The sequence below is a fragment of the Streptomyces sp. NPDC050287 genome (assembly GCF_044459385.1).
Taxonomy (GTDB): Bacteria; Actinomycetota; Actinomycetes; order Streptomycetales; family Streptomycetaceae; genus Streptomyces.
The window spans coordinates 147,391-204,543 of record NZ_JBITIY010000004.1; the positions used below are offsets into that span (position 1 = coordinate 147,391).

A 57,153-nucleotide genomic window follows, 5' to 3' on the forward strand; every position below is an offset into this window, starting at 1 on the left:
CCACGCTGGCCCCTCTTCCCCGCGCCACTCATCCCCAATATCACTACTATAACAAACCAACACGACCCCCCCCCCCCCCCCCCCCCGGGGGCGCCCCCCCCCCCCCCCCCCCCCCCCCCACCCCCGGGGATTGGCTTTCCCCACGATGAGCACCGTCAGTGTTGTGATCCCCTGCTACAAGTACGGCCATTTCCTCGCCGACTGCGTGAGCAGCGTCCTGGACGAGCAGGACGGCGTTGACGTCCGGGTACTCATCATCGACGACGCCTCGCCCGACGACTCGGCTCAGATCGCGAAGAACCTTGCCGCCGCCGACCCGCGGATCGAGGTCCGCGTCCACGAAACCAACAAGGGTCACATCGCCACCTACAACGAGGGCCTCCTGGAATGGGCCGACGGAGACTACGTGGCCCTGCTCTCCGCCGACGACCGGCTTGTCCCGGGCGCGCTGGTCCGGGCCGCCGCGCTCCTTGACTCCCATCCCCAGGTGGGGTTCGCCTACGGGCGTCCCCTGCGGTTCCAGGACGGCGGTCCGCTGCCGCCGGCCCGTACGCGGAGCACGGGCTCGGTCGTCTATCCCGGGCAGTGGTGGCTTCAGCGGCGCTTCCGCGAAGGCACCGGCTGCATCACCTCGCCGGAGGTCGTCGTCCGCACCAGCCTCCAGCGCACGGTCGGCGGCTACGACCCGGCCCTCCCCCACGCCGGTGACATCGAGATGTGGATGCGGCTCGCCGCGCACGCCGACGTCGGCTACGTACGCGGTGCCGACCAGGCCTTCTACCGCGTCCACGGCAAGAACATGTCCACGACGGACTTCGGCGGTCAGCTCGACGACCTGCGTCAGCGTCTCGTGGCCTTCGACTCGGTGCTGGCCAAATGCGCCGACCGGCTGCCCCACGCCGGCCCCCTGGCAGAGGAGGTCCACACCCGGCTCGCCCGGTTCGCGCTGCGCCGGGCGTACCGGGCCTACGACCGGGGACGTACCGCGGTCGTTCCGGTCGACGACTGCGTGGCGTTCGCCGAGGAGTGCCTGCCGCGGTACGCGGCGCTGCCCGAGTACCGGGCGCTGCGGCTCAGGCGGCGGATCGGTGCGAAGGCGATGCCGTATCTGCAGCCGCTGGTGTGGTCGGCCGTGGCCGAGCGCGGGCGGGAATGGCTGTGGTGGGAGTCGTGGAAGCGTCGCGGCATCTGATGGCGCGCACGCTCGGCTCAGTCGGCCACGGCAATCGGACCGGGGTGCCGTCGGCGGCCCGGAGGCGCCTTCCGGCGGCTCATGACGTACCGGTCGAGCCACAACGCGCCGAGAACGCCGCCCGCCCCGCCCAACAGGGCCGTGCCCGCCAGGCCCCGGGTCTTGTTGCCCTGCACCTCGGCGGCGCTCGGGGAGGTCAGGACGGAGGCGGTGATCCGCGACCCGGCGGGCACTCCCTGCGCCGCCTGCAGCGCTTCGACGTGCCGGCTGTAGACGTCGATGATGCGGCGTACCGCCGTCACGGCGGCCTCGGCGCCGGACGCCTGCGACTGCACCTGGAGCGAGGGGATCAGGTACTGAGGCGTCGCGCTGGTACCGCTGTTGCGGGGGACGAGGTGGTAGGTCCCATGGACACCGGCCGCGCTCAATTCCCTGGCCCCGGAGGGAGATTGCAGCTGCTGGACGACCCCGTAGGAGACCACGGCGAGCGGCGGCTGCAGATTGGTGAGCTGGTTGGGCTGGTTCTGCGTCACCGGCGGCTTGAGGACGACCACCGCGGATCCCACGTACTGGGGGGCCGGGCGCAGCACGTGGTACGCCCCGGCTGCCGTCAGCAGCAGCGCGACCACCACGACGTACCAGCGGCGGAGCAGCGCGTCGGTGACGTTCCCGGGCGACATACGAGTTCCTTCCGTCACTGCCGATACTGGCAGGACACGCGGCGGGATTCCACCGAACGGAGGAATGGTTCGTGAGCCTTGGTGAGATATGGGCCATTCTGCGCAGACGTTGGTACTTCATGGTGCCCTTCACCGTGTTCAGTCTGCTCGGCGGCGCCTATCTGTACGTGACCGTCCCCGTCTCCTATCAGTCGCAGAGTTCGGTCACGCTGCTGGACTCCTCGGCCGTCGCCCGACTGGCCCCCACGTTCGGCAACCCCATCTCCAATGCGGGCGGTTCACTCATCGTCACGGAAGACGTGCTGATCAGGACCCTCGAATCGAACGACGCGGCGAAGGAACTGCACAGCCGTGGCGTCACGGATCAGTACACGGCAGGCTTCGCGCCCACCAGCGACAGCCCACTGCTCTCGCTCAGCGTCACCGGAACCGACCGGGCGAAGGTGCTCAAGGAGACCCACATCCTGACCACCTTCGCCGGCGAGCAACTCGACGCTCTGCAGGCCGCCGCCAAGGTACCGCCGTCCTATTTCGTGCAGACAGCGCCCGTCGTCCTGCCGCAGACCCCGGTGGCGAAGTCGAAGAACCGCTACCAGGACATCGCGGCTGTCATCATCCTGGGTGTCGTCAGCGCGTTCCTGCTGTCGATCCTGATGGAGGGTGTCGCGGTGGTCCGCCGGCGGCACGACAGGAAGAGCGTCGCCCCGCGGCCGCAGGAGACCCGCGCCCCGAAACGGACGCGAGCAGGCCTGCTGAGCCGGCAGGTCGACGCCACCGCGATCCTCACCGTCTACCTGGTGCTGGCCTTCTTCATCCCGTCGAACCTCGCCCTGCCCGCGCTCGGCGGCGTCGGCACCCCGGCCAACGTCTTCGCACTGCTCGGACTGTTGTGGTACCTGGCGACCTGGCTCGGCGGCCGCATCCTTCCCGCGCCGGGGACCAGGCTCGCGCGGGTCTCGATGTGCGTACTCGGTGTCGCCGTCCTGGCCGCGTACATCGCGGACTCGATGCGCGAGAGCTCGCATCAGGAGATCCTCGGGGCCGACCGCGGACTCATCGGTTTCCTGGTGTGGGTGTCGCTGGTGGTCCTCACCACGGCGGGCGTGCAGGAGCGCGGCCGGCTGGACGTTCTGATGCGCCGGATGGTGGTGATGGGGTCCGTTGTCGCCGCGCTCGGCTTCTACGACTTCTTCTCGGCCACCAACATCGCCGACTCCATCCACATCCCCGGCCTGCAGACCAGCGTGGCCCAGGTGTCCGCCATGGACCGCGGCTCCTTCACCCGGCCCCGGTCCACCACCGCCCAGCCCCTCGAGTTCGGCGGCATGCTGGCGATCCTCGTGCCCTTCGCCATCCAGCAGGCCGTCGATCCGGTACGCCGCCATCTCCACGTGCTGCGCCGCTGGGGGCCGGTGCTGCTGATGGCCGGTGCGCTGCCCCTGACGGTGTCGAGGACCTCGATCATCGGCATGCTGCTGATCGCCCTGGTGATGGTGCCACGCTGGAAGCCGGCCCGCCGCTGGGCCGCGATCGGCGTGATGACGGCCTCCGTGGCCGTCTTCAAGGTGCTCATTCCCGGGCTGATCGGCACGATCACCGGGTTGTTCGCGTCGTTCCTGTCCAACTCCGACAGCAGCACGCAGGCCCGTACGGTCAAGTACAGCGCGATCGTGCCCTATCTGAAGGAGCACCCGCTGTTCGGGCGGGGCTTCGGCACCTTCACACCGGACCTGTACTTCTTCACCGACAACCAGTACATGCTGACCCTGGCCGAGATGGGCGTGCTCGGGCTCGTTGCCCTGTTCACCCTGTTCATCACCGGCATCCACCACGGCGGCGCCATCCGACGGCTGGCCCGCACCGAGTCCGACCGCGAGCTGGGGCAGGCCTTCTTCGCCTCGTCGCTGGTCGCCCTGGTCATCAGCGCCACCTTCGACTCACTCAGCTTCCCCATGTTCGCCGGCATGTTCTTCCTGACGCTGGGGGCGGGAGGCAGCTGTCTGGGCTTCGTCCGACGCGAGGCGGCCGCCGCCGTCCCGGCCCCCCGCAAGGCGTCGCAAGCCCCGCTCCCCCAACTCGTGGAGTCCCGATGAGCCCTGTAGCCGTCATCGTCGTCACCTGGAACAGCGCTTCGGTGCTCCCCGGGTTCCTCGCCACGCTCCCGGAGGGCATGGCCGGCCTCGACTGGCGGCTCGTCGTCGCCGACAACGACTCTGCCGACGACACCGTCGAGGTGCTCCGGACGCTGGCCCCCGATGCCACGGTCGTCCGGACCGGCCGCAACGCCGGGTACGCCGCCGGCGTCAACGCGGCGCTGGGTGCCGCCGGTGAGTGGGACAGCGGATACGAGGCCGTTCTGGTCTGCAACCCCGACGTCCGCATGCGGCACGGCTGCGCCAAACGTCTCCTCGACGGGCTCGACGACCACGTGGGGATCGCCGTCCCCCTCCTGTACGAAGACGGCCGGGACGCGCCCCTGTTCTCACTGCGCCGCGAGTCGAGCGTGCCCCGGGCGCTCGGCGAGGCCCTGATCGGCAACCGGCGGGCCGGGCGGTTCCCGCGCCTGAGCGAGCTCGTCACCGACCCCGCCGCGTATCAGCGGCCCACGCGCGCGGACTGGGCGACCGGCGCGCTCATGGCCATCTCCGCGGACTGCCTGGCCGCTTGCGGTCCCTGGGACGAGTCCTTCTTTCTCTATTCGGAGGAGACCGAGTACTGCCTGCGTGCGCGGGATCTGGGATACGTCACGCGGTTGGAGCCCAGCGCCGAGGCCGTTCACCTGGGGGGCGAGTCCCGGGTCTCCCCCCGGCTCTGGACCCTGCTCACGCTCAACCGCGTGCGGTTGTACCGGCGGCGCCACGGGGCCGTCGCCACGGCCTGCTTCCGCGGCGCCGTGCTTCTGCGCGAGACATCGCGGGCTGCCCTCGGCCGCAGGGCCAGCCGGGCGGCTGCCGTCGCACTGCTCAGGCCGGGCTCGCTACGGGCCACGCCGGGGCCGTGACACCGGTGGAAGCCGGCGGCTCGGTCCTCAGGCGCCGCCGCTCCACGTCGTGTAGAAGCTGTCCGGATTCACCAGGTACCGCACGGTGGCGTGCGGTATGTGGCGCACGCTGTGGCTACGGCTGTACCGGTGGACGAGCTCCCAGTCCTCACGCGGAAGCACTTCCGGCGTACGTCGCAGACGACTGAAGTGCAGAGCCCCGTTGCGACGCGCGACGAACGCGTTGGTGTCCAGGAAGGACTCTCTGGCGGCCCGGCGGCGGTCGAACGGCACGGAAAGGATGTCCCGTTCGGTCCCGTCCGGCAGGATCCGGCGCAGGGCCGTGTAGACGCCGTCAGGCCCGTGCGGGGACTCCAGGACCGCCAGTGCCCGTTCCAGGTGGTCGGGTTCCCACTGGTTGTCGTCGTCCAGGAAGGCCACGTACCGCGAGCGGCTGAGGCGGATGCCCACATTGCGCACGACGCCGGCCACGCCGGTGTTGCGCGCCAGCGATACGGCGAACAGCCGTGGATCGTCAGGGAGTTCGGGGAGCCCGGCACCGTCGTCGACCACGACGACGACCTGATCGCGAACGGTCTGGGCCAGGGCCGAGCGGACGGCCGCCCGCAGTTCGTCGGGGCGGCGGTGGGTGGCGATGACCGTGGCGACGAGGGCGGCCGGCAGGGGCACGGCGGCGGCGAGTCGACGGGTTTCGGCGGTTTCGAGGCGGCGGAGCATCAGCGCGGAGGGGGCGAGGAGGACCTTGTTGCGGAACTCGAAGAGGACGAGCCAGCCGAAGGTGAGCTTGAGGAGCTCCCAGGGGGCACGGGCGATGCGTCGCATGGTCCTCTTCCTCAGCCGGCCGGTTCGGGGGTGATCGGGGTGCCGTCGGAGAACCGGTTGCCGCGCCAGACGTTGCCGGAGCCGCCGGCGTTCCAGGCGGTGACGGCCCCGTAGACGCCGCTGTTGCCGTGGTACCGGGTGGAGAAGACGTTGTTCGTGACCGTGATCCCGGTGGCACCCTCACCACCCCCGTACAGGGCGTAGGCCCCGCCGGCCAGCAGGTTGCCGTCGATGACGGCGTGGGAGACGGGGCCGGTGTCGGCGAACAGGCCGACGGCGGCAGAGGCCCCCCGGTCGACGGGGACGGGGTTGAGCAGGGTGTTGTGGCGGACGATCAGCTCACCCTGGTTGCCACCGCCGCTGATCACCGCGTCGGTGTGCTGCCACTCGCCGCCGGCGTTGCGGAAGGGGACCAGGTCGTGGACGTAGTTGTCGTGGAGGTAGCCCTGCCCCATGGACAGGGCGTTGCCGAAGACGGAGATGTCGCTCCAGCCGACCTCGATGGAGCTGTTGCCCATGTTCGAGACGGCGTAGTCCACGCCGCCGTTGTCGGGGCCCTTGCCGGGGACGGCGGTGATGGTGGTGTGGAGGACCCGGAGTCCGGTGTGTCCGGGGCGCAGGTTGATCCCCCACCAGTTGGTGGAGGTGATCCTGCTGTCGACGACAGTCACGTCGTTGGCGTAGATGTCGAGTGAGCCGGTGATGTCCCAGCCCTTGATGACGGTGCCGTCCCTCGTGACGCTCATGGCCCCGGTGGAGTGCGGCGTGAGACGGATGCGGGGCCCGGTGGTGCGGGCGTCGGGGAAGCCGGCTTGCTGGGGTGCCACCGTGGTGGCGTGAGGTGTGCCGGGTGTTCCGGTGCCGGGTGTTGCGGTACCGGCCGAGGGTGCGGGGCTACGGTCGGCCGGGGTGGGTGTGGCTTTGGGGCTCCGGGGAGCCTGGGTGGTGGGCTTGGCTTCGGGGCTCCGCGCGGCCGGGGAGAGGTGGCCTGCGTGACTCCGGTCGGCCTGTGCGGGGCCGGTCCCCCCGCCGGAGCAGGCGGTGGCCAGCGCGAGCGCCAGGACGGCGAGCAGACAGCGGAGCCTGGTCATGCGGTCTCCATGGTCGATGAGCCCCGCAGGAATCGGCGGCTGGGCAGGACACACACGACGTAGCACACCAGGGCCGTCGTGCCGACGACGACGAGGGCGAGGGTTCCGTCCCCGAGGAGCCGCTTCGCGGCGAGGAGCACCAGCGCCATCACCACTCCCCCGAACAAGGGCCAGGCGCAGGCCCTGGCGATGTGGCCGAGGCTGATCCCCGCCCTACCGAGAGCGAAGACGAAGACGGGTACGACGAGACCGACGGCGACCAGGACGTGGCCCTGGGAGACGCCGACGATGCCGTGCAGACGCGCGCCGATGACGAGGACGGGGACAAGGGCGACGAGCCAGAGGCCCTGGACGAGGATGAGGGAGCGACGCTGCCCGGCGGCGACCAGACAGTCGTAGGCGAGTTCGCAGCCGATGCGCACCAGGCCCAGAGCCATCAGCCAGGGCAGCGCGTCCGCGGCGGGCAGCCACGTGACGCCGTACACGAGGTGGACGACCGGGGCGGCGAGGCCGGCGAGGAGCACGCACAGGGGGACGGTGCCGGTCACCAGGACGCCCAGGGCGCGGCTGAAGCCCTGGGCGAGGGCCTGCGGGGTGTCGGCGAGGCGGGAGAAACCGGCGAAGGAGACGCGGCGGGCGGCCTCCGAGATCACGCGTACCGGCCAGCCGGACATGTTGAACGCCAGGACGTAGAACCCGAGGGCGACGGGACCGAGGGAGGAGCCGACGACCATGGTGTCCACGTTGACCACGCCGAGGGCGAGGAGGCTCGCGCCGGCCAGGGGGAGCCCGAACTTCAGCAACGCGCGGGCCTGTCCGGGATCCCAGCCGAACCGCAGGGTGCCGGGGGCGGCCAGGGCGCAGCCGACGAGGGCGGCGATGTTGCCCGCGACCGCGCCCCACGCGAAGCTCATCGCACCCCAGCCGGCGAAGGCCAGCACCAGGGTCACCGCCGTGCTGAGGACGAAGTTGAGCGCGTCGATGGCCATTCGCTTGCCCTGGGCGAACTCCCGGGTCAGGAAGCCGGCGGGCACCTGGGCCACCCCGTCGATCACCAGGCACAGGCACATCACCCGCAGGACGCCCGAGGCCTCGGGCGAGCCGAGCAGCCCGGCCACCGTGGGTGCCGAGACGAAGATGGCGGCGTACAGCAGAGCGCTGGAGGCGGTGCCCAGGGTCAGTACGGTCGGCGCGAAGCGGCGAGGGTCACCGTCCCAGCGGACGATGGCCAGGCCGACGCCCAGTTCGTTCGCGGAGAGCAGGACCAGGAGCACGGTCTGGGCTATGCCGTAGACGCCCCACTGAGCCGGTCCCAGGGCGAAGCGCGCCAGCAGGACGCCGGTGGCGAAATTGCCGAGACGCATGACGACGGTGTTGATCAGGCTCCAGCGGGCGGCCGAGCGGACCTTCCGGCCGAGGGAGGCGGGAGCGGGAGGAACGGAGGTGTCGCTCGGTTCAGCGGTCTCGCTGTCCGGTGCGCGAACGCTGTCCATGAGTCGACTCCTCGTCGAGCGGCTCGGCGGTGGGCGACGCGGCCATGGAGGCCCGCCCCGCCCTCGGCTCTGCGGCGGGCCTGTTCTCGACGAACCGCGACCAGGTGGGCGGCGGGCGAAGAGCGACGGTCTGTTCCACCACCGGCTCCGCGGTCACCGACGCGTGGGCGGTGACCGGCGGCTTGGGTTCTTGAGGTCGCGCCGGCGTCTGCGACCGGCGGCGCGCCTCCACGTAGAAGGTGGCGACCAGGCTCAGGACCAGGCCCAGGCCTCCTGCCATGACCATGTACTCGAGCCGGGTCTTTGTCTGCGCCACCGGGTTCTGCGGGGGCACGACGGTCTGCATGCGAATCCTGGCCTTCGGGGCGACCGACTGCTGTTCCTGGAACTGGTCCAGCCGCTCCTTGGCATACGCGGTCAGGACGCGGTCGGAGTTCAGGACGGCGGCCTTGTCGGTGCCGGTCACGGTGAGCCACAGAAGCGGGCCCTGAGCGTTGTCGGCGAGCTTGGCCTCGAAGGTGCCCCTGGCTCGACGGGACTTGAGTTCCCGGACGGAGACATCGGAGTTGAGGTTGCGGGCCAGGCTGTCGGCCATGCCGGTGAGCGAGGTCTGGGTGCTCAGGAAGGGGTTGCCGTCGTAGGCGACGGTGGCCTTCTGGGAGTTCAGGAGTACCACCGTGCTCTGCGACTGGTAGGTGATCGGAACCACCAGGGCCACGGCGACCGTCAGCCCGGCGGTCAACAGCAGCCCTGGCAGCAGGACATACCAGCGCCTGCGCATGACCCGGAAGATCTCAGCGAGATCCACGGCGGTCCCCCCCTCGCGACCCGACATTCGACGAACATATGTTGCAAGCGGATCATATGCTGAACGTTTGGTCAGTGGGTCTCGGCCGGGTGCTCGCCGTGCCTCCCGTCAGCAGCACGTCGGCGATGCGGTCGCTCGCGTGACCGTCCCACAGGTCGGGCCGGCGCGGCGCGGGCGGAGCGTCCAGCACCTGGTTCACGGTCGGCACGATCCGCGCCGGGTCCCGGCCGGCCAGCACATTGGTGCCCTGCTCGACGGTGATGGGCCGCTCGGTGTTGTCCCGCAGGGTCACGCAGGGCACGCCCAGCGCGGTGGTCTCCTCCTGTATGCCCCCCGAGTCGGTCAGCACGAGGCGGGCGGAGTCCTGCAGGGCGATGAAGTCCAGGTATCCGGCGGGTGGTACCAGCCGGATCCCTCCGGGGACGCCGATGTCGGCCAGCCGTCCGGCCGCCCGCGGGTGCACGGGCAGCAGGAGCGGGCAGCGGCCGGCGATCTCTCCAAGGGCCTTCAGCAGCCCGGCGAGGACCTCGGGGTCGTCCACGTTGGCGGGACGGTGCAGGGTGACCAGGCCGTACTCGCCTCTGGTGAGGGCGTATCGGCTGAGGACGTCGGAGGCCCTGGCCCGTTCCAGATTGGCCAGCAGCGTGTCGATCATGACGTTTCCGACCAGGTGGATCTGGTCGTCCCGGTAGCCTTCCGCCCGCAGGTTCTCGGCGGCGTCGGGCGAGGGGGCCAGCAGGTAGTCGCTGACGCGGTCGGTGGCGACGCGGTTGATCTCCTCCGGCATGCTCCAGTCGCGGCTGCGCAGGCCGGCCTCGACGTGGGCCAGCAGCGGTCCTGCCTTGGCGGTGACCAGGGCACAGCCGAGGGTGGAGTTGATGTCTCCGACCACGACGACGATGTCCGGGGCCACCTCCGTGAGCAGTGGCTCGAACGCGGTCATGACGCGTCCGGTCTGCTCGGCGTGGGTGCCGGAGCCGACCCCGAGGAAGCGGTCGGGCGGACGCATGCCGAGATCGGCGAAGAACACGTCGTTCATGGACCGGTCGTAGTGCTGACCGGTGTGAACGAGGACCACCTCGGCGCCCCGGCGCTCCAGGGCGTCCATCACCGGTTTGATCTTCATGTAGTTGGGTCTTGCCCCGGCGACGCAGACGACTCGCGGCATGGCTCAGAGCACCTCGATCGTGGGTCCGGACGACAGCCGCCGACGGCAGTCGAGGACCAGGGGGGCGTGTTCGGTGATGAGTTCGTAGTCGAAGCCGTCATGGTCGGTGAGCAGGACCACCACGTCGGCGGCCGCCAGCTCCTCCGGCGCCGGTTCGACCCGCACCAGCCGGGTGTCCACCGGCAGGCTCTCGACGACGTGCGGGTCCGCCGCTCTGACCTGGGCCCCCATGTCGAGCAGCAGCTGGGAGATGCGCAGGGCGGGCGACTCGCGGGCGTCACCGGTGTTCTTCTTGTACGCCAGCCCGAGCAGCAGGATGCGTGAGCCGTTCACGGATCGACGTCGTTGGTTGAACAGGTCCGTGATGCGGCGCGTCACGTACTCGGGCATGTGGTTGTTGATGTCGTTGGCCAGTTCCACGAAGCGGAAGCTCTGGCCGAGTTCACGCTGCACCCGCCAGGACAGGTACGAGGGGTCGATCGGCAGGCAGTGGCCGCCGACACCCGGTCCCGGCGTGAACTTCATGAAACCGAAGGGCTTGCTGGAGGCGGCGTCGATGGCCTGCCAGACGTCGATGTCCAGGTGGTGGGCGAACATCGCGATCTCGTTGACCAGCGCGATGTTCACATGCCGGAAGGTGTTCTCGAGGAGCTTGGCGAGCTCGGCCTCCTTCGGCGAGCTCACCGGCACGGTGGTGTCGACGAGCTGCGCGTAGAAGTCCTGAACGGCCTGGAGCGAGGACGCGTTCACGCCGGACACGACCTTCGGGGTCTCCTTGAAGCCCCATACGGCGTTTCCGGGGTCGATCCGCTCCGGGCTGTAGCCGAGGTGGAAGTCCGTGCCCGCGGTCAGGCCCGAGCCGTCCTCCAGGAGCGGGGCGAACAGTTCCTGCGTGGTGCCCGGATAAGTGGTCGACTCCAGGACGACGGTGGCTCCCGGGCGCAGGTAGCGGGCCAGGGTGAGGGCCGATTCCCTGATGTAACGGAGGTCGGGAGTGCCCTCGTGCAGTGGGGTCGGCACGGTCACGACGGCGACGTCGAAACCGCCGCAGTCGCGGGCCGATTCGCTCGGGCGGTAGGCGCCGCGGTCCATGGCCGCGCGGATCCGCTCGGAGGAGACGTCCTCGACGAAGGACTCACCGGCGGCAAGGCTCTTGACCCGCCGGGAGTCGACGTCGTAGCCGATCACCTCGTGTCCGACCTCGGCGGCCCGGATGGCCAGTGGCAGGCCGACGTATCCCTGTCCGACCACGACGACGCGCATCAGTGACTCCTGTTCGCCGGAGCGGTCGACGGGGTGAGCCGGATGAGCTCTCGCGCCGTCATGAGGACGAAGGCAGCATTGGTGGTGAGATAGCGCCGTCCCAGGCGGCGCGGTTCCTGGAGCGCGCGGTAGAGCCACTCGGCTCCCCACCGCTGCCAGGACTCGGGGGCCCGCTTGGTGACCCCGGCCAGGATGTCGAAGGAACCGCCGACCCCGTGCACGACGCGGGCGCCGGTGCGTGCGCCGTAGGCTGCGGTGAAGATCTCTTTCTTGGGCGAGGTCATGCCGAGGAACAGCATCTGGGCGCCGCTGTCGGCGATCGCGCCCGCTATGGCCTCCTGCTGGGAATCCTCGAAGTAGCCGTTCCGGCTGCCGGCCACCTTCAGGCCGGGGAAGCGGTCGGCGACCCGGAGCAGCATCTGCTCCAGCACGTCCTCCTTGGCTCCGAGGAAGTACACGGACATCCCGGCCGATTCCGACTCGGCCAGCAGCCGCAGGAAGAGGTCGATACCGGCCACCCGTTCCGGCAGCGGGGCGCGCAGGATCCGGCCGGCCCAGACCACGGCCTGTCCGTCGGCGAGAACGAGATCGCAGCCGGCCACGGCACGGGCGAGCCGGTGGTCCCGCCGCATGTTCACCAGCTTCGCGGCGTTGACCACTCCGATCTCGAGCTGGTGGCCGTCCAGGACCGCTTCGAGGCAGCGCTGCACGGTCTCGTCCATGGTCAGCGGGTCCAGCTCGACCCCGAAGAGAGTCTGACGCTGGTTCATATTCTGCCTCCGTACCAGGCGTGGAGCATCCAGCCGAATTCGTACGGCCGGCACTCACGGTCGACGGAGGCGGGGCGGTAGACCCGGTCCAGGGACTTCAGCCGGAGGCTCGGCGCGACTCGCGTACCGAGTCCTCGGGCGGCTCGTACGGCCTTCTTCGGATCGCCCCGGTAGACCTTGCGCCAGGTGACGCCGAGCTCGTCGAGGATCAACGGCTCCCGGTGCGCCGGGCGGGCGGCCAGTTCCGGTACGTCCGCCATCCAGCGCAGCCCCTTGCGGATCGAGGCGCCGAAGTCGGTGCCGCCGGCGTCGGCCAGATCGAACAGGGCGGTCGGCGCCATCGCGTGCTGGTGGACGCTGTAGACGGGGTAGCCCTCCACGACAGAGCCGGTGCGCGCGTCGTAGTGCCACCACCACTGCCCGCCGTCGCCCTGCAGTTCGCAGATGCGCGCCGCGCACGCCTCGGCCGCGGCCAGCGCCTCCGGATCGCCGTCTCCGTCGCCGCTGGCGTGTGCGCGGGCCAGGGCCTGCAGTGGGTAGGTCTGGTCGGCGAAGCAGCTCACATGCGCCCGGTACCAGGGCACCAGGCCAGGACCGGTGGCGTGCGGGAACAGCGGGCTGTCCTCGATCCGGGCCCGCAGGAGACGGTCGCGAGCTGCGGTGAAACGTATCTCCACATCCACCGTGTCCCGAGCGGCCGCGAGGGCGGACAGCACCCACGCCGCCTCGACCGTGTACTGAGGCCGGCCCTCCTCGTCGAGGGCTTCGACTCGCGCGAGGGCGTCGGACAGTTTGGGGTGCCCGGTCTCGGCGGCGGCCCAGGCGATGAGCGCCGCGTCACCGAGGTTGGCCACCGCGGGCAGTGACTCGACCAGCAGACCCGTGAACTCCTCGGCGGTACGCCCGCCGAGCACCGCGCGCTGGCGGTCCTCGGGCAGGAACCGGGCGCCCAGCACGGTGATGGCCGCGTACCGGACGCTGGTCCCCCGCGGCTCCACGGTCCAGGAACCGTCGGGCGCCTTCCACCCGGTCATGGTGAAGGCGAAGGCCTCACCGCCAGGAAGCAGCATCGACCCGAGCCCCGACTCGGCGACGGCGAGCAGTCGCTGGGCAAGCGCGAGCAGCGTCCGCTCCTCACGACCGAGCGCCTCAAGACGTGTGGTGGTGGTCATCTTTTGGGCACACCAACCCCCCTGTGGGTTCATGTTTTTGCGCAGACTTGTGATCGCCGCGGCTCGGCAGGCCATCGGCGGAAGACAGACATCAGGCGTCGGAGCGACTGTCACTCCGCGCTCAAGACACGGGTGACCCCACCACCCGGTACCCCCCTGGGCACTGCCAGTTCGTGTGCTAACTGTGATCAGTCTGCACGGTTCGGACACATGTTATGCCTATGGATGTTCGAAGCTTGGTGTTTTGGGAGAATCAGGAGTTAACACGCTCAACGAGTTCACCGTCCTTCTCGTCGTAGAGCGCGCCCGTCTCCGGGCACTCCCACCCGCCTGGCTCGCCTTCACGTTCGACCAGTCGCACGCCGGCCCGCCCGACCCAGCCGATCCGGCGCGCCGGAACGCCGACGACGAGCGCGAAGTCCGGCACGTCCCGGGTCACCACGGCACCCGCCGCGACCAGCGCCCACCGGCCGACGCGCACCGGCGCCACACACACCGAACGGGCCCCCAGCGACGCCCCCTCGGCCACCACCACTGCCACCGCTTCCCAGTCGCCACCACGCTTCAGCCGGCCCTGTGGGTCCACCGAACGGGGGAAGTAGTCGTTGGTGAGAACCGCCGCCGGGCCGATGAACACCCCGTCACCGAGCACCGCGGGTTCGTAGACCAACGCGTAGTTCTGAAGCTTCACGTTGTCGCCGATCCGCACCCCCGGGCCGACATACGCTCCCCTGCCCACGACGCACCCGCTGCCCAGCCGGGCGTCCTCCCGTATCTGGGCCAGATCCCAGACAGTCGTCCCGTCACCGATGCTGGCCGTCTCGTCCACCTGGGCGGTCGGCTGAGTCCTGTAACTCATCTGGCTGAACCTTTCTTCTCGTCGAGCAGAGCCGGAACGTGACGGACGGCTTCGATCCCTGCCTGGCAGCAGGGGCCGCGCCCCAGGACGCTGTACGTCGGGCGGGGAACGGGCCTTGTCGAGGCGGTGCCGGTGGTCGGCGGACAGGTCCGGGGCTCGCACCGAGCAGCCGGAGATCTTCGGGGCCAGGCCGCACCGGGCCGTCTCCCTGCCGCCGGTGCCGTAGTGGACGCCCACGGGCACGGTACAGGCGAGGGCGCGCGCTCACCGGACGGGCATGGCTCCGGTCGGGCACGCCCGCCGCCACGTACACATGACGAAAGCATCCCCCACGTCCCGCACCGGGTCCTCCTCGACCGCACGGCCGTCCGGCATCACCGCGCAGAACCCGCTTTCATCGGTACTGACACGTCACGGGTGCACCACTGGACAGCACGCCCGCACCCCATGTCCGGGAGCGCGGCGGCAGCCTGCGGCTCGCTGTGTGTCCTGCCACGCCCCGGGCACGGGCCCCTGTGTCTCCGCGGCCATCGCGTCGAAGGCTCTGCCTTGTCTCGGGCCGGCTCGATCAGCCCGTCACGGCACGACTCGATGGAGGATGAAAGGTCGGTTCTCGTTACGAGATGGCTCGGAGCCGGCCGTAGGGCTGGCTCCGGAATTGGCCGACGGCCCGCGCCGTCCTCTCGTCTGCGGGGAGGAAGACGACCAGTTGTTGGGCGTCCGAGGAGAGGTCGAGCGTTTCGCGGAGCAGCTTGAGTTCGCACCCGGACGGGTGGTGGAGCCGGAGAGCGCCGCGTCGCGGAATCACGTGACGGTGCAGACGGCGGGTGAAGTCGGAGCCGGCGGCGGAGACGAGTTCTGTGGTGAACCACTCGTAGTGCTCGACGGATGGTCCGAGCCACAGGTCGAAGGCCTGTTCGTCCGCGACGTCGTCCCAGTCGGCGAAGAACGTCCGGGCGCGGGGGTCGGTGAACACGTAACGGGTGAGGTTGGGGACGTCGGAGTCGAGCAGTCCGGTCCCGTTCGTGACCGAAGCGAAGCCGCTGGTGTGGGCGAGGACATCACCCAGCCGGTTGGTCACCATGGCGATCCCTGGTTCGAGGAGGCGGAGTGTCTCCAGAACCGACGGCCGGACTTGCCGGCGGGGTGGTGCGGGCCGGGTGTGCGCGGAACATTCGCCGCCGGTGATCTTCGCGAGGTAGCGCAGGTGGTCGCGTTCCTCGGGGGCGAGGCTGAGCGCGTCCGCGAGCGCGTTCATCACCGCGATCGAGGGATTGCGGTCACGGCCCTGTTCCATACGGGTCAGGTATTCGACGCTGATGCCGGCCCGCGCGGCGAGATCCGAGCGCCGCAGACCCGGTGACCGGCGGCGGCCGTGAGCCGGCAGTCCCAGTGATTCCGGCTGGATACCGTCGCGTCTGGCCCGGATGAAGTCCCCTAATGGCGTACCCATGCCGTGAGGATACGGCGCGGCCCACCGACCGGGGGACTGTTCAGACTGGCCCTGCCGGGGCCAGCCTGAGCACGGTCTGGTCGGAGCCACGGCGGGGCCCGATCGTGGTGGGCATGGAGAAGAACAAGCACCAGCTGGCCATCATCGTCGCCAGCGTCCGCGACGGACGGTTCGGCCCCGTCGTGGCCTCGTGGGTCGCCGAACAGGCAGGCACGCACGGCGGTTTCGATGTGGGCGTCGTCGATCTGGCCGAGGTCGACGTCCCGTTGGAGTTGCCCGCGGCATCGCCGAAGTCCGCAGGCGACGACTACCCCCGTCCCGCCGGGATGGCGGCACTGACATCGGCTCTGCAGGACGCTGACGCGTTCATCGTGGTCACGCCGGAGTACAACCACAGCTATCCCGCGTCGTTGAAGGCCGCCATCGACTGGCACTTCACCCAGTGGACGGCCAAACCCGTCGCCTTCGTCAGTTACGGGGGTGCGGCCGGCGGCCGGCATGCGGTACTGCACCTGGAGAACGTGCTGACCGAGTTGCATGCGGTGACGATTCGCGAGGGTCTCGCCTTTCCGAACTACTTCACGGCGTGGCAGGACGGGCGGCCCCTCGACCCCGGGGCTCCCGGCCGTACCAAGATGATGCTCGACCAGTTGGCCTGGTGGGCGGTCGCGCTCCGGGCGGCGCGCCATGCCGCTCCCTACCCGGCGTGAGCGCGGCGACGAGGGAGTGCTCCCGCCGGGCACACCGCCCTGCCCCGGTCGGACGGCGGCTGCATGGCGTTCGCCGGTCCGGCGCCCGGGGCCGGTCCCTGGGCGGTCCCCCAGCGAATGCGCAGGGCGACGGCGGGCCCGGGCCTCGTTCAGGTCGCGGCCTCCCGTGAAATCCCGGCGCACCTGCACCCGCACCCGCACCGCACCCGCTCACGCCGACGACGCCCTCTCGGCCTTCCTGCCTGACCTGACCGAGGGCTTCTCGGCCAGGGCGACGGTGAGGAAGGAGAGCGCCCGGGTGAGTTCGCCGTGGTCGTCGATGGCCTCCAGGAGGCGGGTCTGCTCGGCCTGGACACGGTGGGCGGTGCGCTCGTGGAGGACGCGGCCACGGTCGGAGAGGTAGAGCAGGACCCGGCGGCGGTCGGCGGGATCAGCACGACGGTAGACGAGATTGTCGGCGACCATACGGTCGACGAGCTTGGTCATGCTGGGCGCGGGCATGAGCGCGTACTCGGCGATCTCCGTCATCGGATGGCCCTCGCCGTCGGCGGCGATCGACAGGACGCGCCATTGCTCCACCGAGCAGCCTTCCTGCGTCAGCACGGCGGAGAGACGCTCGACGAGGCGTCGCTCGGCGTGGCTGAGCAGGTGTGCGAGATCCTGCGACGGTTCGGGCGGCATTACCAGGGTCCTTCCGGTCGGGCGACGGTGCGGACACAGGGCGAGGTGAGGCCTGCGAGGGCACGGGCGCCCTGGCCTTCGCCATCGTCGTCCACCTCGGACCTCCAGCCCGCGTTCGCCCGTCGCCTCGTCCCGGTCAGCCTCCCACCGGTCCGCCTGCTCGACGTGCCGTTGACATTACCCCCTCGTGGAAATAGTTTCTAGGGGAAGCATTGAGCTCGGAGGGAGTCCCCCGCCCAGACCGGAGGCGGACCCCTCCGCGCGCTCGGCGCGACCCCACACACTCCGAAGGCGACCACGAGGCGGGCAGCGGACCCGGACTGCCGAACACTTCCAGCACGCCACTCAATTATGGAATTGACCGCCGCGTCGCGAATGACAACCCATACCGCCGAATATGCAACAGAGAGGCTTTTGGTGCGTTTATCTACGCGCGTCGAATAAAGAAAAAATAAAGCATCTCGCATTTAAAGGATGTGAAATTTCGAGGAAACAAGACGGCGGGAATGTTCCGTGACACCCGGGATCCTCCGGGTTGTGACCTGGTGCGCGGAAGAGGGAAGTGCCGTGACGGAGACAGTCGACAACGAGCCGCAGACAGCCCCTGCGGGGGCGACGGGCATCGACACCGGGACCTCGGGTACGACAGGCCGGACGTACAACCGCTGGACGCAGAACGACACGCTGGAGGACTACTCGCTGCGCTACGCACCGAAGTCCTTCCGCCGCTGGTCGCCGTATGTGGTGGCGACCACCGCCCTGGGCGGCATCGCCTACCTGGCGGACTTCGCCATCGGCGGCTCGATCGCCATTTCCAACGGCTTCTCCAGTGCGATGGTGGCCATCCTGGCCGCCGCGGTGGTCATCTTCCTCACCGGCATCCCGATCTCGTACTACTCGGCGAAGTACTCCATCGACATGGACCTGCTGACCCGGGGCGCGGGCTTCGGATATCTGGGGTCGACGCTCACGTCGGTCATCTACGCCAGCTTCACCTTCATCTTCTTCGCCCTCGAGGGCTCGATCATGGCCCAGGCACTCGATGTGGGCCTGCACATACCGCTGGCGCTCGGCTATCTCCTCTGCTCGCTGGTCATCCTGCCGATGGTGATCTACGGAATGACGGCGATGTCGAAGATGCAGGTGTGGACCCAGCCCGTCTGGCTGGTCCTGATGGTCGCCCCGTTCGTCTCCATCGCCATCCAGGACCCCGGCAAGTACGCGAAGTTCGCCCACTTCGCCGGCAACTCGCCCACCGGCTCCAGCATCAGCATGCTCGGCGTCGGCGCGGGCGCGGGCGTGGCCCTGTCCCTGATCGCCCAGGTCGGCGAGCAGGTGGACTACCTGCGCTTCATGCCGGACAAGACACCGGAGAACGCGAAGAGCTGGTGGGCCGCGGTGCTGTCGGCCGGTCCCGGCTGGGTGGTCCTGGGCGCTTCCAAGCAGATCGGCGGCGCCTTCCTGGCCTTCTGCATCGCCGGCGGCGTGGGCCTGTCCAAGGCCAATGAGCCCATCCAGATGTACATCTCCGGCTTCAAGACCTTCGCGGCGCCGGTCGCGCTGGGCCTGGCCACGTTCTTCGTCATCCTCTCCCAGATCAAGATCAACGTCACGAACGCCTATTCGGGCTCTCTGTCGTGGTCGAACTTCTTCTCCCGGCTCACCCACCGCCACCCCGGCCGCGTCGTGTACATCTTCCTCAACGTCGGCATCGCGCTGGCCCTGATGGAAGGCGGCGTGTTCGGCTTCCTCAACACGGTCCTCGGCTTCTACTCCAACGTCGCCATCGCCTGGATCGGCGCGGTCGTCGCGGACCTCGTCATCAACAAGCCCCTGAAGCTCAGCCCATCGTTCATCGAGTTCAAGCGCGCCCACCTGTACAACTTCAACCCGGTCGGCTTCGGCGCGATGCTCGTCGCCTCGGCCGTCTCCATCCCGGCCTATTTCGAGGCGTTCGGCGACTACGGCAAGGCGTACTCACCGTTCATCGCGCTGTTCCTGGCCATGGCGCTGTCCCCGCTGTTCGCGTGGCTCACCAAGGGCAAGTACTACATCGCCCGCCTGGACGACCTCGACGAGCCGCTGGTCGGCGCGGACGGCCTGCCGTCCGCGGTCACGCTGACCTGCTCGGTGTGCTCGGACGCCTTCGAGCGCCCCGACATGGCGCACTGTCCCTTCCACGAAGGCGCGATCTGCTCGCTGTGCTGCAGCCTGGACAAGGACTGCCACGACACCTGCAAGAGCGGCAAGGGCGTCGGTCCGGTCGATCTCTCCATGCCCGCCATGCGATCCGCGGGCTGACCACCGCTCCGTGACTCCGCCCCCGGTTGCCCCGGCCCGCGTCGAGGACGCGGGCCGGGGCAACCGGGCGTCGGCATCGGCATCGGCGCGGCTTCTCACCCGGCCGAGGCGCACGGACAAGACAAGGCAGGGGCAGGGGCAGGGGCGTGCCGAACGTCCCAGGCCCTGCCGGAGGTCAGCGCCCGACGGCACGTAGCGACATCGACGGCGGAAGCGGGCCGGAAGCGGTGGTGGCGGCCTGTTCCGTACCCTGACGGCATGCGCATGCGCCCCACAGTGAGCTGGACCCCTGCCTCGGACCTGCCGCCGGGCACCACGGATCTGGAACCGGTCGCCGATGCGCTGAGCACCGGCAACGTGCTGGTGCTCAGCGGGGCGGGCCTCTCCACGGAGTCGGGCATCCCCGACTACCGGGGCGAGGGCGGAAGCCTGAGCCGGCACACCCCGATGACCTACCAGGACTTCACCGCCAGCGCCCAGGCCCGGCGCCGGTACTGGGCACGCAGCCACCTCGGCTGGCGCACCTTCGGCCGCGCCCGCCCCAACGCCGGGCACCGGGCCGTGGCCGCGTTCGGACGGCAGGGCCTGCTCGCGGGGGTGATCACCCAGAACGTCGACGGCCTGCACCAGTCCGCCGGCAGCGAGGGCGTCGTGGAACTCCATGGAAGTCTGGCTCGGGTCGTCTGCCTTTCCTGCGGCGCCCGCACCCCACGCCGCGAACTCGCCCGGCGGCTGACGGAGGCCAATGCGGGCTTCGAGCCGGTGGCCGCCGCGATCAACCCGGACGGTGACGCCGACCTCACCGACGAACAGGTCGGGGACTTCCGCGTGGTGCCCTGCACGGACTGCGGCGGCATCCTCAAACCGGACGTGGTGTTCTTCGGCGAAGCCGTTCCGCCGCCGCGGGTCGAACACTGCCGCCAACTGGTCCGGGAGGCGGCCTCGCTGCTGGTCCTGGGCTCCTCACTGACGGTGATGTCCGGTCTCCGGTTCGTCCGCCAGGCGGCCCAGACCGGGAAGCCGGTACTGATCGTCAACCGGGACCCGACCCGGGGCGACCAGCATGCCCTCACCCGGGTCGCACTCCCCCTCGGAACAGCCCTCACCACCGCGGCCCGCCGGCTGAACATCCCCGTCGACGCCGACGCGACAGCCTGAGTGAGATGGTGACGGTAGTGACGTATTGACGGTGGTGGGGCGTCACCGGCAGCGGGCGGGGGTGGCGTCTCCGGCGTATTCGGCCGACCGTCGGCCGTTCTTCCGGCCCCCGGAGCGAGCAGGCCGCGGACGTCCTTCCGCCTTCGCCGACGCGGCCCGACACGCCGGAAGCGGTGACCCGTGCGGTCGAGGGGCAGCCTGGGGAAGGTGTGAACCGGCGGGTTGGGGGCAGACGTTCGTGCCATTCCAGGTAGTCGCGCGTGATCCCGTACGCCTCGTCGTCGTACGACCAGCCCTCGTTGGGCGGCCGGTCGCCTCGCTGCCCAGCGGGAGCCACGGCAGCCGGAAGGCGTGCAGGCGTGCAGGCGTGCAGGCGGAGATGGTGTGGGCGGGCGGGCAGCACAGCCCTTGGGACGGTGCAGCCACCGCGGGCCGACTCCTGTTCGAACCGGTAGGGTCGCCGGGCAGCAGAGCGAGCTGACGCACACGGGGAGAGCGGGGCACGGATGCACGTCCTGGAGCCGGAAGATCCGCGGCGAATGGGGGACTTCACGCTGATCGGCAGGCTGGGTGCCGGCGGTATGGGCCAGGTCTTCCTGGGACGTTCGGCGGCCGGGCGAGCCGCGGCGGTGAAGGTGGTCAGGGCGGCGCTGGCCGAAGTCCCCGAGTTCCGGGCCAGGTTCCGCCAGGAGGTCGCAGCGCTGCACCGGGTGGGCGGTGAGTGGACGGCGCCGGTGCTGGGCGCCGACACCGAGGCCGCAGCCCCCTGGGTGGCCACCGAGTACGTGCCTGGGCCTTCCCTGCACCAGGTCGTCAAGTCGAGCTACGGGCCGCTGCCCGAGGACACCTTGCATTCCTTGGCCGGGCGGCTCGCCCGCGCACTGCGCGCCATCCACGGCGCGGGCCTGGTACACCGCGATCTCAAACCGTCGAACATCCTGCTGACCGTCGACGGTCCGCGCATCATCGACTTCGGCATCGCCCGGGCTCTGGACAACGTAGAGGGCAGTCTGCGTACCTCCACCGGGGTCCTGCTCGGCTCGCCGGGTTTCATGTCGCCGGAGCAGGTGCGCGGACAGCGGGTGACGCCTGCCTCGGACGTGTTCAGCCTCGGCTCGGTGCTGGTGTACGCGGCGACAGGGCGGCTGCCCTTCGGCTCGGCCGAGTTGGGGCCGCACGCGCTGATGTTCCGCATCGCCGAGGAGGAGCCGGACCTCACCGGGGTGCCGCAGACGCTGACCGGTCTGATCACCGCCTGCCTCGCCAAGGACCCGCAGCGACGGCCCACAGCGGAGCGGCTCGCCGTCCACGCCCGCACCGACACGGACGGCCCCTGGCTGCCCGCGGAGCTGCTCGCCGAACTCAGCCGGCTCGCCGCCCGGATGCTCACGGCGGAGACACCGCCACAGGGCACGCCGGCGCCGGCGCGGTCCACGCCCCGGTGGCGTCCGGTCCTCGCCGCGGTGGTGGCGCTCGCCACGGCGGCAACCGGCACGGCGCTGGCGCTGCGTGACAACGGTGAGAAGGACCCCGCGGCGACCGGCGCGCCCTCGGCGTCCTCGTCGGCATCGGCGTCGCCGAGCGCCGAGCCGGGCATCCCGGACGAGTTCGTCGGTGCCTGGGAAGGCGTACTGAAGGGGGATTCCGAACTGCCGAAACGGGTGCTGCGGCTGGAGATCTCACCGGGCAGGCCGGGCGACAAGGCCGCCGCGTACATCGACACCGACGGCGATCTGCAGTGCACAGGGCGCAGCAAGCTGGTCTTCGCCGATGCCGACACACTGGTCGTAGGCAAGGGCCAGGTGACCGCGGCGGTGCCGCCTGGACGCTGCGCGCCGCTGGCCCAGCAGACCCTCAAGGTGCGGTCGGGGGACGTGCTGGTGTGGAAGTCCGGCGGCCTGACGGCCGACATCTACCGGTCGGACGGCGGACGGAACGCGGTACCGGACCAGTATGTCGGCATCTGGGTACCGGCCAACAAAGCCTATCGGGAGAAGGAGTTGATCCAGATAACCCAGGGCCCGGTCGGTGGCCGCCTGGTGCGGATGTCGGTCACGGCGGGCATGGATGACGGCACCGAGCAGTACTGCGACGGCACCTTCGTCATCGGCGCTGTGTCCCCGGTGCTGGCGCTCAGTCCAGCGACGTACACCACAGCGTCGGGCAAGGACTGCCGCCAGCCCGACTCGGTCTTCCTCACTGTCGCCCGCAACGGCCATCTGCTGCTGTACAGCATGGCCGCGGACGCGGAACCGGCAGAGTACGTGCGCAGGTCCTGACCGCCGCCCCGAACGGCCCCGGCAACGGGGAACAGTCGCGGGATCCGGTGCCTGCCGAACTCCGAGGACTGGCGGCGACCTTGGACGTGAGGACGCGAGGACGCCCGGGCCGCTCGCGCCCACCTGTCCTGGCGCCGTTCCCCGTGGTCTACTGCCGATGATGCCGTTGCTGATGCTGGACCTCGACAACACCCTCGTCGATCGCGATGCGGCCTTCCGCGCCGCCGTCCAGGCGTTCCTGGCCGAGCACGGCCTGCCCGACGCCGACCTGAGGTGGGTGATGACCGTCGACGCCGGCGGCTACACGCCCCGCCACGATGTCGCCGCAGCCGTGGCCGACCGGTACGGGGCCTTGGTGCCGACTGGCGCCATCGGTGCCCTGCTTGACCACGGGGCCGCCGATCGGGTCGTGCTGGCGCGCTCCTCCCGCGAGGCGCTGAGCACAGCGCGGGCCGATGGCTGGACCTGCGTGGTCGTCACCAACGGACGGACCGCGCAGCAGGAGGCGAAGATCCGCACTGCCGGACTCGACCGCCTGGTGCAGGGCTGGGTGATCTCGGAAGGAGTGGGCCACAAGAAGCCGCAACCGGAGATCTTCCATGCTGCGGCGGAGGCTGTCGGAGTCTCCCTCTCCCGCGCTTGGGTCATCGGTGATTCTCCGCACGCCGATATCGCGGGCGCTGACGCACTCGGTCTTCGAAGCGTGTGGGTCTCGGCGGGCCGGCCATGGACGCACGACTCCTACCAGCCCACCCACATGGCTGACGACGTTGCCTCCGCGATCAGTTACGCCATCGCCGCACCGGGATAAGGGGGAGTTCGGCGTCGTGGGCCGGTGTGTTCCGGGATCGAGTCCCGGCCTGGGTTGTCGGTTTTTTTCGCGGAACCCGTCGCGGCAGGCGGTGCGTGCCTCGGTACCGGTCCTCTCGGCGTCGCTCCGACCCAGGGCCTGTCGCAGCACACAGTGGGACGCCGTCCGCCCGTTGCCGGCACGGCACACCGTTGGGGCACAACAACCATGCGGACAGCGCGTGGCGTCGCGTTTCCTGACGACACATGGGTGAGCATGTGCGGACCCAGCCCCTCTTCCCGCACCGAGGCGAAGCGATGGCCGACCGCGCCGAACCTGTCCGTCCCGAGAGCGTCGGACCGAGGTGGATCCCGCTGCAGCGACCGTCGGAACCGTCCCTGTTCAGCGGCGTCTACGGACTGGTACTGGCCAGCGCCCTGGTGGCCGCGCTGGACTCGGCAGGCGAGAAGGCCGATCCCGGTCAGGACGCGCTGTGGGTACTGTTCACCGCGCTGGCGTCGGGCGCCGCCCATGGATACGCGCACGTCATCGCCCAGCGTGCGTCCGCCGACGGGGCAGCCACCACGAGCAGACTGCGGTTGGTGCTCGCCGAGTGGCCACTGACCGCTGCCGTGCTGCCCACGGTGGGGATACTGCTTGCCGCGGTGGCCGGGTGGTGGGCCGAGGCCACGGCGGTGGACACGGCCCTGCTGTTCAACACCGTGGCCCTGTTCGGGTGGGGCGCCTGGGCCGCCCGTACCGCCGGGCACGGATGGCTGTCCTCCTGCCGGGCAGGGAGCATGGACATGCTGATCGGCCTGGTGATCATTGCCGCGAATGCCCTGATCAAGTAGTCAGGCCGTCTCGTGCCATGTCGGTGGGAAAGGCCGCGACTCCTCCTTGTTCCATGGGCCTACTCCCTGTCGCGCGGCTGCCGATGTCGCCGATCTGCGTCGCTTCGACCGGCGCCGGTCCATGCGTGTGATGACGTGGAGGCTCTTCGTCATGAGGATGCCGGCGTCTGGTGCCGCGGGTGCCGGGCCGCCCGGCGAGCACACATGTGTGTCGACACCCGTGACACCGGCGCCTTCCTCGGCCTGGACGTCGGCAAGAGAGGACACCACGCCGGCGCCGTCACCCCCGCGGGGAAGGAAGCGTGACCGTGAACCCAGACGTGCGGGGTGGTGAGCACGCGCCCTGTGCTGTGCCCGTCCGGTGCGCGCCCCGTCCGCTGGTGGGGGACTGCGGAGGGCCGGCTCAACGGTCGGTCAGCAGCCGGCGTCGTGCGCGAGGCGTCTCGTCGACCGGCCCGACCGCCCAGCCGGCCCGGCTGATGCCGTGGCGGGACTGGGACGGAGCCGCCGGCCAGTCCGCGGGCGGTGGGCCGTGCGCTTCCGGTGCGCCCGCTGACCTGCGTCTTCGTTTCGGAGGGCCGGCGCATGGGCAGGGTTGGAGCAGCGTGGTGCCGGTCCAGGAACCTCGGGTGGGGGGAGCGCGGCGGTGCGTGACCAGGTGTGTACGGCGGACGGGCGGCGGTTACGGGTCGAGGTCTCGGGGGATCCGCGCGGACGCCCCGTCTTCCTCCTGCACGGCATGCCCGGCAGCCGGGTGGGGCCCAAGCCCCGTTCGATGTTCCTCCATCAGCGCGGCGCCCGGCTCATCAGCTACGACCGCCCCGGGTACGGCGGTTCGGACCGCATGCCGGGCCGCCGGGTGGTGGATGTGGTCAAGGACGTCGCCGACGTGGCCGACGCCCTCGACCTGGACCGGTTCGCGGTCGCCGGCCGCTCCGGCGGCGCCCCGCATGCCCTGGCCTGTGCCGCGCTGCTGCCCGACCGGGTGACCAGGGCTGCGGCCTTGGTGAGCTGGGCGCCGCGCGACGCGGAGGGCCTGGACTGGTACGCGGGGATGGCGCCGTCCAACGTCAGCGAGCTGAGCACGGCGGCCACCGACCCGGAGCGGTTCGCCGCCCGCCTGATCCCGCGGTCCGCCGCCATCCGCAGCGATCCCGCGCGGCTGCTGGAGGAGCTGCGCGGCGACCTCACAGCCGACGACCGGCTGATCGTGTCGGACAACACCATCCGCTCGATGCTGCTGCGCAACTACCGCGAGGCACTGCGCACCTCACCGTACGGCTGGATCGACGACGCGCTCGCCCTGACCGGGGCATGGGGCTTCGACCCGGCGCGGATCGAGGTGCCGGTGCTGCTGTGGCACGGCAAGCGGGACGTCTTCTCGCCGGCCGCGCACGCCACCTGGCTCGCCGACCGCATCCCGCGCGCCACGGCGGTCCTGGAACCCACCGCGGCGCACTTCGCCGCACTGCGCGCCCTGCCCGCCGTACTGGACTGGCTGCTGGCCGACGCGGCCCACTGACCGGCCGGAGCCGGAGCCCTCACACCGACAGGGGCTCCAGGTCCCGGTAGACGCGCCGCTCACGGCTCACCACCTGGGTGATGCCGTTGTCCTCCCCGAGCAGCATCCGCAGCTCCGTCAGCGCCTCCTCGCGCAGGGCCCGGGCCTCGGCCTCGCGGCCCAGCGCGCGCAGGGTGAGCGACAGGTTGGCGACCACAGCGAGCGTCTCCGGATGGTGATGGCCCAGGACCTCGCGCAGCTGGGGCAAAGCCCTCTCGTCCCGCAGCCGGGCCTCCTCGAACCGGCCCTGGTCGTAGAGGACGTTGGCGTAGTTGACGCTGCAGAACAGGGTGTGCGGGTGGTGGTCCCCGAGTACGTCCGTCATCCGCGGCAGCACCCTCAGGAACACCGCCTCGGCCTCGCCCAGGTCCTGGCAGCCCCAGTGGAAGATGCCCAGGTTGTTCAGGGCCGCCTGGGTGTACGGGTGAGCCTCGCCCGGGACCTTCATGTACTCGGCGAGCGCCTCCAGGGCCACCTCGCGGGCCCGGTCGCGCTCGTCCGCCGCGAACAGGTCCGCCGCGAGGTTCAGGTCGCAGGCCAGCGAGTCGGGGGTGGCCGCCGTGTACTGGACCCGGTACTCCTTGCAGGTCGCCTCCGTCAGCCGGCGGGCGTCCTCGAACTGGCCGTTGCGGCGCAGCGACACCGCCAGCGACTTCGCGCACCGCAGGGTGCCGGGGAAGTCCTTGGTCAGCAGCCGTTTGTGGGAGGCGTACGTCCGCGACAGTATCGACACCGACTCCGCGTACCGCCCGACCTCCCTGAGGTCGCGGCCGAGGCGTTCGGCCGAGGCCAGGGTGTAGGGATGGTCGGGTCCCAGGACAGCTGTGCGCCGGTCCAGGGTGTCCTGGTCGATGGCGCGGGACTCGGCGTACTTGCCCACCATCCGCAGGGCCAGGGCGAGGTTGTTGGCGGCGCTGAGCGTGCGCCGGTGCGACTCGTGGAAGATCTCGCTGAATCCCGCGTGCGCCGTCTTGGCCAGCTCGACCGCCGCCGAGTACTCGCCCAGGGCCGCCAGGTCGCTGGAGAGCGCGGACATGGTGGCGTAGGTGTGCGGATGCTGTTCGCCGAGCGCTCGGCGCTGCCGCTCCAGCACATCCTGGCCGAGGTTGCGCGCCTCCACGTAACGCCCTTGGGAACGCAGCACGTTGGCGAGATGGAAGCGTAAGTAGAGGTACTGGACGTCGTCCTGGCCGAGCACCGGCTCCCAGTGCTGGAGCAGGTCCTCAGCGAGCCGCTTGGCGGCCGGGAAGTCGCCGCGTTTCCACTGGTAGCGGACCCGGTCGATGAGCAGCCGACGGGTGTCGGCCTCCCGGCAGTTGCGGGCGTCGGAGGCGGCGAGGTGCGGCCAGACGACGGCGAACTGGGTCCAGGTCTTGGGGTCGTCGATGGGTTCGTCGCCGTCGGGCCGGGCGCCCGCGAGGACCGTGTGCACGACGTGCCGGGCCTCCCGCTGTTCCTCCTCGGGCATCTGTGCGCGGATCACCGCCTGAACCAGGCGGTGCACCTGGAGGCTGTTGGTCTTCTGGTCGACCTTGGCGAGCGCGAACCGGCCGATCTCGCGGATCACCCGGCCGAGCAGCAGACTGTCCTGCAGCGAGGGATCGTACGGCTTCAGGGCGGTGAGCATCTCCTTGCTGTAGAGCAGCTTCTGGGCGATCGGTTCGGGAGCGAGGAACGCGCACAGCTGCAGCAGCCGGACCGCCGCGGGCGAGCGTTTCTCCAGCTGGGTGATCGACACGTTCCAGGTGGCCGCGACCGTGCGCGGGTAGTCCGGGGGCTGGTTGAGGTCCAGGACCTCGGTGGTCTGCCGGGCCAGCTGCCGCAGATAGTCCTCGATGGGCGTGGCGGTCTCGGCCAGCCAGGCCGCCGCCTGCTCCACGGCCAGCGGCAGGTCGCCCACGGCCTCCGCCACCCGGTCGGCGTCCGGGGTCGTCAGGCCGCCGTTGGTGCGGCGGGTCAGGTGCTCGACGCTCTCGTCACGCTGGAAGACGTCGATCTGCTGGGATGTCCCGAACTGGGACCAGGCCTGGTTGCGGGAGGTGACGAGGACGTGTCCGCCGTCCCCCGTGGGGAAGTGGCGGGCCAGCTCGGCGGGGTCGCCGGCATTGTCGAAGACCAGGATCCACCGTTTCGTCGGCAGCCCGCGCGAGAGCCGGTGCACGGCGTCCTGGGCGGCCTTCGTCATGTCCTCCTCGGTGCCCGTCGAGCCGAGCAGCGGGGCGAGTTCGGCGAGCGAGGCGACAACGTCGTCCAGGTGCTCGGCGGACGTCCACCACACCAGGTCGTAGTCGGCCATGAAGCGGTGCACGTACTCGATGGCGAGCTGGGTCTTGCCCACGCCGCCGAGTCCGAACAGCGCCTGCGGCTGGGGCGGGCCGGACAGGTCGCCGAGCTGGTTGCGGATCCGTTCCATGATCAGGTTGCGGCCGGTGAAGGTGGTGTTGCGCTGCGGCGCGTTCCAGATGCCGGGCCGGTTGCCGGGGAAGCGCGGGGCCGCGGGACTGCTCTCCACCGGCTGCAGGGGCAGTTCCAGCGCCCGCTGCAGGGCGGTCACGCACTCCGTCTCGTCGAGCCGGTGCAGGTCCACGGTCGGCTCCAGGAGGGGAACATCCTCGACCCGCAGCGGCACGACCGGCCCGCGCGTGGCGTCCGTGGCGGTGTCGGCGAGGGCACGCCAGACGGAGTCGGCGTAGCGGGAGTCCTGGAAGGCCTTCGACTGCAGGACCAGCGTGTGGGCGGAGCCGTCGGCCGGCTCGACCGGACCGGCGGAGATCTCGTGCAGGGTGACAGCGCAGCCCAGCCGCTTGAGCACGTGCTCGACCCAGTCGGCCCACATCCGCTTCTCCGCGGCGTACGCCACCACGACGTCGGCCACGGTGGTCAGCGGCCGGCGCCTGAGGTAGGCGTCGCGGCAGCGCAGCCGGATCTGCTCCGGGATCGGCGGCAGCGCGGTGACCTCCCGGTCGGAGATGACCGCGGTGAGCCGCTCGAAGGCGGACAGCAGTGAGTTGGCGATGCCGCTCTCGTCCCCGACGGTGGCGAGGGTCTCCTCGTAGGCGTAGTAGGGGCGGTAGGGGATCTCGACGTTGCCCCAGTAGGCGCTGAGATCCTCGTGGCTCATCGGCCTGCCGTCCGCTGTCTTGGGCAGCCCCTGGAACCTGCTGCGGGCCAGCGCCCGTCCGGCGTCGACCTTCTCCTTCTCGCCCTCGTCGATGCGCATCGGCACCGGCAGGACCCGGATCCGCCGCGGCCGGTAGCCCTCCTCGACACTGCGGGCGACTACCGCCGCTCCCTCCAGCGCCTGGTCGCTCAGGGTGAAGCAGTCCACCAGGACGTCGGGCATCTCCATGGTGCAGATGTCGGCGTTGTCCGACAGCCCGGTGCGGCTGTCGATGAGGACGTAATCGTACGTCGCCTTCATGCCGGCCCGCAGGGCCCGCAGGAACGTGCCGCCGCCGAGCCGCTCGTAGAAGTTGTCCCACTCGAAGGAGGTCACCGCCGCCCCGTAGGCCCGGTCCTGGCGGCCCGCGGAGAGGAAGTCGAGCGCGCCGCCCTGCGGGAAGTGCAGGTCGAACCGCTCGGGGCGGATGGACACGGCGTGCTGCTCGACCTGCGCGTAGGGCAGATGCCAGTCGTCGGGGTGCTGCGTTCCGGTGGTCGCGGCCCAGGCGTAGTCCTGGATGATGTTGATGACGCCCGGCGTGGCGGACAGCACCTGGGGGTCCAGGAACGGATGGAAGAAGCGGTGCAGGCCCGGCGCCTCGAGGTCCCAGTCGACGGCCAGCACCCGTTTGCCGTTGGCGGCCAGGATCCAGGCGGTGTTGGCCAGGGCCATCGTGCGCCCGGTGCCGCCCTTGTACGAGTAGAAGGTGATGATCCGTCCGTTGCGCGGCCCCGTCATGCTTCTCCTCCGTGGTCGGTTCCACCCTCCGGAGAGGGCGGCTGGATGGGGCCCATGAGTCGCGGCCTGGGCACGTGCGGGCCTGGTGGCGGATGCGCCTCGGCGTGCTTGAGGTACTGCCGGGTGGTGTGCGCCACCACGGCGGGCAGCACATCGGTGAAGGCCTTGAGGGTGGGCACGCCGTTGACCGCGATCCGGCAGTCGGTGTGTCTGCCGCGCTCCAGCGTCAGCGGCAGGGTGCGCTCGAACTCGGCGGTCAGGCGCTGCCCCTCCTCGCTGTGGCACTGCAGGTCGGCGCGGTTCCACGGGACGATGGCGCTCACCCAGGGCTGGGACTGCGCGTCGAACGCCCGCAGCCTGCCGCGCCGTTCGTCGTCCGTCAGGGTCCACCGGTCGACGAGCAGGATGCGCGGCTGGCCCGCCTTGCCCTCCTCGTCCGGGTCGGGCGAATGCGGGCCGTCGGTGTCCTCGTCGTCGAAGGACGAGACGGTGATCCGGTAGTCGAGCGAGCGGATCAGTTCCTCGGCGATTGCGGGAAGCGGCCGGGTCGACTCCGAGTGGTAGGGGTTCCAGTCCTGCGCGTCCTCGCCGTAGGGGCGGGGGTCCCGGTGCTCGGGGACGGTGTCCCGGGTCGGTGCGGCCACCGTCAGGTGGATCCGCCGGGGCTCCTTGCCGCGCGGGCGGAACGCGCTGGGAGTGGTCTCGTAGTCGCGCGGCCGGCCGGGCGGCAACGGCGACTCCTCGGCCACCTGGACGATCCGCTGGGCGAGCGAGAGGACGGTCTCCTCGTATTCGTCGCGCAGCCTGCTGAGTTTGATGAGGCCGTAGATGCCGTTGGTGGCGTAGCGGTCGCCGAAGGTGGTCCGGTCGAGGTGGATGTGCCGTATGGAGTCGGGAAGTTGGGCGAAGTCGACGCGCGTCCACAACGCGGGCACGATGGCGGACACCTCCTGTCCCCCGACGGCCTTGGCGTGCAGCAGGCGCTCGTTGAAGGCGTACAGCTCCCGGCCGCACATCTCGCTGGAGAAGTAGCGCGGGGACAGCAGCGGTACGAACACCCGGCAGCTGGCCAGGTTCTCGCTGAGCTTGCGCGGCCAGCCCACGCCGGATCCCATCTCCCGGTCGATGAAGCCGACATCGGCGCCGGCGGGCAGGTCGGTGAGCGCCATGATGTGGTTGCACAGGTCCCGGAAGAGCAGGTGCACCCAGTGGTCGGGATCGCCGCCGCCCGAACCCCAGGGCGGAGTGTGGGCGTAGCTGAGGAAGAAATAGGGCTGCTCCGCCGCGGGCTGCCCCCACTCCCCATCAGGTATCTCCACACGCCCCCCTGCGCGCTGATGGCCCCCGTCGACCGGGTCACCCGAACCGGAAGACAAATGTGCCCGACTGCGGGCCCGGACGGATCGTTTGTTTCACGTCATTCCGGAGGCGGGATCCGGACAGCAGGCGGCAGGCGTCGTCGACGACGGCCCGCATCCCGAAGACCGTGACCGACTTTTCCTTCCAAACTCCCCGCACCAGGAGGTCACGCGGAAGCCGCTCTCCCGTCGCCGCGAAGTCCGTGTCGTCCAGGGCCAGATCCTCGTACGCGATCCAGTTCCCCCTGTCGCCGACGACGCAGCGGTAGGTACGCCGGGGCGGCGGCGGAACCATCCGGTACTCGGCCAGATGGAAGGCGCTGCACACCTCGAAGCCGACGCGCAGCAGCAGGACCTGGGCGTCGGCCTCGTAGAGCCGGGCGAGCGGGGAACGCTCGCCGAGGTGACAGCTCGGGTCGTGCCCGGCCAGCAACTCGGCCGCCCGTGCCCCGAGTCCGGCCAGCGAGGTCTGCGGGTGAGCGCTGCGCACGGCACCCGGCGTGGTGCGCACGCATTCGGCGAGCGCCCCCATCGACGGGCAGGGCGTGGCGTCCGGCTCGAAGGGGGGCATCGCCCCGCGGAACTCCCGGACCTCGTCGTCGCTCATGCCCCCGGTCAGGGCCCGGTGCGCGCGCGAGGTGTCCGAGTTCTCCGGGGTGAAGGCGGGTACCACGAGGGTGCCGCCGGGGCCGAGCGCGTCCAGCAACGCGTCCCGTACCCGTGCGGGGGGCGTACCGGTGCCGCTGAGGGAGGCGTGCACCATGAGGACGCCGCCGGGGCGGATCTTCAACTGGCTGAATAAGTTCCTGAGTTGTCGCTCACCCGCTGGTACTCCCGTGCCCGTCATGCTCGCTGCGCCCACGCGGCCCACTCGTCACGGAGTTCCGCGGCCAGCACCTGGCCGCTTTCGGTGAGGTCCCGGTCCGGCAGGCCGGTCAGGGCGGCCAGGGCCTGCCCGCTCCGCGCCAGGGACCGGGACCCTTGGGGTGTCCCGGGTCCCCAGTACGCCGCGTCGCCGAGTCCGTCGACAGCCTCGGTGAACAGGCGTCCGGCCCGGTTGCCCGGCACATGCAGATCCGTCGTCGCACGCAGCGCGGCCAGCCGTGCCCGGCGCCCGAGCCGGGGCAACTCCCGTACCAGGGCAGCGGGTTCGAAGTCCACGGCCACCCCGAGTCCGCCCAGCCCCTCGGTGTCGAGCTGCACTCCGGACCCGGCCACGAGCGGGGTGACGGCTCCGACGCGCAGGGCGTTGGGATCGCCGGCGCCCTCGGAGCCCTGCTCCGCCCGCAGTTTGCAGGCGAGCAGCAGCTGCTCGCGGAACGCCGCCAGCGCGTGTGGCGACAGGGGTGCGGTGACGGCGGAGGCGAAGAGGGCACGCAGTGGATCGGCGTCGTCGATGAGCAACTGCTCCGCGTCGCCCACCCAGACGCTCGTCAACGGCCGCCAGGCGTCGGTGGGCTGGTCACCGGTGACGCTCCGGGTCCCCTCGGCCGTGCGGACGTCCAGGACGCCCCGCCCGGTCACGGTGGCCTCGACGCGTCCGGGCGCGGGCAGGGTGAGCGTGCCCAGCGTCGGCAGGTGCAGGTGCCGGTCCGACTGGTGCCAGACGAGCCGGAGCGGGGCGCCCGCGTGCACGGCCGCGGCGACGGCGGCGGAGGCGAAGCGGGCGGCCATCGTGTCGGCCGGGTCGGCCTGCCGCAGCGAGACGCGGACATAAGGGTGGGCCAGAACGCGGTTGAGGTGCCTCGCGGTGTCCTCGTCCGCGTCCAACCGCACCGCGGCCTGCCAGACGGCGTCCCAGTCCGGGTGCCCGGCCAGCCGGGCGTTGGCGTAGATCAGCAGGTCGAAGTCCAGCGTTTCCTGGGCCGATCGCAGGGGCCCGGGGCCGAGGACGGCGGGCGACAGGGCCCGCTCGGTGATCCGCTCGGCGATCCCCTCGACGAGGGCGCGCAGGTCGGCGCAGAACACCGACGGATTGTCGAAATCCCGTTCGGAACTGTAACGGTGCCCATAGAGGCCCCCGCCGCAGGACTCCACGACCGGGCAGCTCCGGCAGGTCTCGGAGAGCCCTAGCAGACCCCGCTGCCGGGCCTGGACGCCGTGGTGCCCCGCGAACTGCTCGAAGTCGTGGTCGTAGACGTTGTAACCGGTGGCGGGCGCGCCCTCGTACGCCGTCTTGAGCCAGTCCGCCTGCTCGAAGGTGCCGTCCGTCTCCACCACGGCCAGGTCGGAGGGGGCCAGGCCCATGGCCTCGGTCAGGCTGGGACCTCCGCGCAGCGTGCTGAGCACCGAGTCGAAGGTCCGCACCCGTACCGTCCGGCCCTGTTCCGTCCAGCGGTCGAAGACGGCCAGCAGCCAGTCGGCGTAGGGCGTCAGGGAAGGGGAGGAGCCGCGTGGCGGCGGGGTGTCCCAGGTCGAGTGGGGAAGGAGGTAGTCGATGCGCGTCGGTGACAGCGAGGTCAGCGCGTCGTGCACCACGACCGGGTCGTTGAGCACGTCCACCGTGCACAGCAGTCCGCCGAAGAGGTGACGGTACTCCGGAGTGCGGAGCAGGCCGACGGCGCGCAGGACGCGGTCGTAGCTGCTTCTGTCCCGGCGGTCGAGGCGGTGCCGGTCGTTGGCGGCCTTGTCACCGTCGAGCGAGACGCTCACCATGACGTCGAATTCCTTGAAGACGTCCAGGTGGCGCCGGCTCAGCCGCACCCCGTTGGTGTGGATCCGCAGATCGAGCTCGCTGATGCCGGCGAGGGCGGAGCTGAACTCCGCGCACACCGACCGCAGTCGTGCGGGACCCGCGAGGAGGGGCTCGCCCCCGTGCAGGATCACGGAGACGGACGGCAGCTGATGTGTTCGCGCGTAGTCGGCGAACCTGCGCGCGACCTGACGGACTGTCTCCTCGCCGATGACGACCGGACGCGTCTTCCAGCTCTTGTCCGCGTGCTCGTACACATAGCAGTGGTCGCACGCGAGGTCACATCTGCTGTGGACCTTCAGGACAAGTCGCTGGAGAGGGTGACCCCCCGTGGTGTCGCTCACTTATCACACGCTACAGTCCCTCGCTACCTCCGCCTGCCCATTCTAGGCCAAGTGGGCTACAGCACAGGTGTGTTGTGCTTTCGGACAGAAAGGCCGTGCGGCCGACCCCACCTGCCGAGTCGGGCGGCAGGTGCGGTCGGCCGGACGACCGCCGCTCCCCCGCTACAGGGAGGAGTCGAAGGTGCTGAAGTGCCTGCCGGTGACCCCCGTCACCCGCTCGGCGGCCTTGACCACCGAAGAGGTCGTGGCCGCTCCGGGCGCGGCCAGTCGTCCGTGGGAGACGGAACCGGCGGTCGTCGCACGTTCCGTGACGGTCTGATCCTTCATCTGTCTGATGCTCCTTCCAAAGGGACCGGCGTGTCCCCGGCCCAACGGGACTGAGGTCCGGTGTCGGATGTGCGAGCTATGAGACAGAGACAGCCTGGGTTCAGGGCGGACGATACCGTAAGTGACCGGACGCGGAGCATGGCACACGGCGGGATACGGACCCATACTCGGATGTCCGGGTGAACATGACATCGGGGGTGGTCCATGAGCGCCGCTGCTCCGGGTCCGAGCACGACGTTGAGCGAGGACGACTTACCCCCGCTCTTCCGCACAAGTGACCGGAGCGCGATCCTCCGTCAGGGTGAATCGTTCCGTGCCGTGCGCCGGCAGCTGAGTGTCCTGCTGGCCGCCACCACCGCCGCCATGCTGGCGGAGCGTCTGGACAGCCATGTCCCGGCGGTCTTCGCCACCGTGCTGTACGCCCTGACCATCGCCATCGGCCTGCACACCGCGCGGCGCCGCGCCCGCGCCCAGTGGCAGGCGCACCGTGCCGTCGCCGAGCTGCTGAAGTCCCTGGCCTGGCAGTACATGGTGCACGGGGGAATCTTCCACTCCCGGGTGGTCAACGCCGACGCTGTGTTCGCGGAGCGGCTGGAGGAGCGGCTGCGGGAGATGCGCAAGGTCGGCTGGGAGGACCCCAGGGACGGGGCGGGTGCCCGCGGCGAGGGCCAGATCACGCCGGCCATGCGGGCGGTACGGGCGAAGACGTTCGAGGTACGGCGGGACATCTATCTGCGGGAGCGGCTCCTGGAGCAGCACGCCTGGTTCAAGCGCCGGGCCGGCGAGGCGCACCGGGCCTCGGTGCACTGGTCCTCCGTCACCGCCGTACTGACTCTGCTCGCCCTTGTCTCGGCCGCGCTCCGAGCAACCGGGCTGATCGGAGCCTGGGACCTGACCGGACTGCTCAGCGCTGCCGCGGCGGCCGGGGTGGCCTGGCAGGAGGTCCACAGGCATCGCCCTTTGACCTACGCCCACTCTCTGGTCGAGCAGGATCTGGACACCCTGCGGGTCGAGATGACCACGACCGTGACCGGGGACCAGTGGGCCGAGAAGGTGGCTCAGGCGGAGCGGCTCGTGTCCCCGCAGCACTCGGACTGGCTGGGCCGGTTCGGCAGTTGACGGCTGCTCAGGGGGCGCGGAGCACACCGGGCTGCCAGAGCACCGTCACCGGGACCCCGGTGCTGCGTGCGTACGCCACCACGTCGCCTGTCCCGCCGAGGCCGCGGGCCGGATGGCCGTCCCAGACGGCGACCAGCCGGTCGGCGTGGTCCACGATCCAGCGGCCGGCGGCCATGTAGGCCTTCTCGTGGGTCGGTTCGGCCGGAAGTTCGACGCGGCTCGCGCACGCGGTGAGGATCCTGCGGTACGCGGACCGCGCCGCCTCGTCGCCGAGGTGTGCCTCGTAGTCCATGCCGGGGATCACCGCCGTCACCGGCACCCCGCTGTCCAGGGCGATGTCCGCGAACAGCTGGTCGGCGCCGGCCGCGAGGGAACTGAGGGCCTCCAGGCCGGACTCTCCGCCGAGTTGCCTGCGCATCCCCGAGCGCACGACCGGCAGGACCGAGGAGGGGATCACCCGGTGCCCGGTGACACCGATTCGAGTGACGGGGCCGGCCACGGATCTCTCCCCTCGGCGTCGCTGGTCCCACTTTAGCGCCGGGACACGCGCGTTCGCAGGGGCGGCCGGCCGGCATCTCCTGCGAGGCGTCCAGCCTTGGCGGCAACGCAAGATGTCCGACTCCGGCTCGAACGGGCCGAACACCACACCTGGCCCGAACCCACCCTCACCGGCACCCGAGCAGTCCGCGTCCAGCGACCCCGACCCGCAACCGCGTAAGACAAGGCATCGGCCCATCGGCCCTAAGCGGGGTCCAGGTCGGTGAACAGCAGATGGTGGTCCGAGTACGGGGTGGGTTGCACACGGTGCTTGAGCGGGACGATGCCTCGCAGGAAGACGTAGTCGAACTTGCTGTACCAGTCGGTGGTCGGCTCGCAGGAGTCGACGGGTGAGGGACGGCACTGGGGATCTGTGTCGGTGGCCAGTGCCCACATCGACGTGAGTTCGGGAGCGTCCGGCACCGCGTTGAAGTCGCCGAGAACGATTGCGCGGTCGTACCGGGCGACGGCCGCGGCGAGTACGCCGGTCTGGTCCGCTCGGACCGCTTCTTGACGTCGTTGGGCGAGGTGGGTGTTGAAGACCCGGACGGGCCTGCCGCCCACCATGGTGGTGACTGCCATGTAGCCACGGTCTTCGGATCCGCCGTCGGGGTATTCCACGTTGACGCGGTCCGTCATCGGTGCCGCCGAGAGGATCGCCTGGCCGAAGGCTCCCGGACTCCACGGCGCTCCCCCACAGCGGCCCCAATTCCGCAGAACCGTCCCGTACTCGACGTGGTAGACCAGCCCGTACAGGTTCTCCAGATAGCCGCGGATCCTCTTGACGTCACGCACGCACACTTCTTGCAGGCCGATGACCTCGGGCGCATACGTGGCGATCTCCGCTGCCCGGTCGACGTTGCTTTTCTCGCAGGGGTTGCAGACGTTCCACGTCATGACCCGGTTCGCTACGACATCCCCGACGGCGTCGGCGGGCAGTGACCTGCCGAAGAGGGCACTGCTTGGTGCACTGGGGCCGACGAGCACCATGCAGGCCAAGGTCATGGCGCCCGCGAGCAACCGCATACCCCTTCCCAGCACATCGCCTCCTCAGTGCGGATATCCATGGCATCCGACGTCGCCATGCACGAGATTACGGGAAGGGATTGTCAGCAACACATGCCGCTCCTCCCTCACCACTTGGCCCCCCGGGGGCGGGAACTGGGCGGGCAGGCCGGTCAGTTGGCTGACGGGCACGCCGTGGCGGCAGGTCCCGCGCCGCCGTCGGCGGTGATGAATGTCGATCCGATCCCACTCGGGCCCTGCCGGCCGGACGACCGGCAGGCGCGGTCGACTGGCTCGAGGTCCGGTCCGAGACCCTGGAGCCTTTCCCTCCCCTGTTCGGCACCGGCACCGGCACCGGCACGGGGCCGGCCCTTGTCGCCCGCAGCCAGGGGACCCGCCCGGGTTCTGCTGATCGTCGGCGGACAGAACCACCAGGCGCGCTGGATACAGGTCCCCGACACCGCCCGGCAGTGGTGCGACGACCGCCTGAAGGCCGTATCCGAGTGGCCGCCGCCGCGCATCGACCCCCGCGGGACGGGTACGCGGTGCCAGGAGACCCGGAAAGGCTCACTCCCGCGCCGAGAGGAGTGGCAGCCGCGATGCAGTTCCGTGACCGAAGGCAGGCCGGACGGCAACTGGCCGAACAGCTGCGGATCCGGCAGGAGAAGGGCGCCCTCCCCGACCCCATGGTGCTCGCCCTCCCCCGGGGCGGTGTCGCCGTGGCCCAAGAGGTTGCCCGGGAGCTGGACGCCCCGCTCGACGTGCTCGTCGTACGCAAGATCGGAGCCCCGTTCCAGGAAGAGCTCGGCGTGGGCGCGATCGCCGGGGACGACGAGCCGCTGTTCGACGAGAACACGCTGGACAGCCTGGGCCTCAGCCAGTCCGTCCTGGCCGAGACGGTCGAACGGGAGCGTGCCGAGCTCCACCGCCGCGAACAGCTCTACCGCCAGGGCCGTCCCGCCCCCGACCTGCGGGGACGTACCGTGATCGTCGTCGACGACGGGCTGGCGACCGGCGCCACCGCCCGCGCCGCGGTGCGCTCCGTGCGGCGGCAGGCGCCCGAGCGGATCGTGCTGGCCGTGCCGGTCTGCTCACGGGAGGCGTCGGACCTGTTGCGCGCCGAGGCCGACGAGGTGGTGTGTCTGCACCATCCGGCCTCTTTCATGGCCGTCGGCCTCTGGTACGAGCACTTCGGCCAGCTCTCCGACCAGGACGTGCTCGCCGCGCTGCGCTCGGATGCCGAGCCGTGAATCAGTCGGACGCCCCGACCCCGGCCCGTCGGGTCGAGGTCGATGACTTCGGCTCCGCGGTGCGGGCTCCGTCCCACCCTGCGCCGCCGAATTGTGCCGCGTTCTGGCCCGGCCGGTGCCGGCTGGGCTGAAGGGCTGCTGGCGCGGCGGACACTCACACGTCTGCGGTCACCGTGGACGACCGGCCACGCCTGCGGTCACCGTGGACGACCGGACGTACGGGCCACTGCGCCGACGATCTCCGCAGAGTCGAGCAGCGCGTCCGTGTCGCACACCGTGCGGCGCCTGCTCGACCGCGGTGCGCGCACGCTCGCAGGGCCGGCCGCCACCGGTGGCCCGGCAGCCGGCCGGGTGCGGCGAACTTTCAGGCCCGGGCGTCCCGCCCTGTCATCTCGTCGGCCGACGTCGAGTGGCGCCAGCCGTGCGTCCGCCACCGGTGGTGGCCGCGATGCGTGGTGCCATGATGCGTCGTCCCGCTGGCCGCCACGGCCAGGCCGAGACAGAAGATGAGCGCCAGCGCGAGGCCCGAGCAGAAGATCTCGAGGGAGTTCATGGTGGCGATGTGGTTGCCGAGCACCGACACGTTGTACTCGGGACCCCCGGACAGGTTGTCGGCGATCACCAGGCCGGTGAAAGCGGCAGTGGCCGCGAGGAGGAGCAGTCCGATGAAACGCATCCGAGTCATCTCCTCGAAAGAGGTTTCCACGACTTCGGGTACCCGCGCCCCGGCAGGCCATACGATGCCTGGCCGTTCCTTCCCGACTGGGCGGCCATGTGAGATCGTCCACCGTCAGAAACGGCTCGCCCACCGCGGTCGCGGGATGCCCGGGTGCGCGCCATGAACGTTCCGCCGCAGGTGGGAGTGGTCGCAGTAGCGGGGGTACGACGCTGTGAGCCGGCCCCCGCGCTGTCGTGTACGCAAGGGCCGGCCCGGACGCCGTCCGGCCACCGGTCAACCCGTCGGACGGCCGCGCGTGTCAGGGGCGCCGCACGGCGGGTTCAACCAGTACGCGTCCATGCCGCGGACGGGGCGGCGAATGGGCGGCCTCGCCCGTGCCGGAGCCGTGTGCCAGGGCTGCGTGCGAACACCGGCTACTGCGCTGCCCCGGCGGCACAGGCACGAGAGACTCAGCCGCCGCTCTTGCGCCGGAACGACCGCTTGCTCGCGGCCGAGCCGTGCGCGCTGCGGATCTTCGACGCATCCGCGTGCGCGGCGCCTTCCACCTGCTCCTCCCGCTTGCGTGCGAGAGCCTCACGGAACTTGGCCTTGAGGTCGTAGTTGCCCTCCTCGTCGGGCGTGAGAGAAGAGTGCTCGGCGTCAGCCGGCTGGGAACCTTCGAGCGATGACGACTCGCCAGTCATGATGACCTCCTGGGATCAGACGTGGATGCACAGCGTGTCACGCCCAGGCCCGGACCCGACACCATGGCCGTCGACGGCGGGGTGCGATGGCTCACGGCTTGTTTCCTCATCCTGTCGGCACAGCCAAGGGCGCCCACTCCCCCGCGGGTGAGGGGCCTGGTGGCGAGGTGCACGGCCGGTCGGTTTCCCACGACGACGCCAGGGCGCGCCTCAGGACCAGGTCGGGCGCTCCGGCTCCCCGCCGTCGGCCTCGTACACCTTCGTCCAGGTCGCGCCGCACCGGCAGCGCGAGTGCTCGATCAGTTCCCCTTTTTCCGACACGCTCAGGCCCTGGCTGAGTCGCACATGCACATGATCGGCCATAAGGAGCTGCTTTCCTTGACGTCCCCACTCGGCCTCATCATGGAGGTTTGCCGCTTTCACCGGCAATGCCGCCGCTCACACACGAGCGTCCAGGTGGACCGAGGTGCTCGGCCCGCTCTTCCTTGGCGGCACTGCGCCGCGGGCTCGGACGCCGGCGGTCGCAGGTGCCGAGGGCGGCCTCGTGGAGGCTGAAGGGTCACGGACACGGATCTCGATGAGGCGCACAGCGGCCGGTGCGTCGGCGGTGTGCAGGAGCCCTCACCGTCACCGTCCCGTGACCAGGCGTACCGGTCAGGGCCGAAGCCGGTCGAAGCGGAACGGTGTCAGGGGCTCGGGCCGGTGGCCGGTGAGGATGTAGTCGGCGAGTCGGTGCCCGGTGGCCGGCCCCAGCGTGACGCCGAGCATGCCGTGGCCGGTGGCCGCGAAGGCGTTGTCGTGCTCGGGGACGCGGTCGATCACCGGGAGTCCGTCGGGGAGGAAGGGCCGTCCGCCGACCCAGGGGTCCCTGATCAGGCTGACCAGGTCGTCCGGATCGTCGAACCAGCGGCCCAGGTAGTGCCGGCTGGCCAGGGCGACGGCGACGATGCGGCGCCAGTCGAGGCGGTTGTTGTTGCCGCTCAGCTCCATCGTGCCGCCGATCCGCGTCGTCCCGGCGATCGGTGAGGCGACGGCCCTGCGCTCGCCGAAGTACAGCGTGTGGCGGGGCGCCGGATCCAGGTCCACCGAGAAGCTGTAGCCCTTGCCCGCCTGCAGGGGCAGCGGCTTTCCCAGAGAACGCAGCAGAGCGGGGGAACGCATACCGGCCGCGATGACGACGGCCCCGCAGGGGATCTCGCCCTGCGCCGTACGCAGCGCGGTGACCTGGCCGCCGCTGGACCTGAAGCCGGTGGCCTCCGCGTCCTCGTGGACCTTGACCCCGAGCGCGCTCAGCGCCTCCCCGAGCGCCCGGGCGAACGCCTCGGGGTCGACCACACCCTCTCCCTCGACGAGGTAGGCGGCGCGTACCCGGGGCGAGAGCGCCTGGTCCAGCAGGTGCGCCTCGGGGCCGGTGGTGACGTCGGCGGGCATCGGGTAGCGGCCGTCCGCCATCTCCCGCTGGATCGCGAGGTGGTGACGGGCCTCGGACTCCGACAGGAAGGCGTGCACCATGCCCGGCCGGGTCAGCGTCGTGTCGATTCCGGCCTCGCGCAGGCCGTCGAAGAGGTCAAAGGTGTCGCGGTTCAGCTCGGCGATGGCCGCGTACCCGCGCCGGAAGGCGGCCGGGGTGCTGCTGCGCCAGAACCGCCACAGCCACCTTACGAACGCGGGATCCGGCAGGGGGCGCAGATACAGCGGGGAGTCCGGGCGTCCCAGCGAGCGCAGGGCGTAGCGTACGACTCCCGGGGACGGGACGGGGGTTGAGTGGCTGAGGCAGACCCATCCGGCGTTGCCCCGGGACGCCCCGGAGCCCAGGGCGCGCCGCTCGACGACCTCCACCCGGACACCGGCCGCGGCGAGGTAGTACGCGGTGCAGAGCCCCACCACGCCGCCCCCGACGACCACGACGGGGCCCGCACGGTCGTCGAACACCTGCGTCATGACGCGGATCCGTACGAGGCGAGGAATTCCCGGGTGCGGGCCTGGCCGGGAGTGTCGAGGACGTCCTCGGGCCGCCCCTCCTCCACGATCCGGCCGCCGTCGACGAAGACGACGTGGTCGGACACCTCGCGGGCGAAGGGCAGTTCGTGGGTGACCAGCAGCATGGTCATGCCGTCCGCGGCCAGTTCCCGCATCACGCTCAGTACCTCGCGGGTGGCCTCCGGGTCCAGGGAGGAGGTGGGTTCGTCGAAGAGCAGCACGGCCGGCTTGAGGGCGAGGGCCCGCGCGATGGCGACGCGCTGCTGCTCGCCGCCGGAGAGCTGCTCGGGCTGGGCGAGGCCGCGGTGGGCCACTCCGACCCGGCGCAGCAGCGCGACGGCCCGCTCCAGCGCCTCCGCCTCGGGAACGCCTGCCGTGCGCTGTGCCAGGACGACGTTCTCGACGGCGGTGAGATGCGGGAACAGGTGGAAGCGCTGGAAGACCATCCCGACGGTGCGGCGCAGCCCGGGCAGATCGCTGCAGACCAGCCGGCCGCCGCTGTGCACCACCTGGCCGGCGACCTCGACCGTGCCCTCGTCCGGGCGCTCCAGCAGGTTGACGCAGCGCATCAGGGTCGTCTTCCCGCCGCCGCTCTGCCCGATGACGCTCACGATGCGGCCGCGGCCGACCTCGAGGTGGACGTCGTCGAGGACCAGCCGGCCGTCGAAGGACTTGCTCAGTCCCTCGATCCGTACGACGGGCTCGGCGGGCACCGGTGCGGGCGTCGCGGTGCCGGTGTCCTGGTGCGGCTGCTGGGGGGTCGTCGCTGTGGTGAGGGGCTCGGTCATACCGCCGCCTCCTTCCGGTCGGTGCGGTGGGCGTCCCCGCGGACGGTGCCGATGTCGGCGGCGAGCAGGACACGTGCTGCCCGCATCCGGCGCCGGCGCCACGGGGACAGCGGTACGCCGGCTCGTACCCTGCGCTCCAGCAGCAGGAGGAACTGGGAGAGCGGGTAGCACAGGGCGAAGTAGATGGCCGAGATGACCAGGTACACCTCCAGGGCACGGAAGGTGGCCGAGGTGATGAGCCGCCCCTCGGACATCAGCTCGGCGGCGGAGACGGTGACGAGCAACGAGGTGGATTTGAGGAGGTCGACCAGCATGGTGTTGGTGCCGGGCAGTGCCTGCCGCAGGGCCTGGGGCAGGATGATGTGCCCGAAGATGCCCACCTTGCCCAGGCCCAGCGCCTCGCCCGCTTCCGTCTGCCCGGCGTGCACCCCGCTGATCGCGGCGCGGAAGATCTCGGACAGGTAGGCGGCGTAGAAGACGACCAGGCTGAGGCAGCCGGCCGTGAACACGTCCAGCCGGATCCCGGCCGAGGCGAGGCCGAAGTAGCTCAGGAAGATGATCGCCAGGAGCGGGACGTTCTTGAACACCTCGGTGTAGACGGCGGCGACGGCACGCGCCGGCCACGCCCTGCTCAGCCTGAGCAGGGCCACGGCCAGCCCGAGCAGCACCGCGCCGGCGAAGCTCACGGCTGTGTAGGAGACGGTGCGCCACAGCGCGTCGAGCAGATCGGGCCGGTAGTCGGACCAGGGGACCTGGAAGAGCGAGGACATGGGTGTCATTCCCTTCACTGCGCCGCGACGGACGGCGGCGTCCAGTCCTGGGGCCGGTCCACGCCGCGGCGGGCGGTGGCGACATCGGCGGAGGGCTTGAGGAACTGCTGGGGGTCACCGCCGTACTTGGTGACGAGCTTCGCCATCTCGCCGTTCGCGTACATGGCGTCGATCTGCGCGGAGACGGCCTTCTCCAGCGCGGTGGCCTTCTTGGGCAGGTAGAAGCCGGTCTGGTACGGCTGGAAGTAGGCGTAGGCGGGTTTCGCCTTGACCTGCGCGGCGGTCGGCGGCGTCAGATACTCCGTCCTGATCTTCAGCTCCGGCCGTTCCTTCTGCGCCGCGATGATGATCAGCGGGTCGAGGAACCCGACGTCGGCCCGCCCGGCGCCCAGGTCGTCGAACACCCCGTTGGCGTCCGGGTAGGCGTGCAGCGTGGCACCGGGCACGGACTGGATCGACTTGACCCACACGTATCCCTCGACCGTGCCCAGGTCCAGGCCCTTGAGGTCGTCGACCGTCTTGTACGTCTTCCCGGAGCGGACGGCCATCGCCGGGGGCGAGTAGTAGGGAGGATCGGTGAACAGTCCCTGCTTCTGCCGTTCGGCGGTCCAGGCGACTCCGCCGACGGTGATGTCCACCCGGCGTGACTGCACCCCGGCGAGCATGCCGGCGAAGTCCGTCACCTGGGGCTTGACCGTCAGGCCCAGCTTCTTGGCCGCGTAGTTGAGGATGTCGCCGTCAAGTCCGACGATCTTGCCGCCTTGGACACTGGTGTAGGGCGCGTACGGCTGGACGGCCACCTTGATCACGCCGGGCGTGAGCGTGCCCAGCGCGGCGGTCTTCGCGGAGACGTTCTTCGGGGCGTCGTCACCGCCCGAGCCGCAGGCGGCGGCCGTCGGCATCAGGAGAATCACTGACAAAGCAGCAACAAGCGAACGCACACGGGGCATCGGTTCGGGCCTTCCGTAACGTGTAACGGCGGAGCGCATCGGCGCCGGCGAGACCCGCCGTTACACCGCGCTGTGCCCCCGGCGGGGAGAGTGACAGGGCCCAAACGCTAGGGACCGGCCCGCCGTACGTCACCGGTCACTTCGTACGAACTTATGGCTGAAATCACTCGCTCTGCTGTACGGTGCGTCCATCCCCGGCCCGCCCACGGTCCCTCCCGGATCCGCCCTCGGCCGTTTCCGGATGGCCCCCGCGGCGGGAGGAACCTACGTGCTCAGTCCCTCACTCGCGCAGGAGATCGCCGGGGACACCTCCGCGGTCATCGGCTTCAACGTGCTGATCACCGACGCGGAAGGCATGGTCATCGGCAGCGGTGACAGCAGCCGGGTCGGTACCTTCCACGAGGCGTCCGTCGAGGTCATCCGGACCAAGGAGCCCGCCACGCACAGCGCGTCGCAGGCTCATCGACTCCAGGGAGTGCGCCCCGGCGTCACCCTGCCGCTGGTCACCGACGGGCAGGCGGTCGGCACGGTCGGCATCACCGGAACCCCCGCCCAGGTACGCCGCTTCGGGCTGCTGGTCAAACGCCAGACGGAAATCCTGCTGAGGGAATCCGTCATGCTGCGCTCCCGCCTGCTCGGCGAGCGGGCGGCCGAGAAACTCCTCACCGACATCGCCTCCTACGACCCTCACGTCGTCGAAGGGGACGTGCTGATGTTCCGGGCGGCAGAACTCGGCTTCGACCTCCGCCTCCCCCGGGTCGCGGTGGCGTTCGAGGTGACCGTCCCGCCCGGCACCGGCACCCGCCGCCAGGCCGCGGGTCCCGCCCCCCGCGACATGGCGCTGGCCCGCTCGGAACTGCTGCGCACGATCCGCGATGTCTTCGCCGACCCCCAGGACATCGTGGCCGGCACCGCGCCCGGATTCATCGGCGTCCTGCACCGGCTCCCGGCCCGCGGCCCGGCCGCTTCCCCGGCCGAGAGCTGCCGGCGCCTCATCGACGTGATCGCCGTCCAGGACGGCCTGTACGCCCGCGCGGGAATCGGTGAGCCGGCCGTGTCCGTCGCCGGACTGCACGCCTCCTACCAGGACGCCTGCGACGCGCTGCGCCTGGGAGTCCGCCTGACCAGCGGCACGCCCGTCCACCTGATCACCGACCTGCGCGTCCCGCAGGTCCTGGCCGCACTCGGCCAGCCCGCCCGCACCCGCCTCTTGGCAGGCTGCGCCGCGGACCTGCGCACCCAGCCGGACTGGCCGGTGCTGCGCGACACCATCACCGCCTGGTGCGAGAGCGGCTTCAACCTCGTACGGGCGTCCGCCGCCCTGCACATCCACCGCAACACCGTCGTCTACCGCATGGGCAAGATCGAGCAGGTGACCCGCCGCCCCCTGCGCGACCACCGCTTCGCCATGGCCCTCTACCTCGCCTGCCTGGCCGACCAACTGGGCAGCGGTTTCGCCCCGGTGGCGGAGTGACCCGGCCTTTCACCGGCCTGCGGTCGAGGCCGGGCCGCGCCGGTTCCTCAAGGCGGGGCGGTCTCCTCCGGGACCGCGGCCGGTTGCCGCCGCCAGCGCCGCACTTGAGGCCGTCTCAGACCGTCGCGCCCGCCCCGGCCCGGTCCTCAGGCGGGCGTCGCCCGGGCGTGGTGACCGCGTCGGCCGTTTCCTCCGTCGTGGGCACCACCGCGCCCGCGGCGGCATCGAACGCGTGGGTCACCTCTGGAGCGGTGCCCTTCACCAGCAGGCGGCGGGCCCGCTCCTCGTAACGCCGGTCCGTGCCCGTGAGCCGACTGTGATGCTGGGCGAGATGCTCCGACCATGAGGCGACCAGGTAGTTCTCGACGAACCGCTCCGGATCGTTGCCGTCCTGGTAGAGCCCCCAGGTGAGGGCTCCCGTGCGCTGACGTGACCGGCCCACGTGATTCATGGAGTCGGTGAAGGCGGCCCAGTTCCCGGAGTCGACCCGGTAGACCACGGAGACCAGCACGGGGCCGTCAGCCGGCCCGGGCTCGAACACCAGGGGCGGAACGGGCCAGTGGTCGGACAGGGTCGGGTCGATCCCGTCCGTGCCGTGCAGCGGCCAGCGGCGCACGCTCAGCGCGCCGGCCAGGAGCAGCCCGCTGCCGGCCAGGAGGGCGACGGTCAGCCCGAAGCCGTCGGCCAGCGCACCCCACAGGGGTGCCGTCAGTGCCTGCCCGCCCTGGAAGACCAGGAGATAGGCGGCCAGTCCCCGGGCCCTGACCCAGCCGGGCAGCCGTGGGCGCGGGCGGGGCCGCGTACCGCGCGGCGAGCCGCCGCACCCACCGGAACCGCTGGGGTGGCCAGGACGTGGGCACTGCCGGGGTTCCGCTTCCTCCCTGCCGTCCCCGGGCCTCGCCCGTCGGTCCACGGCTGATCGACGCGGGCGATCACCTTGGGCACCACCCCGCCAGCGAAACGCTTGCGTTTCGCTTACTCGGGACGTAAGCTCATCAGTACGAAACAGTTTCGTTTCATATGTTCGTAACCTGATCTACGACTGGAGTACGTCCCCATGGCTCAGACAGCCGCATCGCCGGAAACGGTGCCGCTCGGGAAAAGCGGCCCGCAGGCCGATGAGGCCGGGCCCCGCCATCGGTGGTGGATTCTCGCCGTCATCGGGCTCGCCCAGCTGATGGTCGTGCTGGACGCGACCATCGTGAACATCGCCCTGCCGTCCGCCCAGGCCGACCTCGGCTTCTCTGACGGCAACCGGACCTGGATCGTCACCGCCTACTCGCTCGCCTTCGGCAGCCTGCTGCTGCTCGGCGGCCGGATAGCCGACCTCTTCGGCCGCAAGCCCGCCTTCCTGATCGGCGTGAGCGGTTTCGCGGCCGCCTCGGCCGTGGCCGGCGCCGCCGTCAACTTCGAGATGCTGGTCGCGGGCCGCGCCCTCCAGGGCCTGTTCGGCGCGCTGCTCGCCCCCGCCGCGCTCTCCCTGCTGACGACCACCTTCACCGACCCCAGGGAACGCGCCAAGGCGTTCGGCATCTTCGGCGCCATCGCCGGCTCCGGCGCGGCCGTCGGCCTGCTGCTCGGCGGTGTTCTCACCGAGTATCTGAACTGGCGCTGGACCCTCTACGTCAACCTCTTCCTCGCGGCGTTCGCGATCGTCGGCGGCTCGATGCTGCTCCAGCGCGCGGCCCGTGACCGCACCTCCGAGCTGGACATCCCCGGCACCGCCCTGGTCACCACCGGCCTCTTCAGCATCGTCTACGGCTTCTCCAACGCCGAGTCCCACGACTGGAGTTCACCGCTGTCCTGGGGCTTCCTCGCCGCCGGCGCCGTACTGCTGACGGCCTTCACCTGGTGGCAGACCAAGGCCTCGCACCCGCTGCTGCCGCTGCGTGTGCTCCTGGACCGCAACCGTGGCGCCTCCTTCACCGCCATGCTGATCTCCAGCGCCGGAATGTTCGGCGTGTTCCTGTTCCTCACCTACTACCTGCAGCTCAGCCTCGGCTTCTCCGCCGTCCGGACGGGCCTGGCCTTCCTGCCGATGGTCGGCGCCCTCATGGTGAGCGCCACCCTGTCCACCAGCTTCCTGATACCTCGCATCGGGCCGAAGATCGTGGTTCCGCTCGGCGCGGTCCTCGGGGCCGTCGGCATGGTCTGGCTGACCGGCCTCGGCCTGGACAGCACGTACGCGGCCAACGTCCTGCCGCCGCTGCTGGTCACCGGCCTCGGCATCGGCCTGATCATGGCCCCTGCCATGAGCCTCGCCACCAGCGGCGTGGCCACGGACGACGCCGGAGTCGCCTCGGCCTCCGTCAACACCATGCAGCAGATCGGCGGCTCCATCGGCACGGCGCTGCTCAACACCCTCGCCGCCAGCGCCGCCACCTCCTACCTGGTCGGCAAGGACCCCGCCAACAAGCTCAACCAGGCTCACGCCGCACTGGAGTCCTACTCCACCGCCTACTGGTGGTCGGCCGGCTTCTTCGCGGCCGGCGCACTGATCACGGCGCTGCTCTACCGGCGCGGTGTTCCGGCGGCCGACGCGGACGCCGCTCCCACAGTCCACATGTAAGCGGCATGTGGTGGCCCGGGCCCACCTGTGGGGACGGGGCGGGTACGGGTAACGGGCCCGGTGCTTTCGAGCACCGGGCCCGTGAACTTGTTCCGTCGGCCGATCAGACGCGGGGACCTGCGCGCCCCGCCGCCGTCAGACGGCTGCCCAGCCGTCGTCGACGGGGAGGACGGCGCCGTTCACGAAGGAGGCGGCGTCGGATGCCAGATAGACGATGGCGTCGGCCTGCTCCTCCGCCGAACCCATGCGGCCGATGTTGGCTCCGATCAGCGGGCTGATGACCGTGGGACCGTGGGCTTCCTGACCGGCGTCCACGCGGATGTTGGTCGCGGTGGGGCCGGGGGCGACGGCGTTGGCGCGGATGCCCTGCCCCCGGTACATGACGGCGAGGTTCTTCACCAGGCCGACGATTCCGTGTTTGGAGGCGGTGTAGGCGGCGCCCGCCGAGCCGCCGCGCAGGCCTGCCTCGGAGGCGGTGAAGACGATCGAACCGCGCCCGGCGGCCAGCATGTGCGGCAGGACGGCGCGGGTCAGCAGGAACGGCGCCGTCAGATTGACCCGGATGACCCGCTCCCACTCGGCGTCGTCCGTCTCGCCGAGCGCGGACATACGGTCCATGATCCCGGCGTTGTTCACCAGGACGTCCACGCGTCCGAAGGCCTCGACGGCCCGCTCGACGACGCTGTCCACGACCCGCTGGTCGCTCAGGTCCCCGACGACCGCGACGGCGGCTCCCCCGGCGGCGCCGATCTCCTTGACGGTCTCCTCGGCGCCCGCCCGGTCCAGGTCCGCGACCAGAATCTTCGCGCCTTCCCGCGCGAACTTCACGGCCGTGGCCCTGCCGATGCCGGACGCGGCGCCGGTGACGACGACACCGCGCCCCTCAAGACCTGTCCCGCCCATGTGACGCACCTTCTCTCTGTGGACTGCCTGCCGTCTCTGTGTGAACCCGATCGCCGCGCGGTCACGTCTTCAACTGCCACACGCTTCCTTCCCCGTTGGCCGACAGGAAGAGGGAACCGTCCGGGGCGACGGCGAGGCCGGCGAACGGAGGCGGCGAGCCGGGCCTGCCATGGGTGAACAGCGCGGGTTCGGTGCGGGGTGCGGTGCCCGGGGGCAGTCCGACCGGCAGGTGCTCGGCATCGACCCGGCTCTCTCCGGTGGTCAGCGAGACGGCCCACAGCCGTCGGTGCTCGACGTCCACCGTGAACAGTTCGTCACCGCGGACTGCCAGTCCCTGCGGTGCGCCGAGCCCGTCCGCGACGACCTCCGACGTCCCGTCCTCCCCGATCCGGAGCACTGCCCCGAGCCGGTCGTCGCTCACATAGCAGCGCCCCGCGGTGTCGAGGGCCACGTCCATGGGATGGTCGAGCCCTTCGGTGACCACGGTGACGGTGTCGCTGTCGTCGATGGCCACGACCCGGCCGGCGCCCGCCTCGGCGACGACCAGCGACCCGTCCGGCCCCACGGTGATGCCGACGGGCTGGTCGAGTCCGGTCGCTCGTTCCCGCGTGGTCCCCAGGTCCGAGTCATAGGTGTGGACATCGCCGTACTGGGAGGTGATGTGCACGAACCGGCCCGCGTGCGCGAGCCCGTGCGCGAACGGCGGCAACAGGTTGAGGGTCGTGAGGTCGCCCGGGCCGCCCATGTCGTCCATACCGAACTCGTCGGAGGGTTCCGTGGTCGTCAGCCGGTAGTGGTCGGCCACGTACACGGTGCCGCCGAGGTCGACCGTGACGCCGTAGGGGCCGTCCAGGCCCCGGGGGACGACCTCGCGCGTACGGCCGTCGGGGTGCAGTTCGGTGATGCCGCCGCTGGCGTAGCTGGAGACGAACATGCGGTTGTCCGCGTCGAAGGCCGCGTTGTCCAGGCCGGCCAGGCCGCTGGTGACGAGCGTGCGCGAGCCGCTGCCGTGCAGGTCGATCCGGGTCACGATGCCTTCCGCACCCCGGGACAGGACATGCAGGACTCCGCCCTGGTCGAAGCGGACCGCGACCGGCTCGTGCACGTCCTCGGCGACCACCTCGGGCAAGCCGCCGTCCGGCGGGATGCGCCACACCTGGCCGGTCATCATGTGCGGGTAGTACAACCGGCCGTCCGGGCCGAGCTGCATGGCGTTGCCGAGTGCGAGTCCCTCGGTGAGCACCACGGCCTCGCCACCGTCCGGGAACAGTTCCAGCAGTCGGCCGCCCGGCCGCATCTCGTTGACGAAGAGACGGTCGCCGACGCAGGTGATGCCGTTGGGCACCTTCACGTCGGCCGAGAGCAGGGAGTACTCGCCGTCAAGGGTGCGCCGCCACACCCGGCCGGGGACCAGGTCGGCGATGTACATCGAACCGTCCGCGCCGAAGGCGAGGTCGTCGGGCGACTGCACCGGACCGTCCATCGGCACCACGACGTCGACGTCCCCGGTTGTGAGGTCGACGGCGCTGATCTGCCCGGCGAGGAACTGGGCGACGTACAGCCGCCCGTCCGGACCGAAGGCGACACCGTTGGAACCCCACAGCCGACTGGGCGGGTTGAGGCGCCTGGCCTGCCCGTTCGTGCTCACGGCGGGCCGGCTGCCGGATTCGTCGAACCGGCTGGGATACGAGGTCCTCACGCCTGCTCCGCTTCCACCAGCACCTCGTCCATGCCGCCGTCCGCCCGCCAGCGCCTGAGCAGATCGTGGAAGACGACCGGGCCGTCGGCGTACGCCACCCTCTCCCTCGGCATGCCCTCGTTGTTGTAGTAACCCGGGGTGCACTCCGCCTGGAACGCGTGCAGATCGGGTGCGTTCTCGCGGAGGACGGCCAGCCACCCGTCCTGCGCCTCGGGGGTCGGTTCCACATACCGGGCCCGGCGCTCGCGGGCCGCGGCGACGATCTCGGCGACGTGCTGGGCCTGTTCGTCGAGGACATGGACGAAGTTCACGGCGGACGCGTTCTGCAGCGGTCCGAGCTGGAAGAGGTTGGGGAAGCCATGGGTGTAGAAGCCGTGGAGGGTCCTCGGGCCCTCGGCCCAGGCGTCGAAGAGATGGACGCCTCCCCTGCCGTACACCGGGAGCTGTCCGGAGAGGATCCCGGAGACCCCGGTCTCGAAACCGGTCGCGAAGATGACGCAGTCCACCTCGTACTCGGTGTCGCCGACCACGACGGCATTCTCCGTCATCCGCTCCACGCCGTGGGTGTCGGCCGTGTCGACGAGGGTGACATTGGGACGGTTGAAGGTCTGCAGGTAGGTGTCGCTGAATGTGGGCCGCTTGCACATGTAGCGGTACCAGGGCTTGAGCTTCTCCGCTGTGGCCGGGTCCTCGACGATGCGTTCCACGCGGGCGCGGATCTCGTTCATCTTCTGGAAGTCGGCGAGTTCGTAGGCGCGTTCGCGTTCCTCGGCCGGCACGTCGGCGTGGGCGTTGGTGGGGATGAGCTTCTCCTGGAGCCGGGCGCTGCTGGTCCAGGAGTCGTTCACCAGGTCCTGGTCCGTACGGGCTCCGGTGACAACTTTGAGGAAGTTGTCCATACGGTGCCGCTGCCAGCCCGGTTTCAGGGAGCCGGCCCACTGCGGGTCCGTGGGGCGGTTGTCGCGGACGTCGACGGAGGAGGGTGTGCGCTGGAAAACGTACAGGTGCCTGGCGTCGGCGCCGAGGTGCGGCACGACCTGGATGGCGGTGGCGCCGGTGCCGATCAGGGCGACGCGCTTGTCGGCGAGCCCGGTCAGATGGCCGTTCGCGTCGCCGCCGGTGTAGGCGTAGTCCCAGCGGCTGGAGTGGAACGTGTGGCCCTTGAAGGTCTCGATGCCGGGGATGCCGGGGAGTTTCGCCTGGCTGAGGGTTCCGGTGGAGACGACCACATAGCGGGCCCGGATGCGGTCGCCGCGGTCGGTGGCGACGAGCCACTCCGACTCGGCCTCGTCCCAGCGCAGTTCGCTCACGCCGGTCTGGAAGCACGCGTCGTCGTAGAGACCGAAGTGACGGGCGATGGCCCGGGCGTGCTGCCGGATCTCCTCCCCCGGCGCGTAGCGCCACTTCGGGACGTAACCGACCTCTTCCAGCAGCGGCATGTAGATGTACGACTCGATGTCGCAGTGGATGCCCGGGTACCGGTTCCAGTACCAGGTGCCGCCGAAGTCCCCGCCCTTGTCGATCACCCGGATCGACTCCACGCCGGCCTGGCGCAGCCGGGCCGCGGCGAGCAGACCGCCGAAGCCACCGCCGACGATCAACGCCTCCACACGGTCGTGCAGGGGCTCGCGGGTGAACTCCGGGTCGGCGTGGGGGTCTTCGGCGTAGTAGCCGAACTCGCCGCCAACGCCGCGGTATTGGGCGTTGCCGTCGGGACGGATACGGCGGTCGCGCTCGGCGCGGTAGCGGGCGCGTAAGGCCTCGAGATCGAACCCGGGGTCCGGCGCGTGGGTCGGGCTGGAGGAGGTGTGGGGGATGGACATCGGTGTCCTCTTCCTCTCTGTGCTCCATCGGGCTGCACTGGTGCGGGGGCCTCACGGCAACACCGGTGCGGTAGGCGCCCCGTCGGTGACCGCGTCGTCGCGAGCATCGAAAATCTATCACCCAAAAACTTTGGCGACCAGGGTGATCGCACCACGGCACCGCCCGCCGTCACAGCACCTGTGAATCGACGGCCGAGGGTCGGCCCCACCACCCGGCACCGCACCACGCGGCACCCGGCACCCGGCACCCGGCACCGCACACACGGTGGGGAGCGCCGCCCGCGGCGACTTGGTCGAAGTGTCCGATACCTCAGTCGGTCGGCTTCGTCTCCTGCCGGGCCCCGGCCGAAGACGCCAGCACCCGTGTGAACGTCTCGGCGATCGCGGCGATGTCCACCGTGGGGTCGTGCATCCACTGCATCTGCAAGCCGTCCATCACCGCCAGGACCGCCCTGGCCAGATGGTCGGCGGGCTGGTCGGCCCGGATCTCACCGGCCTGCTGCTGTGCCTTGAGGTCCCGCGTGACCTCGGCGGCGAGACCTCGGTAGCGCTCGGCGAAATAGTCGTGCGCGGGACTTTCCGGGTCGGTGGCCGCCGCCGAGAGCGTGACGTAGAGCTTGGCCAGTCCGGGATGTTCGGTCGCGTGCCGGGCGCTTGCCGCCATGCCCTCGACCATGCTCTTGCCCGATGCGGCGGCGCCCGCGATTTCCCTGCCCCTCATGTCCCGTCGTTCCAGCACGGCGAGGAGCAGGTCGTCACGTGTGGGGAAGTAATACGTCAGCGCCGGCTGCGTCACCCCGACCCGGTCGGCGATGTCCTGCAGCGAGGCGCGTTCTCCGTGCTCGTCGATGGCCTCGTAAGCGGCCTGGAGGATCTGTTCCCGTCGCTCCGCGCTTTTGCGGTACGGGCCTCGTGGCTTTCGCTGGTTCGTCACGCGTCAGACCGTACTTCAGGGGTACGGCGCCTCTTGTTGCCGTGCGGACCATGCCTGCTCCGGATTCGCGGAGGCCGACGGCCTGCCCCCCGTGTGGGACGGGGGGGCAGGCCGTGGTGGATGGCACGGGTGACTGCTTTCCGCGCCGAGCCGACAGCAGCGGCCGCCGCGCTCAGGTGAGGTCTGCCACCGGTACGGCGGCGATGGAAGTGGACCGGTCGGTGGTGCGCTGTGGTCGCCAGGTGGTGCTGGTACCGGTCGCCAGAGTGGTCACGCCGCCGTCGGGCCAGATGATCCGCGCTTTCGTCCCGGGGGCACCGTCGTGTACACCTCGATGCCGGATGCGTGCAGCTCCCACCGGATGGCGACGCGCCCGTACGGCGACTCGTGGGCCGCGAAGGCCCAGGTGACCCCGCCGCCCGGCCGTGGACGGAAGACGATGTCGCGGTAGCCGGGTGCGGCGGCGGTCAGCCCGGCGGCCGTGGTGTGCAGCCACTGGGCGATCGCGCCGAGTGCGTAGTGGCTGAAGGAGGTCATCTCGCCCGGGTTGACGGTGCCGTCCGGGAGCATGCTGTCCCAGCGTTCCCAGACGGTGGTGGCGTCGTGCTTCAGCGCGTACAGCCAGGAGGGGCACTCCTGCTGGAGAAGCAGGGAGTAAGCGGTGTCGACGTGGTCGGTGGAGCTCAGCGCGGGCGCCACGAGCGGCGTGCCGATGAAACCCGTCTGGATGGTGTGCCCGCCTGCCGCGACCAGTTCTGCCAGGCGGTCTCCCGCGGCGGTCCGGGCCGCCGGGCCGGGAAGCAGGCCGAACTGGAGGGCGACGGCGTACGCGGTCTGGGTGTCGCTGGTCATCAGGCGGGAGGGGAGCACGTAGGCGTCGATGAACGCCTGGCGTACCCGATGCGCGAGTTCCTCGTAGGTGTGCCGGTCCTCGTCGAACCCGAGGACGCCCGCGATCCACGCCGTGTGCCGCGCGGACCAGGCGTAGTAGGCGGTGGCGATGAGGTGGCGGTCGGTGCGGCCGGCGCCGGGGTCGTCCGGGGGTGCCGAGGGGTTGGGAACTGCTGCCGGTGTACTCAGTAGGAGTGACTTCTGGTGAGCGTGAGCGAGCGCTCGGGCATCGTGCGGCGGCTGGATGCGGTTGGTTCGGGAGGGTCTCCTCCGGACTGTGGGGTGTGTTGTGGCCCTTCGCTCTCGGGAGGGAACGGGAGTTCCCGGGTCGAATGGGTGACCTTTGCTGAGGCTGCTCGTTGACTGCCGTGACGGAGTCCTTCGGCCGGGCGGGGGGTGATGGGGTGGGCGGGTTGCGGGAGTTGGCGGCGCCGTTTGGTGCCCGGTCCGGCCGGGGTTGCGGTGCGGGACCGGCTGCGGTTGAGCGAGGCGGATACGGCGGTCCTCACCGAGGTCGGCGTGTTCCTGGGGTCGCTGGCAGCGGGTGATCTCGCCGTGCGGTCCCGGCAGGGGCGGGCGCCTGATGCGGCTTCCTGGGCGGTGCGCAAGCGGGAGCTGACGGGGAAGTCGTCGGCGCGGTGGGCGGGCAGCATCACCAAGGCCACCCACGACCAGTGGGCGCTGGCGAGGCGTGGGCAGGCCGCCCACATGGCCTGGCTGCGCGGGCAGATCGCTGCCATGAAGGCGCGGCTGCCCCGGCCGCTGGGTGCCAGAGCCGACAAGCGGGAAGGCCTGGTGCGTGGGTACGGCTCGCGCGGTGAGTGGCATGCCAAGTCCCGCCGCCTGCAGATGTTGAAGGACCGGCTGGCGGTGGTGGAGGCGGACTGGGCGGCGGGCCGGGTGCACGTGGTGCGCGGCGGTAAACGCCTCGCTCGCGCCCGCCACCAGCTTGTGGCGGCCGAACTGCACGAACAGGCGTGGTGGCAGCGGTGGCAGGCGGAGCGGATGTTCATGGCCGCCGACGGGGAAACGGGCAAGCGCTTCGGCAACGAGACGATCCGCGTCACCGACACCGGACAGGTCTCGATCAGGCTCCCGGCGCCGCTGACCGATCTGGCCAACGCACCTCACGGCCGTTATCTGCTGGATGCGACCGTACGGTTTCAGTATCGGGGGCAGGAGTGGCTGGAACGGATCACCGTGAACCGGGCGGTGGCCTACCGCATCCACCACGATGTGGTGCGCGGCCGCTGGTATGTCACCGCGTCCTGGCAGCGCGCCGCCGCCCCCGTCCTGCCGCTCCAGGCGGCGCTGGCCCGGGGGTTGGTGGGCGTGGACATGAACGACGACCACCTCGCCGCCTGGCACCTCGATGTGCACGGCAACCCGGTCGGTGAACCACAACGGTTCTTCTGCCCGTCCTCGAAGGAGAGGTCCGCGTCGGCGGCGTCCGCGGCGGCGTCGGCGGACTCTGCGTACGTCACCGCCACCTCAACGATCTTGCCGACGGCCGCATCCCGCTGCCGGGGCACATCCCGGCAGGGCGATGCGCCCCGGCCACCGCTTGCGCACCAGGGCCGACCGCTCAAGGCTGGACGTGAAGGGTGCACCGGACAGCCCGACGATGCCGTCCGGTCGGCCGCCGTCGCCACTCGTTCCCGAGTGTCACCTTCCTCTCAGGGGCGACGAGGAGGTGCAGTCCCATGGACAATGCGCGGCGAAGGAGGCAGCGGGGGTGGCGGTGGCGGAGCAACCCGTTGCGCCGGCGCACGGACATTCTCGAAGCCTGGATCGTCCTGGCCGTCTGGACGGTCATCGCGCTGGGCGGCGCTCTCGTCGGCCTTGCGACGGCCCACGCGGCCGATGATTCCTTCGCGCTGTTGCGGCGAGAGCGCCACTCGGTTCCAGCCGTCCTCGCGGAGAGCACGTCCGGAGCGATTCCGACGGGGGAAGGACCGGCTTCCGGGCAGGTCCGGGCGAAAGTCCGCTGGTCGGCGTCGGACGGTGCGATCCGTACCGGCCGGGCCATGGTGGACTCCGGCCGCAGCGCCGGATCGAAGGTCGTGATCTGGATGAACAGCAAGGGGCAGCTCACCGAAGAGCCGCCGGCCAAGGGTGCGGCGGCCGCCGAAGCGTGCCTGCTCGGCATCGGGGCCGCGCTCGCCTTCGCGGGTCTGACGTTCGCCGCCGGGCGCGTCGCACGGTGGCGCCTCGACCAGAGGCGTTACGAACAATGGAGCCGTGAGTGGGACACCGTCGAACCGCAATGGGGGCGTAAGGGCACATGACACCGAACGTGATGTCTTCCTTGACGTCGGGCCGGATCATGGCCGGTGGACGCCGGGTACAGACGGAATGTCGCGTTCTGAGG

The 57,153-nt window shown here is 70.6% G+C and carries 47 protein-coding genes and 1 pseudogene; 16 read left to right on the forward strand and 32 right to left on the reverse strand.

The genetic code is table 11. The features are described from left to right. Positions 1–145: 145 nt before the first annotated feature. Positions 146–1,192 carry a glycosyltransferase family 2 protein gene (locus ACIBK3_RS15615; RefSeq protein WP_399365811.1) on the forward strand — a complete coding sequence of 349 codons (1,047 nt, stop codon included), beginning with the start codon at positions 146–148 and terminating at the stop codon, positions 1,190–1,192. A 17-nt stretch (positions 1,193–1,209) separates the two neighbouring features. On the opposite strand, the gene ACIBK3_RS15620 is transcribed toward ACIBK3_RS15615, so the two are convergent. Beyond that, the gene (locus tag ACIBK3_RS15620; protein ID WP_399365813.1) at positions 1,210–1,872 is read right to left on the reverse strand and encodes a hypothetical protein; all 663 of its coding nucleotides are present in this window, start codon (positions 1,870–1,872) and stop codon (positions 1,210–1,212) included. A gap of 71 nt (positions 1,873–1,943) precedes the next feature. Here ACIBK3_RS15620 and ACIBK3_RS15625 point away from each other — a divergent pair, with 71 nt between their 5' ends. Next, positions 1,944–3,965, forward strand: a complete 2,022-nt coding sequence (locus tag ACIBK3_RS15625) for an O-antigen ligase family protein (RefSeq protein ID WP_399365815.1) — start codon at positions 1,944–1,946, stop codon at positions 3,963–3,965. Beyond that, positions 3,962–4,873, forward strand: a complete 912-nt coding sequence (locus ACIBK3_RS15630; protein WP_399365817.1) for a glycosyltransferase family 2 protein — start codon at positions 3,962–3,964, stop codon at positions 4,871–4,873. The genes ACIBK3_RS15625 and ACIBK3_RS15630 overlap by 4 nt, the downstream gene beginning before the upstream one ends. A 27-nt stretch (positions 4,874–4,900) precedes the next feature. On the opposite strand, the gene ACIBK3_RS15635 is transcribed toward ACIBK3_RS15630, so the two are convergent. The 10 genes from ACIBK3_RS15635 to ACIBK3_RS15680 form a co-directional block, all read right to left on the reverse strand. After that, a complete protein-coding gene (locus ACIBK3_RS15635) occupies positions 4,901–5,695 on the reverse strand; it encodes a glycosyltransferase family 2 protein (RefSeq protein ID WP_399365819.1) in 795 nt (264 codons plus the stop codon). Between the two features lie 11 nt (positions 5,696–5,706). Then, entirely contained in the window at positions 5,707–6,786 is a 1,080-nt protein-coding gene (locus ACIBK3_RS15640) for a hypothetical protein (RefSeq protein WP_399365821.1), read from the reverse strand. Continuing rightward, positions 6,783–8,279, reverse strand: a complete 1,497-nt coding sequence (locus ACIBK3_RS15645) for an oligosaccharide flippase family protein (protein ID WP_399365823.1) — start codon at positions 8,277–8,279, stop codon at positions 6,783–6,785. Before ACIBK3_RS15645 ends, ACIBK3_RS15640 begins: the two co-directional genes overlap by 4 nt. Continuing rightward, the gene (locus ACIBK3_RS15650; RefSeq protein ID WP_399365825.1) at positions 8,242–9,087 is read right to left on the reverse strand and encodes a chain length determinant protein; all 846 of its coding nucleotides are present in this window, start codon (positions 9,085–9,087) and stop codon (positions 8,242–8,244) included. Before ACIBK3_RS15650 ends, ACIBK3_RS15645 begins: the two co-directional genes overlap by 38 nt. Positions 9,088–9,139: 52 nt before the next feature. Next, positions 9,140–10,255 carry a non-hydrolyzing UDP-N-acetylglucosamine 2-epimerase gene (gene wecB / locus ACIBK3_RS15655; protein WP_399365826.1) on the reverse strand — a complete coding sequence of 372 codons (1,116 nt, stop codon included), beginning with the start codon at positions 10,253–10,255 and terminating at the stop codon, positions 9,140–9,142. Between the two features lie 3 nt (positions 10,256–10,258). Continuing rightward, positions 10,259–11,518 carry a nucleotide sugar dehydrogenase gene (locus ACIBK3_RS15660; protein WP_399365828.1) on the reverse strand — a complete coding sequence of 420 codons (1,260 nt, stop codon included), beginning with the start codon at positions 11,516–11,518 and terminating at the stop codon, positions 10,259–10,261. Next, positions 11,518–12,288 (reverse strand): WecB/TagA/CpsF family glycosyltransferase, encoded by a 771-nt coding sequence (locus ACIBK3_RS15665; protein WP_399365830.1) that lies wholly within the window; start codon positions 12,286–12,288, stop codon positions 11,518–11,520. Before ACIBK3_RS15665 ends, ACIBK3_RS15660 begins: the two co-directional genes overlap by 1 nt. Next, positions 12,285–13,460: a hypothetical protein gene (locus ACIBK3_RS15670; RefSeq protein ID WP_399365832.1), complete on the reverse strand. Its 1,176-nt coding sequence runs from the start codon at positions 13,458–13,460 to the stop codon at positions 12,285–12,287. Before ACIBK3_RS15670 ends, ACIBK3_RS15665 begins: the two co-directional genes overlap by 4 nt. Before the next feature lie 253 nt (positions 13,461–13,713). Next, positions 13,714–14,319, reverse strand: a complete 606-nt coding sequence (locus ACIBK3_RS15675) for an acyltransferase (RefSeq protein WP_399365834.1) — start codon at positions 14,317–14,319, stop codon at positions 13,714–13,716. 616 nt (positions 14,320–14,935) lie between these two features. After that, positions 14,936–15,772, reverse strand: a complete 837-nt coding sequence (locus ACIBK3_RS15680; RefSeq protein WP_399365836.1) for a helix-turn-helix domain-containing protein — start codon at positions 15,770–15,772, stop codon at positions 14,936–14,938. A gap of 113 nt (positions 15,773–15,885) precedes the next feature. Here ACIBK3_RS15680 and ACIBK3_RS15685 point away from each other — a divergent pair, with 113 nt between their 5' ends. Then, the gene (locus tag ACIBK3_RS15685; protein ID WP_399365838.1) at positions 15,886–16,482 is read left to right on the forward strand and encodes an NADPH-dependent FMN reductase; all 597 of its coding nucleotides are present in this window, start codon (positions 15,886–15,888) and stop codon (positions 16,480–16,482) included. Positions 16,483–16,692: 210 nt separating this feature from the next. Here ACIBK3_RS15685 and ACIBK3_RS15690 read toward each other — a convergent pair whose 3' ends face one another. Further along, positions 16,693–17,163, reverse strand: coding sequence for a MarR family winged helix-turn-helix transcriptional regulator (locus ACIBK3_RS15690; RefSeq protein WP_399365840.1), 471 nt, complete (start codon positions 17,161–17,163; stop codon positions 16,693–16,695). A gap of 567 nt (positions 17,164–17,730) precedes the next feature. On the opposite strand from ACIBK3_RS15690, the gene ACIBK3_RS15695 reads away from it, so the two are divergent. The 6 genes from ACIBK3_RS15695 to ACIBK3_RS15720 all read left to right on the forward strand — a co-directional run bounded on the left by ACIBK3_RS15695 (position 17,731) and on the right by ACIBK3_RS15720 (position 26,067). Beyond that, entirely contained in the window at positions 17,731–19,464 is a 1,734-nt protein-coding gene (locus ACIBK3_RS15695) for a purine-cytosine permease family protein (protein WP_399365842.1), read from the forward strand. A 258-nt stretch (positions 19,465–19,722) separates the two neighbouring features. After that, entirely contained in the window at positions 19,723–20,622 is a 900-nt protein-coding gene (locus tag ACIBK3_RS15700; protein ID WP_399365844.1) for an NAD-dependent protein deacetylase, read from the forward strand. Positions 20,623–21,161: 539 nt separating this feature from the next. Then, positions 21,162–22,901, forward strand: coding sequence for a serine/threonine protein kinase (locus tag ACIBK3_RS15705; RefSeq protein ID WP_399365846.1), 1,740 nt, complete (start codon positions 21,162–21,164; stop codon positions 22,899–22,901). Positions 22,902–23,058: 157 nt separating this feature from the next. Beyond that, the gene (locus tag ACIBK3_RS15710; RefSeq protein ID WP_399365847.1) at positions 23,059–23,712 is read left to right on the forward strand and encodes an HAD family hydrolase; all 654 of its coding nucleotides are present in this window, start codon (positions 23,059–23,061) and stop codon (positions 23,710–23,712) included. Between the two features lie 296 nt (positions 23,713–24,008). Continuing rightward, positions 24,009–24,545, forward strand: a complete 537-nt coding sequence (locus ACIBK3_RS15715) for a hypothetical protein (RefSeq protein ID WP_399366811.1) — start codon at positions 24,009–24,011, stop codon at positions 24,543–24,545. A gap of 646 nt (positions 24,546–25,191) precedes the next feature. Further along, positions 25,192–26,067, forward strand: coding sequence for an alpha/beta fold hydrolase (locus ACIBK3_RS15720; protein WP_399365849.1), 876 nt, complete (start codon positions 25,192–25,194; stop codon positions 26,065–26,067). 19 nt (positions 26,068–26,086) lie between these two features. Here the strand turns inward: ACIBK3_RS15720 and fxsT are convergent, their stop codons facing one another. The 5 genes from fxsT to ACIBK3_RS15745 form a co-directional block, all read right to left on the reverse strand. Beyond that, a complete protein-coding gene (gene fxsT / locus ACIBK3_RS15725; protein WP_399365851.1) occupies positions 26,087–30,007 on the reverse strand; it encodes an FxSxx-COOH system tetratricopeptide repeat protein in 3,921 nt (1,306 codons plus the stop codon). Continuing rightward, complete coding sequence (locus ACIBK3_RS15730; protein ID WP_399365853.1) at positions 30,004–31,326, reverse strand: TIR-like protein FxsC; 1,323 nt, start codon at positions 31,324–31,326, stop codon at positions 30,004–30,006. Before ACIBK3_RS15730 ends, fxsT begins: the two co-directional genes overlap by 4 nt. Positions 31,327–31,363: 37 nt before the next feature. Next, positions 31,364–32,128 carry an AAC(3) family N-acetyltransferase gene (locus tag ACIBK3_RS15735; protein ID WP_399366813.1) on the reverse strand — a complete coding sequence of 255 codons (765 nt, stop codon included), beginning with the start codon at positions 32,126–32,128 and terminating at the stop codon, positions 31,364–31,366. A gap of 80 nt (positions 32,129–32,208) precedes the next feature. Continuing rightward, positions 32,209–34,401 (reverse strand): radical SAM/SPASM protein FxsBH, inactivated beta-hydroxylase extension form, encoded by a 2,193-nt coding sequence (gene fxsBH / locus ACIBK3_RS15740; protein WP_399365855.1) that lies wholly within the window; start codon positions 34,399–34,401, stop codon positions 32,209–32,211. Between the two features lie 162 nt (positions 34,402–34,563). Further along, positions 34,564–34,728 (reverse strand): hypothetical protein, encoded by a 165-nt coding sequence (locus tag ACIBK3_RS15745; RefSeq protein WP_399365857.1) that lies wholly within the window; start codon positions 34,726–34,728, stop codon positions 34,564–34,566. Between the two features lie 204 nt (positions 34,729–34,932). Here ACIBK3_RS15745 and ACIBK3_RS15750 point away from each other — a divergent pair, with 204 nt between their 5' ends. After that, the gene (locus ACIBK3_RS15750) at positions 34,933–35,847 is read left to right on the forward strand and encodes a DUF4231 domain-containing protein (RefSeq protein WP_399365859.1); all 915 of its coding nucleotides are present in this window, start codon (positions 34,933–34,935) and stop codon (positions 35,845–35,847) included. A 7-nt stretch (positions 35,848–35,854) separates the two neighbouring features. On the opposite strand, the gene ACIBK3_RS15755 is transcribed toward ACIBK3_RS15750, so the two are convergent. Both ACIBK3_RS15755 and ACIBK3_RS15760 read right to left on the reverse strand, forming a co-directional pair. Further along, complete coding sequence (locus ACIBK3_RS15755; protein ID WP_399365861.1) at positions 35,855–36,346, reverse strand: hypothetical protein; 492 nt, start codon at positions 36,344–36,346, stop codon at positions 35,855–35,857. 242 nt (positions 36,347–36,588) lie between these two features. Further along, complete coding sequence (locus tag ACIBK3_RS15760) at positions 36,589–37,410, reverse strand: endonuclease/exonuclease/phosphatase family protein (protein ID WP_399366815.1); 822 nt, start codon at positions 37,408–37,410, stop codon at positions 36,589–36,591. A gap of 578 nt (positions 37,411–37,988) precedes the next feature. Here ACIBK3_RS15760 and ACIBK3_RS15765 point away from each other — a divergent pair. Beyond that, a complete protein-coding gene (locus ACIBK3_RS15765) occupies positions 37,989–38,639 on the forward strand; it encodes a phosphoribosyltransferase (RefSeq protein ID WP_399365863.1) in 651 nt (216 codons plus the stop codon). A gap of 364 nt (positions 38,640–39,003) precedes the next feature. On the opposite strand, the gene ACIBK3_RS15770 is transcribed toward ACIBK3_RS15765, so the two are convergent. The 7 genes from ACIBK3_RS15770 to ACIBK3_RS15800 all read right to left on the reverse strand — a co-directional run bounded on the left by ACIBK3_RS15770 (position 39,004) and on the right by ACIBK3_RS15800 (position 44,441). After that, positions 39,004–39,315, reverse strand: coding sequence for a hypothetical protein (locus ACIBK3_RS15770; protein WP_399365865.1), 312 nt, complete (start codon positions 39,313–39,315; stop codon positions 39,004–39,006). Positions 39,316–39,767: 452 nt separating this feature from the next. Then, the gene (locus ACIBK3_RS15775; RefSeq protein ID WP_399365867.1) at positions 39,768–40,001 is read right to left on the reverse strand and encodes a DUF5302 domain-containing protein; all 234 of its coding nucleotides are present in this window, start codon (positions 39,999–40,001) and stop codon (positions 39,768–39,770) included. Between the two features lie 210 nt (positions 40,002–40,211). Beyond that, positions 40,212–40,364 (reverse strand): hypothetical protein, encoded by a 153-nt coding sequence (locus ACIBK3_RS15780; protein ID WP_399365869.1) that lies wholly within the window; start codon positions 40,362–40,364, stop codon positions 40,212–40,214. Positions 40,365–40,655: 291 nt separating this feature from the next. Beyond that, entirely contained in the window at positions 40,656–41,942 is a 1,287-nt protein-coding gene (locus tag ACIBK3_RS15785; protein WP_399365870.1) for an NAD(P)/FAD-dependent oxidoreductase, read from the reverse strand. After that, positions 41,939–42,769, reverse strand: coding sequence for an amino acid ABC transporter ATP-binding protein (locus ACIBK3_RS15790; RefSeq protein ID WP_399365872.1), 831 nt, complete (start codon positions 42,767–42,769; stop codon positions 41,939–41,941). Before ACIBK3_RS15790 ends, ACIBK3_RS15785 begins: the two co-directional genes overlap by 4 nt. After that, positions 42,766–43,539 (reverse strand): amino acid ABC transporter permease, encoded by a 774-nt coding sequence (locus ACIBK3_RS15795; protein ID WP_399365874.1) that lies wholly within the window; start codon positions 43,537–43,539, stop codon positions 42,766–42,768. Before ACIBK3_RS15795 ends, ACIBK3_RS15790 begins: the two co-directional genes overlap by 4 nt. Before the next feature lie 14 nt (positions 43,540–43,553). Beyond that, positions 43,554–44,441, reverse strand: coding sequence for a substrate-binding periplasmic protein (locus ACIBK3_RS15800; RefSeq protein WP_399365876.1), 888 nt, complete (start codon positions 44,439–44,441; stop codon positions 43,554–43,556). 316 nt (positions 44,442–44,757) lie between these two features. On the opposite strand from ACIBK3_RS15800, the gene ACIBK3_RS15805 reads away from it, so the two are divergent. Next, positions 44,758–45,963 carry a CdaR family transcriptional regulator gene (locus ACIBK3_RS15805; protein ID WP_399365878.1) on the forward strand — a complete coding sequence of 402 codons (1,206 nt, stop codon included), beginning with the start codon at positions 44,758–44,760 and terminating at the stop codon, positions 45,961–45,963. A gap of 115 nt (positions 45,964–46,078) precedes the next feature. Here ACIBK3_RS15805 and ACIBK3_RS15810 read toward each other — a convergent pair whose 3' ends face one another. Continuing rightward, positions 46,079–46,876, reverse strand: coding sequence for an MFS transporter (locus ACIBK3_RS15810; protein WP_399365880.1), 798 nt, complete (start codon positions 46,874–46,876; stop codon positions 46,079–46,081). A gap of 144 nt (positions 46,877–47,020) precedes the next feature. On the opposite strand from ACIBK3_RS15810, the gene ACIBK3_RS15815 reads away from it, so the two are divergent. Next, positions 47,021–48,532 (forward strand): MFS transporter, encoded by a 1,512-nt coding sequence (locus ACIBK3_RS15815; RefSeq protein WP_399365882.1) that lies wholly within the window; start codon positions 47,021–47,023, stop codon positions 48,530–48,532. Between the two features lie 135 nt (positions 48,533–48,667). On the opposite strand, the gene ACIBK3_RS15820 is transcribed toward ACIBK3_RS15815, so the two are convergent. The 5 genes from ACIBK3_RS15820 to ACIBK3_RS15840 all read right to left on the reverse strand — a co-directional run bounded on the left by ACIBK3_RS15820 (position 48,668) and on the right by ACIBK3_RS15840 (position 55,028). Continuing rightward, complete coding sequence (locus tag ACIBK3_RS15820) at positions 48,668–49,435, reverse strand: SDR family NAD(P)-dependent oxidoreductase (RefSeq protein WP_399365884.1); 768 nt, start codon at positions 49,433–49,435, stop codon at positions 48,668–48,670. A gap of 61 nt (positions 49,436–49,496) precedes the next feature. Continuing rightward, positions 49,497–51,134, reverse strand: a complete 1,638-nt coding sequence (locus ACIBK3_RS15825; protein WP_399365886.1) for an SMP-30/gluconolactonase/LRE family protein — start codon at positions 51,132–51,134, stop codon at positions 49,497–49,499. Continuing rightward, positions 51,131–52,957 (reverse strand): flavin-containing monooxygenase, encoded by a 1,827-nt coding sequence (locus tag ACIBK3_RS15830; protein ID WP_399365887.1) that lies wholly within the window; start codon positions 52,955–52,957, stop codon positions 51,131–51,133. The genes ACIBK3_RS15825 and ACIBK3_RS15830 overlap by 4 nt, the downstream gene beginning before the upstream one ends. 310 nt (positions 52,958–53,267) lie before the next feature. Beyond that, positions 53,268–53,891 (reverse strand): TetR/AcrR family transcriptional regulator, encoded by a 624-nt coding sequence (locus ACIBK3_RS15835; protein ID WP_399365888.1) that lies wholly within the window; start codon positions 53,889–53,891, stop codon positions 53,268–53,270. 270 nt (positions 53,892–54,161) lie between these two features. Further along, entirely contained in the window at positions 54,162–55,028 is an 867-nt protein-coding gene (locus ACIBK3_RS15840; protein ID WP_399366817.1) for an alpha-L-rhamnosidase C-terminal domain-containing protein, read from the reverse strand. 158 nt (positions 55,029–55,186) lie between these two features. Here ACIBK3_RS15840 and ACIBK3_RS15845 point away from each other — a divergent pair. Together ACIBK3_RS15845 and ACIBK3_RS15850 are read left to right on the forward strand one after the other, a co-directional pair. Next, positions 55,187–56,195 (forward strand): annotated as a pseudogene (locus ACIBK3_RS15845) (IS200/IS605 family accessory protein TnpB-related protein); the annotation flags it as partial. Positions 56,196–56,485: 290 nt separating this feature from the next. Further along, a complete protein-coding gene (locus tag ACIBK3_RS15850; RefSeq protein ID WP_399365890.1) occupies positions 56,486–57,070 on the forward strand; it encodes a hypothetical protein in 585 nt (194 codons plus the stop codon). Positions 57,071–57,153: the final 83 nt, after the last annotated feature.

Coding starts and splice junctions, on each gene's coding strand:
- ACIBK3_RS15615 (WP_399365811.1), top strand. CDS start 146: ATGAGCACCGTCAGTGTTGTGATCCCCTGCTACAAGTACGGCCATTTC.
- ACIBK3_RS15620 (WP_399365813.1), bottom strand. CDS start 1,872: ATGTCGCCCGGGAACGTCACCGACGCGCTGCTCCGCCGCTGGTACGTC.
- ACIBK3_RS15630 (WP_399365817.1), top strand. CDS start 3,962: ATGAGCCCTGTAGCCGTCATCGTCGTCACCTGGAACAGCGCTTCGGTG.
- ACIBK3_RS15635 (WP_399365819.1), bottom strand. CDS start 5,695: ATGCGACGCATCGCCCGTGCCCCCTGGGAGCTCCTCAAGCTCACCTTC.
- ACIBK3_RS15640 (WP_399365821.1), bottom strand. CDS start 6,786: ATGACCAGGCTCCGCTGTCTGCTCGCCGTCCTGGCGCTCGCGCTGGCC.
- ACIBK3_RS15645 (WP_399365823.1), bottom strand. CDS start 8,279: ATGGACAGCGTTCGCGCACCGGACAGCGAGACCGCTGAACCGAGCGAC.
- wecB (WP_399365826.1), bottom strand. CDS start 10,255: ATGCCGCGAGTCGTCTGCGTCGCCGGGGCAAGACCCAACTACATGAAG.
- ACIBK3_RS15660 (WP_399365828.1), bottom strand. CDS start 11,518: ATGCGCGTCGTCGTGGTCGGACAGGGATACGTCGGCCTGCCACTGGCC.
- ACIBK3_RS15665 (WP_399365830.1), bottom strand. CDS start 12,288: ATGAACCAGCGTCAGACTCTCTTCGGGGTCGAGCTGGACCCGCTGACC.
- ACIBK3_RS15670 (WP_399365832.1), bottom strand. CDS start 13,460: ATGACCACCACCACACGTCTTGAGGCGCTCGGTCGTGAGGAGCGGACG.
- ACIBK3_RS15675 (WP_399365834.1), bottom strand. CDS start 14,319: ATGAGTTACAGGACTCAGCCGACCGCCCAGGTGGACGAGACGGCCAGC.
- ACIBK3_RS15680 (WP_399365836.1), bottom strand. CDS start 15,772: ATGGGTACGCCATTAGGGGACTTCATCCGGGCCAGACGCGACGGTATC.
- ACIBK3_RS15685 (WP_399365838.1), top strand. CDS start 15,886: ATGGAGAAGAACAAGCACCAGCTGGCCATCATCGTCGCCAGCGTCCGC.
- ACIBK3_RS15690 (WP_399365840.1), bottom strand. CDS start 17,163: ATGCCGCCCGAACCGTCGCAGGATCTCGCACACCTGCTCAGCCACGCC.
- ACIBK3_RS15700 (WP_399365844.1), top strand. CDS start 19,723: ATGCGCATGCGCCCCACAGTGAGCTGGACCCCTGCCTCGGACCTGCCG.
- ACIBK3_RS15705 (WP_399365846.1), top strand. CDS start 21,162: ATGGGGGACTTCACGCTGATCGGCAGGCTGGGTGCCGGCGGTATGGGC.
- ACIBK3_RS15710 (WP_399365847.1), top strand. CDS start 23,059: ATGATGCCGTTGCTGATGCTGGACCTCGACAACACCCTCGTCGATCGC.
- ACIBK3_RS15715 (WP_399366811.1), top strand. CDS start 24,009: ATGGCCGACCGCGCCGAACCTGTCCGTCCCGAGAGCGTCGGACCGAGG.
- fxsT (WP_399365851.1), bottom strand. CDS start 30,007: ATGACGGGGCCGCGCAACGGACGGATCATCACCTTCTACTCGTACAAG.
- ACIBK3_RS15735 (WP_399366813.1), bottom strand. CDS start 32,128: ATGGTGCACGCCTCCCTCAGCGGCACCGGTACGCCCCCCGCACGGGTA.
- ACIBK3_RS15745 (WP_399365857.1), bottom strand. CDS start 34,728: ATGAAGGATCAGACCGTCACGGAACGTGCGACGACCGCCGGTTCCGTC.
- ACIBK3_RS15750 (WP_399365859.1), top strand. CDS start 34,933: ATGAGCGCCGCTGCTCCGGGTCCGAGCACGACGTTGAGCGAGGACGAC.
- ACIBK3_RS15760 (WP_399366815.1), bottom strand. CDS start 37,410: ATGCGGTTGCTCGCGGGCGCCATGACCTTGGCCTGCATGGTGCTCGTC.
- ACIBK3_RS15765 (WP_399365863.1), top strand. CDS start 37,989: ATGCAGTTCCGTGACCGAAGGCAGGCCGGACGGCAACTGGCCGAACAG.
- ACIBK3_RS15770 (WP_399365865.1), bottom strand. CDS start 39,315: ATGCGTTTCATCGGACTGCTCCTCCTCGCGGCCACTGCCGCTTTCACC.
- ACIBK3_RS15775 (WP_399365867.1), bottom strand. CDS start 40,001: ATGACTGGCGAGTCGTCATCGCTCGAAGGTTCCCAGCCGGCTGACGCC.
- ACIBK3_RS15780 (WP_399365869.1), bottom strand. CDS start 40,364: ATGGCCGATCATGTGCATGTGCGACTCAGCCAGGGCCTGAGCGTGTCG.
- ACIBK3_RS15785 (WP_399365870.1), bottom strand. CDS start 41,942: ATGACGCAGGTGTTCGACGACCGTGCGGGCCCCGTCGTGGTCGTCGGG.
- ACIBK3_RS15790 (WP_399365872.1), bottom strand. CDS start 42,769: ATGACCGAGCCCCTCACCACAGCGACGACCCCCCAGCAGCCGCACCAG.
- ACIBK3_RS15795 (WP_399365874.1), bottom strand. CDS start 43,539: ATGTCCTCGCTCTTCCAGGTCCCCTGGTCCGACTACCGGCCCGATCTG.
- ACIBK3_RS15800 (WP_399365876.1), bottom strand. CDS start 44,441: ATGCCGACGGCCGCCGCCTGCGGCTCGGGCGGTGACGACGCCCCGAAG.
- ACIBK3_RS15815 (WP_399365882.1), top strand. CDS start 47,021: ATGGCTCAGACAGCCGCATCGCCGGAAACGGTGCCGCTCGGGAAAAGC.
- ACIBK3_RS15820 (WP_399365884.1), bottom strand. CDS start 49,435: ATGGGCGGGACAGGTCTTGAGGGGCGCGGTGTCGTCGTCACCGGCGCC.
- ACIBK3_RS15830 (WP_399365887.1), bottom strand. CDS start 52,957: ATGTCCATCCCCCACACCTCCTCCAGCCCGACCCACGCGCCGGACCCC.
- ACIBK3_RS15850 (WP_399365890.1), top strand. CDS start 56,486: ATGGACAATGCGCGGCGAAGGAGGCAGCGGGGGTGGCGGTGGCGGAGC.